The sequence below is a fragment of the Streptosporangium sp. NPDC053982 genome (assembly GCF_055585205.1).
This window is the reverse complement of record NZ_JBVJKQ010000001.1, coordinates 167,946-225,616: the sequence shown is the minus strand read 5'-3', so window position 1 is coordinate 225,616 and position 57,671 is coordinate 167,946. Positions and strand designations below refer to the sequence as shown.

Here is a 57,671-nt window from a genome sequence, read left to right as displayed (position 1 = left end):
GACCCGCTGCAGGGGCAGCGCCTCGGCCTCCAGCTCGGGGATCCACCGCTTCTCGCCCATCATCTCGGGCACCAGGTGCTCGGCCGCCGCGTACGCGTCGAGGTGACCGCCCGCCTTCTCGTAGACGCGGATCAGGGCGTGCGTCATGAGGGTGTCGTCGGTGACGTGGCCGTCGCCCTTGTGGTACGGCGCGATGGGCCGGGCGTTGCGCCAGTCCTCGAAGTACGGCGGGACGATGCCCGTCACGTGGCCGCCGTAGCGGCGTCGTATCTGCTCGGGCGTCCAGCCCTCGGTCGCGCCGCCGATCGCGTCGCCGACCGCGGCGCCCGTCACGCATCCGACGGCCTTGTCGGTCAGCAGGTCCTGCGGCGTCATGCCAGTCCTCCAGCGATGTCGATGAGATCCGTTCCGGCCAGGTCGGGGATGCCGCAGCCGGCCAGCGTGCGCGCCGTGGCGCACCAGCCCTCCGGGAGGGCCCGGTGGCCGGTGTGCGCCCCGGTCAGCGCCCCGGTCAGCGCCGGGGCGGAGTCGGCGAGCGACGGCAGGCACGCGGCGGCGGACACGGCCGCGCCCAGCGCGCCTCCGGACACCTCGGCGAGCGCCAGGGCGGCGGCGACCGTCTGGGCGGCCGCGACGCCGTAGCTGTAGACGTGGTCCAGCAGGGCCGCGTCGAGCGCCGGGACCGCCGCGAAGGGGTCCCCCGCCTCACGGGCCGCCGCGAGCGCCCTCCGGGTCATGCAGCCGATCGCGGTGTCCTCGGGCAACTCGGCCAGGGCCGCCTCCACGGCGGAGGGTATCGGCCCGCCCGCGACGAGCTCCGCGACCGCCGCCGCCATCGCCGCGGCGGCGTGGACGCCGTCCCCGGCGTTGGTGACCGAGGCGTCGGCCCGCGGGTCGATGCCGGCCGCCCCGAAGGCGACGGCCCGGATCGCCGCCGCGTCGTCGAAGAAGTGCGGGTTGTCGTGCCCGCTGGCGGGCGGCCGCTTGCCGGCGGCCAGGTTGTCGAGCGCCGAGCGCACCGAGATCCGTACCCGCAGGTCGGAGCGTTCCGCGAGCCTGCCGAACGCCTCCGCCCGGTCGTCGTGGATCGTCAGCGCGGTCCAGGCCAGCCACTCGGCGTCGTCGGACGGCCCGATCGCCAGCGGCTCGACCGGCTGGTTCAGCGTGAACGGCACGGGCAGCGTGGTGACGCGGTGCTCCTCGGCGAAGGCGTCCAGCTCCCGCTCCAGCCGCCTGCTCCAGGGCGCCAGCAGGGTGGAGCGGTGCCGCGCCGACGGCCAGCCGGCCGCGTCGCCGATCGCGAGGCCGATGAAGGCGCCGCGGATCCTGTCCCCCGATGACATGTCTCTCCTCTGCTCGCCTCTACTCGTCGTACCGGCCCGCGGGCACGCTCACGCCGCCCGCTCCGACGCGGCCACCAGCTCGGTGGCCGCGTCGAGCACATGCCGCCCGGCGACGACCGGGAGGCACCTCCCCGTGGCCGGGCCGATCTCCGCGGCCCAGCGCTCCGGGACCGCGGCCTCGCCGCGCCCCGCCCCCGCGAGGGCGCCCGCGATGGCCGCGGTCGTGTCGGCGTCCCTGCCGAGGTTGGCGGCGGAGACGACGGACTCCTCCACCTCGCCGGCCCCCATGAGGTAACCGGCGAAGGCGAGGGCGACCGCCTCCGGTGCGAGATCCGTCCACGGGTAGTGGCGCACCACCACCGCCGCGTACAGCCGCTCCACCGACCCGGCGGCGACGGCCTCGACGGCGGCCCGCAGGTTGCGGGAGGTCCAGGAGTCCTCGGGGACGGCGGCGATCCCGGCCTCGACGACCTCGCCGGGGGCCGCGCCGGTCATCGCGACGGCCACCGCCGCCGCGACCGCCTGACCTCCGTACACGCCCTCGCCGCTGTTGCTCACCACGCCGTCCACCGCCACCAGCCGGGCCGCCTCCGCGGGCCGGCCGGCGGCGAAGATCCCGTACGGCGCGGCGCGCATGGCCAGCCCGTCCGACCACCCGTGCGGGTGCCACAGGCCGGACAGCGGCGGGGCGAGGCCCCGGCGGAGCGCCTGGACGGCGCCGAGCTCGGAGAAGCCCGCGCCCCGCATCGGTCCCTCGATGCCCGGGATGATCTGCTCGCGGTACTCCCTGGCCACGTCGGCCGAGGTCAGCGCCTCGCCGTACCGGCAGAGCAGGGAGGCCGCGAAGAGGGTGTACTCGGTGTCGTCGGTGCCGCCTCCGCCGGGTTCGATCTCGGTGAGACGGCCCCACCGCCGGGCGATCTCCTCCGGGGTGAGGTTCTCCGCGGGGCGCCCGAGGGCGTCGCCGGCCGCGAGGCCGAGCAGGCACCCCCGGGCGCGGGTCGGCGTCACTTGTTGTACCGCTCCAGCACCTTGTTGCCCTCGTCGACGAGCGTCTTCGCCGCCTCGTCGAGGGTGATCTTGTTGGCGAAGTACTGCTGCAGGGTGGGGGTGGCCACCTTGCTCTTCCACTCGTCGAACCCGTTCACCTTGAGGTAGGGCGCGACCACGAGGTTCTTGGCGGAGGCGGTCGCCACGTCCCAGCCGTTCTCCTTCGTGGTCATGGACGGGTCGGCCGCGGCCTTGGCGCTGGTCGGGAGCAGCCAGTCGCCCTTGGCCAGCTTCGCCTGGTTGTCGCCGTTGAGGAAGAAGGAGATGAACTTCGCCGCCTGGTCGGGATACTTGCTGTCGGCCGCGACGGACAGGGTCTGTGAGGTGGCCCCCTGGTCGGAGCCGGTGCCCTTCAGCGGCGGGATCGTGACCCAGTCGAAGCCGGACGGGGCCTGCTCGGCGACCTGCTGCCGCAGGTAGACGCCCGCCGGGAGCATGGCGTACTTGCCCGCGTAGAAGCCCGGCAGCGGGTCGGCGGTGCCCATGCCGAGCGCGGACGGGTCGGCCGACCTGTCCTTGTAGAGCTGGTCGTGGATGCGCTGCAGCACCTCGCGCTCCTCGGGCCCCACCTTGACCGTCGCCTTGGCGCCGTCGGTCTGGAAGAAGGTGCCGCCGAAGTTGAGCCCGAGGTTGAGCACCTTGTTGACCGGTGACTTCAGCGGCCAGGCCACCCCGAAGGAGTCGCCCTTGGTGAGCTTCTTGCTGATCTTCGCGAACTCGTCCCAGGTCCACGGGTCCTCGGGGGTCGGGATGCGCACCCCGGCCGCGTCGAGCAGCTTCCTGTTGGCGATGATGACCTGCGACTCCTGGAGGAACGGCACGCCGTACACGCCCTGGCCGCCCTTGCCGTCGCCGAAGGTGACGGTGTCCCAGGCGGCCTGCGGGATGTCGCTCTTCAGGTCGGCGGGCAGCTTGCCCGCGAGGTCCAGGAGGTAGCCGCGGGAGGCGAAGCCGGCGAGCGCCGGGGAGTCGTCGTGGATGACGTCCGGCGGGTCGCCGGCCTCGAACGACGTGACGAGCTGGTCGTTGACGTTGTCCCAGCTGCCCTGGACGTACTCGACCCGGATGCCGGGGTTGGCCTTGTTCCACTCGTCGACGATCGCCTTGTTGGCGGCGATGGACTCCTTCTGCCAGGCCAGGCTCAGGAATTTCAGGCTCACCGGGTCGCCGGCCTTCTGGCCGCCGCCGTCGCCCGACGAGCAGCCGGCCGTCAGGGCGGCGAGCGCGGCGGCGGCCGCCACGAGTGCGGTTCTGGTACGCAACGGACTCTCCTATCGAGGGGTACGGCTCCGCCGGGTCCGGCTCGGCTCGCCCCGCTGGGGTCGGGGGCTTTTTTCGAAGATCGGCTAACCCTTGACGGCGCCGGCCAGCAGGCCGGACCTGAGCCGTCTCTGGATGATCGCGAAGAACGCCAGGCTCGGGATCGTGGCGAGCAGCGACGCCGCGGCGAGCGGGCCGAGACGCACGACCCCCTCGGCGCCGGTGAACTTCACCAGGGTCAGCGGCAGTGTGGCCACGTCGGGGTCCTTGAGGACGACCAGCGCGAAGAGGAACTCGTTCCACGAGGAGATGAAGGAGAACAGCAGCGTGGCCACCACGCCGGGTGCGAGGAGCGGTGCCACGATCCGCACCAGCGTGCGGACCCGGCCCGCGCCGTCGGTCGCCGCCGCCTCCTCCAGCTCGCGCGGCACGGACCGCACGTATCCCTGGAGCATCCACAGCGCGAACGGCAGCGTGAAGGTGACGTGCACGACCGTGAGGCCGGGCAGCGTGTTCACCAGGTCCAGGGTCCGCAGCACCATGAACAGCGGAATGATGATCAGGATGAACGGGAAGACCTGGCTGACCAGCACCCATCCGATCGCGACCCTGTTGACGAGCGAGCGGTGGCGGGCCATGGAGTAGGCCGCGGGCAGGGCGAGCACGACCGTCAGCACGGAGCTCGTGACCGCGACCACCAGGCTGCGCAGCGCGCTGCCGACGATGTCCTGCTCGGTGAACGCGTCGGCGAAGTTGGTGAGGACCGGGTGGCGCGGGATCCACGTCGGGGTCAGGCCCGCCATCTCCTGCGACGTCTTGAGCGCCGTGGACAGCAGCCAGAGCAGCGGGAAGGCCAGGAAGACGATGTACCCGAGGAGGGCGAGGTACTGCAGCGGCCTGCGCATGTCAGCTCGCCTCCCGCATCTGACGGCCGATGTAGAGACCCAGTACGGCCAGCACGACGATCACGATCGCGACTCCGAGGGTGGCGGCGTAGCCGAAGAAGCCGTAGCGGAAGGCCTCCTCGTAGGCGAAGAGCATCGGCAGCCGGGTCTGTCCGCCCGGACCGCCCTGGGTGAGGACGTAGACCAGGCCGAACTGGTTGATGTTCCAGACGAAGTCGAGTGAGGTGATCGTCACGATGATCGGGCGGAGCTGCGGCAGCGTGATGTTCCAGAAGCGGCGCCACGTCGAGGCCCCGTCCATGTGACCGGCCTCGTGCAGTTCCCTGGGCACGCCCTGCAGCCCCGCGAGCAGCACGACGGTCGTCTGCGGCATGCCGGTCCAGATCCCGACGACGATCACCGCGGGGAGCGCGATGGAGAAGTCGTTGAGCCAGTCGACGTTGTGGTCGAGCAGCCCCGCCCCCTGGAGCGTGCTGTTGAGGATGCCGGCGTTGGGGTGGTAGACGAGCCGCCACATCAGCCCGATGACGACCGGCGGCATCGCCCACGGCACCATGGCGAGCACCCGGGCGAACCCCCGGAACCGCAGGTTCTCGTTGAGCAGCAGCGCGAGCCCGAGCGCGGCGGCGAACTGCAGCACGGTGACCGAGACCGCCCAGATCAGGCCGATGCGGAACGACGCCCAGAAGTCCCCGTCGGTGAGGAGGTCGCCGAAGTTCGCCAGGCCCACGAACGAGGTCACGGAGTTGCGCCCGGACCTGGCGTCGGTGAAGGCGAGGTAGATGCCGTAGAGCAGCGGGCCGACGCTGAAGACCAGCACCGGGATCAGCGCCGGCAGCATCAGCAGGAGCGTCTCGCGCCCCTGCCGGCTCTTTTCGGGCCGGCCCCGGCGATCCGCCGCGGACCCCCGTTCCCTTTCGGCCGTCAAGGTCATGGAGACTCCTCCCCCAGGGTCGAGGCGCGGGTCACGAGGCGGGGTTCGACGGTGACCGTGCGGGGCGGCCGGCCGTCGTTCTCCAGGCGGTCGAGCAGGAGTTCGGCGGCGGCCCGGCCGCGCTCGGCCGAGCCGAGCCAGACGCTGGTGAGCGGCGGCCAGGCGATCGTGGCGAGGTCGGTGTCGTCCATGCCCGCCACGGCGACGTCCTCGGGCACCCTCCGCCCCGCGCGCCGCAGGACGTCGAGCGCCCCGAGGGCGATCAGGTCGTTGGCGCACAGCAGCGCGTCGAGGTCCGGGACGCGTTCGAGCAGGCGGGCCGCGGCCTGCGCGCCCTCGGCGCGGTAGAAGTCGCCCACCTCGACGAGGTCCCGGTCGTACGGCAGGCCGAGCGTCTCCAGCGCCTCCGCGTAGGCGGCGGAGCGGGCCGCGCCGGGGACGGTGTCCGGCGGGCCGTTCACGAAGCCGATGCGGCGGCGGCCCAGGTCGTGGAGGTGCCGGACGGCGAGCCGCACGCCGGTCCTGGAGTCGACCCGCACGTTGTCCACCGGGGTGCCCTCGGGCACGGAGCCGATGACGACGATGGGCGCGCGGGCGGCGGCGAACATCTCCAGGTGCCCGTCGGTCACCCTCAGCGGGATCATGATGAGCCCGTCGATGTACCGCTCCCCGAGGCCGCGCAGCACGTCGAGCTCGTCGGCCGCGTCCGCGTTGGTGGAGTGCAGGACGAGCCGGTAGCCGGCCGCCCTGAGCAGGGGCTGGATCTCCCGGACCATCGCGAGGTAGACCGGGTTCCCTATGTCGGCCATGGCGAAGCCGATCTGGTTGCTGCGCCGCGACTTCAGCGACCTCGCCGCCGAGTTCGGCACGTAGCCGAGTTCGCGCGCGACGCTCATCACGCGGCGTTCGGTCTCCGCCCTGGTGGGGAGGCCGTTGAGCACACGTGACACCGAGGCGATCGACACGCCCGCCCGGCGGGCGATCGTCGTGATCGTCGGTTCCTCGCTCATGCCCACCTCGGTCTCCGTAGACGGTAAACGTTTTCAGTAGGCGGCGTCACATCTCTGAAAACGTTTACGGATGGAGGACATGTAACGCCCATGTTTCCACCAGCGTCAAGTCACAATCGGATAAACCGGACAAAGAACCGGTCAACCGCGGCCCGGGGGCCGGTGAGAGGCCGGACCAGGGGCCGGGCCGGCCGAGACCGGGGGCCGTGGCTACTTGATCGCGCCGACCGTCACCCCGCGCGTGAGGGTCCGCTGGAAGATCAGGAAGAAGACGACCGCCGGAAGGATCCCCAGCAGCGCCGAGGCGCTCGACATGGTGGCGTCCATCATCTTGTCGCCCTGCAGCACACCCAGCGCCACGGGCACGGTCTGGTTCTCGTTGGAGACCAGGAAGACCAGCGGCAGGAAGAACTCGTTCCAGGTCCAGATGAAGAAGAAGACCAGCAGCACCGCGAGCGTCGGCCTGCTGACCGGGACGACGATCCGCCACAGCGCCCGCCACTTCCCGGCGCCGTCGAGGGCGGCGGCCTCCAGGATCTCGCGGGGGAACCGGCCGAGCACCGAGGCGAGCAGGTAGGTGCCGAAGGCGCTCTGGATCACCGTGAAGATGATGATCACGGCGAGCCGGGTGTCGTAGAGGCCGGCCTGCTTGGCCAGGTAGTACAGCGGGTAGACCAGCGCCTCCTGCGGCAGCGTGTTGGCCACCAGGAACGCCACCATGATCCACGTGCGGCCGCGGACCCGGCCGACGCCGAGCGCGTAGGCGTTGAGCACCGACAGCACGACGGCCAGCACGGCCACCGAGCCGCTGATCACCAGGCTGTTCCACAGCTTGCCGCCGAAGTCCGTCCGGTTCCAGAACGCGACGATCCCGTCCAGGTGGAGCCCGCCGGGCAGGCTGAGCGGCCCCCCGGAGGAGTACTCGGCCGGCGACTTGACCGCGTTGACCGCGACGATGGCGAACGGCACCAGCATCACGACGGCGAGGACGGCCAGCGCGGCCAGGACCGCGTACTTCCGGATCATGATTCCCTGTCCTGGATCCGCAGGAAGAAGGCCGTGACCATGATGATCAGGAGGGTGAGCACGGTCGCGATCGCCGAGCCGTACCCGACGTTGGCCTTCTCGAAGAAATTTTGATAGCTGAAGTACGACGGCACGAGCGTGGCACCGCCGGGGCCGCCGCGGGTCAGCACGAAGATCGGCCCGAAGACCTTGAGCGCGGCGATCGTGCAGGTCAGCAGCACCACGAAGATCTCCGGCCGGATCTGCGGGATCGTGACGTGCCAGAACCGCCGCCACCAGGAGGCCCCGTCCATCTCGGCCGCCTCGTACAGCGCGGGGTCCACCCGCTGGAGCCCGGCCATGAAGACGACCACCGGGTAGCCGATCTGGAACCACACCATGATCAGCATCACGCTCGGCAGCGCCCAGGCGGGGTCGCCGAGCCAGTTGCGCGGCTCCATGCCCACCAGCCCGAGCAGCTCGTTGAGCGCGCCGTACCGGGGGTGCATGATCCAGCCCCAGACGATCCCGGCGACCGCGACCGGCAGCACCTGCGGCAGGTAGTACGCCGCCCGCAGCGCGCCGGCCGTACGGGGGCCGAACCTCCTGCCGACGTGGTCGAACAGCGCGGCCGCCAGGACCAGCCCGATCGCGGTCGGGACGATCGCCATCGCGACGATCAGCGCGACGTTGTGCCGGAAGGAGGCCCAGAACCGCTCGTCGGCGAACAGCCGGGCGTAGTTGTCCAGCCCGATCCAGCGCGGGTCGCCGATCCCCTGCCAGCGGGTGAACCCGATCCCGACGTTCATCAGGAACGGAACCGCGATGACGGCCGTGAACAGCAGGGCGCTGGGCAGCAGGAACACCCAGTACCCGCGGCCGCGGGGCCTGTCCATACGGAGGACCTCGTCTCGTCTCGTGGTGCTCTTCGCGCGGCCCGCCGAAAGGGGCGGGCCGCGCGGGTGACGTCAGTTGCCGAGGTCGGCGAGGTTCTCCTGGTACGGCCCGGCGAGCTCCTCCAGGACCTGGTCCGGCTTCTTCGTGCCGTTGATCAGGTTCTGCACGCCGGAGACCAGCACGTCGTAGTAGCCCGGCGCCGGCCAGTCGGGGTAGAAGGCCAGCCCGTCGGCGCCGGAGAGCTCCGTGAAGTTCTCGATCAGCTCCTTGTTGCGGGCGTCGGTGATCGCCGCGGGGTCGGCCGCGACCGGGATGCCGCCTGCGTTCCCGAGCAGGTTCTGCACGTCCTTCTTCATCGTGATGTCGATGAAGTCGTAGGCGAGGTCCTTGTTGCGGGCGTTGGCGGGGACGACCCAGATGTTGCCGCTGGACCCGGCGTGCATCGTGTTGCCCGGCCAGAGGAACGTGCCCCACTCGAAGTCCTTGATGTCGGTGGCGAACCGGCCGAACCACCAGCTTCCGGTCACCGCCATCGGGTACTTGCCGGCGATGAAGGACTGTCCCATGTCCTCGGCCTTGACGCCGGCCGAGTCCTTGCCGATGTAGCCCTTCCTCACCCAGTCGGCGAAGGTCTCCGCGGCGTACTTCAGCTCCGGCCCCTTGAAGTCCACCTTGCCCTTGTAGAGCTGGAAGGCGTCCACCCACGGCCGCTGCGCCCTGCTCAGCGCGAGCTGGTAGAGGATCTGCTGCGCCGGGTACTCGGCGCCGCCGACGGCGAGGGGGGTGGTCCCGGCCTCGACGAACGCGTCCATCGCCGCGGTGAACTCGTCGAACGTCGCCGGCACCTTGACGCCCCGCTTCTTGAAGGCGTCCTTGTTGTAGTAGACCATCACGTACTCGGCGTAGTTGGGGACGCCGAACCACCGGTCGCCGCCCATCACGCCGCGGTCGTCGTACTTGGCGGTGGTCTGCAGGGAGGGGCTGAGCAGCTTGTCCCAGCCCCGCTTGGCGGCCTCGTCCGACAGATCGGTCAGCAGACCCTGCTTGGACAGCAGGCCGGCGGTGGCGTTGCCCTTGTTGTACTCCATGACGTCCGGGGCCTGGCCGGAGTTGAGGATCATGCCCGCGGACTGGCGGATCTGCTCGAACGCCTTCTCCTCGAACGCGACCTTCACCCCGGGGTGGGTGGCCTCGAACTCCTTGACGGCCTCGGCCCACGCCTTGCCCATCGCGCCGTCGGCGCTCTCGTAGTGCCAGAGCTTCAGGGTCCGGGGGCCCGCGGCGGGCTCGTCCGTGTCCTGCCCTCCGCTCCCGCAGGCCGCCAGGGCGGCCAGCAGGGCGGCGACGGCCGCGGCGGTCGCGGCCGTCCTCACCCTTCTCAGCTTGAGCATGACTGCCTCCTAGACGGTGGTGATGACGACCGGGACGTCGGCGCCCACCAGCTCGACGCCCGTGACGCGCGCGCCCCCCGAGACGGTCACCCGCAGCCCGTCCCCCTCGGGGACGGTGGTGACCACGGTGTCCCCGTCGACGTCGGAGACGACGGCGCGGCCCTCGCCCACCCCGTAGGCGACCAGCGTGATCTCCCCGAACGGCCCGTCGCCCACGGCCTCCCCCGGGTCCGCCAGGACCGGGATGAGCGCGCCGTGCCGGGCGAACAGCGGGATCCGGTCGAGCGGCGTGGAGACCGTCACGTACCGGCCGCCGGTGAGCACCTCGCCCGTCCAGTGGTCCACCCAGCCGCCCTCGGGCAGGTACACCTTCCGCACGCCGTCCGGCGAGGTCATCGGGGCCACCAGCAGGTCACGGCCGAGGAGGTACTCCAGGTCGGCCTGCCAGGCCACCGGATCGCCGGGATGGTCCACGCACAGGGCCCGCATCATCGGCGCCCCGGTGCGCGCGGCCTCGACCGCCGCGGTGTAGATGTACGGCATGAGCCGGTAGCGCAGCCTCAGCGCCGCGACGGCCTCCGCCTCGACCCGGGGGAACTCCCACGGCTCCCGGCTGGTGGTGCCGTGCAGGCGCACCAGCGGCGACAGCGCGCCGAACTGGGTCCAGCGGACGTACAGGTCGTCGGTGGGACGGCCGGTGAAGCCGCCCGCGTCGTGGCTCCAGAACGGGATGCCGGACAGGCCGTGCGACAGCCCGCCGCGCAGCGTGCTGCCCATCGCCGGGTAGCTCGTGTAGGTGTCGCCGCCCCACTGCGCCGCGTGCCGCTGGCCGCCGAGGAAGGACGAGCGCGCCCACACCATGCCGTGCCCGGCGACCTCCCTGGTCACCTCGGAGACGAGGTCGTTGAACAGGAGGGTGTAGACGTTGTGCAGGTCGGTGCCGGTCATCCCGTTGGAGGCGACCGCGTCGTGCGGCACGCCCTCGGCGAAGTCGGTCTTGAACGCCTGCACGCCCTGCTCCAGCAGCGGCCGCAGCAGGCCCCGGAACCACTCGGCGGCCTCCGGGTCGGTGAAGTCCACGATGCCGCAGGGCGGGTAGGAGCCGTGCCAGCAGTCGGCCACGTAGACCTCGCCGTCAGCCTTTTTCAAGAAATATCCGTTACGAGCGGCTTCCGGGAACGCCGGGCTCAGGTGGGAGACGTACGGGTTCATCCACAGGCAGACCTTGAAGCCCATCCGGTCCAGCTCGGCGAGCATCGCATCGGGGTCGGGGAAGTTCTCCGCGTCCCACCGCAGGTCCGACCAGTGCCCGTCGGTCTGCCAGTAGGTGTCCAGGTGCAGCACGTCGCACGGGATGCCCCGCTCCCGGATCGTCCGCGCCCGGTCCAGCACCCGCTCCTGGGTGTCGACGAAGAAGCCCGAGGAGATCCAGGTGCCGAACGCCCACTTGGGCGGCAGCGCCGGCCGGCAGGTCAGCCGGTCGAACCGGTCGAGCACCTCCGGCGGGGTGGGCCCGGCGATCACGTAGTAGTCGATGAGGTCGTCCGGCACCACGATCTGCACGCAGCTGTGCGTGGACTGGCAGACGTCGAACTCCACCGGCGTGCCGCTGTCCACCGCCACGCCGTAGCCGCGGCTGGACAGGTAGAACGGGATGTTCTTGTAGGCCCGCTGCGACTCGGCGCCGAAGGCGTCGAAGTTCCACATGACCGGCCGCTGGCCGCGCTTGTCCAGCGGGGTGAACGACTCGCCGAAGCCACCGAACGCCTCGTCGGCGGGGGCGGCGAAGCTCTCGTGGTAGGCGGCCACCTCGCCGTCCGCGCTGGAGCGTCCGAACGGCAGCGTGCGCATCCGGCCGCTGATGTCGGTGTGGCCGCGGTCCTGCTCCAGCAGGGTGGCGCCGGAGGCGTCGGTGAACCTCAGGTGCCAGGGCGACAGGGTGATCTCGGCGCGCAGCGAGCCGGCGTCGACGGTGATCGTCCCGTCGCCGGCCTCCACCCTCGCCCCGGCGAACCCGCCCGGGGTGACCATGGAGATCGCGGCGGCCGACCGGGTCCGCGCGTCCGCGTCCTGGCCGAGCCGTACTCGGATCACCCCCTCGCCCGCCACGCCGACCTGGGCCACCAGCGTCTCGCCGGTGGAGGTCGCGGCCTTCAGCGTCACCGAGGCGTCGTCGGACGCCACCGCCTCGGCGGCGGTCAGCGTCGCCGGGCCCGCCTCGCCCCGGACGCGCACCGGCAGTTCCGGGGGGTCGGCGACGAAGTACTCATGCGCGACGAGGGGAGGGCGATAGGGCATTAGGGCTCCAGCGCTCGGTGTTCCGGTTCCCGAATTAGTTTGGTGTCCAGACCAACAAACGTCAACGGCGACCCTTGAGGCGGGGGCGGGAGGCAGCGGGTGCCCATCCGGAACGGAGGACCTGACGTGGACCGGCCCGGAGGCATCGGCTGGAGCCGGAGCCGTCCCCCTTGAGCTGGTACGGCGTGGCGAATGGGTGTTCGCGGTCGACCACGGAGACGATGAACAGCAGGTCCCGGACGGTCCGCGGCCGCCTCCCGGCGGCTACGCCGTACGGAGGGTACGGCGGGGGCAGCGGGTATCGGGGCGGGCGCCACGGCCCGCCGCGCGGCCGGGACGACCCCGAAGGAGGTTCCCGTGCGCCGTCGCCGTCCCGTGCCCCCGGCACCCGTCCTCCGGGCTCCCACGCCTCCGTCGCCCGTCCCCGGCGCACCCGCGTCCCCGACGTCCGCCCTCCGGGGCCGTACGTCCCCGGTGTCCGCCGTCCGGGACCGCGCGGCCCCGGACGGCGTCGCCTGCGCACCCCCGGCGGCCGCCGTCGCGGCCCTCGTCCTCGTCGCCGCGGCGGTGGCACCGGTCTGCGCCCCGATCCCGGAGGCCGCCGCGGCCGGCGCGCCCGGAGGCCGGGACGGCCCCTGCCGGCCCGGTGAGGGCCGCGACCTGCGGGACGGGGACTTCACCCGCGCCCCGCTCCCGGCCGGCCTGCGCTGCGCCGACCTGACCAGGGCCGTGCTGAGCGGCGTGACGCTCGCCCACGAGGATCTGACCGGGGCCGTCCTGCGCGGCGCCGACCTGCGCGGCGCCGACCTCACCGGGGCCTCGCTCCGCTACGCCGACCTGCGCGCCGCCGACCTCACCGAGTCCCGGCTCGGCGAGGTGCGCGCCGACCACGCCGACCTGCGCGGCGCGTACCTCGCCGACGCCGAGGCCGTGCAGGCGAGGTTCCCCCACGCCGACCTCACCGGGGCCAAGCTGGCCCGCACCGACCTGGGACAGGCCGACCTCACCGGCGCCAAACTGGTCGGCGTCAACCTGGAGGAGAGCAACGCCGAGCAGGTGGCGGCGGTCGGGGCCGACTTCACCCGGGGCAGGCTCGGCGGCGCCGACCTGAACCAGGCGGGGCTGGGCGACGCCACCTTCACCGGCACCGACCTCACCGGCGCCGACCTCGGCCAGGCCGACCTGCATGGCGCCGACTTCACCGGGGCGGTCGTCGAGGGGACCACCTTCGACCAGGCGCGCGGTGTGGACCTGGCGGGCGCCCGGGGCTTCCCGGTCGGTCTGCGCGACCCGTGGAACCGGCGGCCCCGGTCCGCGGCGTCCAGCCCCCGGGTCGGGCCGCCGGAGACGAACCTCCTGCCGGAACGGCCCGCCGTCGGGCCCGTCATGGTGGCCTTCAGCACGGCGGGCATGATCCTGCTGCTGGCGGGCTGGGCCGTACGGACCCGGTGGCGGCGCCGCCGGCACGGCTGAGCGGCGAAAGGCCCGGGACGCCGCCGGCACGGCTGAGCGGCGAAAGGCCCGGGACGCCGCCGGCGGGCATGTCGCCGTCTCGGGCGGCCGACGGCGGGCACGGCCGTACGCCGGGCGCCGGGAACCCCCGGTGCCCGGACGCTCCGGGCCGGGAGCGAAGGTCAGATGCCGCTGGGGGTCATCGGCTGCATCAGGCGGCGGGCCGCCTCGGTGATGGAGCCGGACAGCGAGGGGTAGACCGCGAAGGTGTGGGCGACCTGGTCGACGGTGAGCCGCTGCTGCACCGCCACCGAGACCGCGAGGATCAGCTCGGACGCGCGGGGGGCGACCACCACGCCGCCGAGGATGATGCCGGTGTGCGGGCGGCAGAACAGCTTCACGAAGCCGTCGTTGAACCCCTGCATCTTCGCGCGGGCGTTGGTGGCCAGCGGCAGCTTGACCACGTTGGCCTCGATCTCGCCGGCCTCGATCGACTTCTGGGTGACGCCGACCGCGGCGATCTCCGGGTCGGTGAAGATGTTGGAGGCGACGGTGGCCAGCCGCAGCGGCTGCACCGCCTCGCCGAGCGCGTGCCAGACCGCGATCCGGCCCTGCATCGCGGCGACCGAGGCGAGCATCAGCACTCCGGTGCAGTCACCGGCGGCGTACACGCCGGGCGCCGAGGTGCGCGAGACCTTGTCCACCTGGACGAAGCCGTTCCGGTCGAGGGTGACCCCGGCCTCCTCCAGGCCGATCCCCGCGGTGTTGGGCACCATGCCGACCGTCATCAGGCAGTGGCTGCCCTCGGCGGTGCGGCCGTCCTCCAGCGTGACGACCACGCCGTCGGCGGTGCGCTTGACCGACTCCGCGCGGGAGCGGCCCATGACGTTCATCCCGCGCCGGCGGTAGACCTCCTCAAGGACCTCCGCGGCGTCGGCGTCCTCGTTGGGCATCATCCGGTCGCGCGAGGACACGAGCGTGACCTCCGAGCCGAGCGAGCGGTAGGCGCCCGCGAGCTCCGCGCCGGTGACGCCGGAGCCGACCACGATGAGGTGCTCGGGCAGCTCCGTGAGGTCGTACAGCTGCCGCCAGGTGAGGATGCGCTCGCCGTCGGGCTCGGCGCCGTTGAGGATGCGCGGGGTCGCGCCGGTAGCCACGATGACCACGTCCGCCCGGATCGTCCGGTCACCGGCCCTGACCACCTGCGGGTCGACCAGCCGCCCGGGTGCCCGGACCACCTCGACCCCCTCCGCCGACAGCCTGGCCGCGATGTCGGCCGACTGCGCGCGGGCCAGCTCCTTGACGCGCCGGTTGACCTCCGGCATGTCGGCGATGACGCCGCCGGCGTCGCCGTCGGGGCCGCCGGTGTAGTGGACGCCCAGCATGCTGGCGTCGAGGAGCGCCTGCTTGCGCACGGAGCTGGCGATCAGCGTCTTGGACGGCACGCAGTCGGTGAGCACGCAGGCCCCGCCGGGACCGTCCTGCTCGACGACCGTGACCTGCGCGCCGAGTTGCGCGGCCACGAGCGCCGCCTCGTAACCGCCGGGTCCGCCGCCGATGATAACGATCCTTGTCACGTCCCTATTCTCCCGCATTACCGGACCGGTCGGCTCGCCGTCCCCCCGGAAAATCCCGGAACCCGCGACACACCGGCGAAAATCGCCGTCGGCCGAGCCTGCGTGATCGCCGGGTGGTTCTTCGATTAGTGTTTGGTGCCGTGCCTGTCTACGCCGCCTACGGCAGCAACATGGACCCCAAGCAGATGGCCCAGCGGGCCCCCCACTCCCCCATGCGGGGGTCGGGCTGGCTTCAGGGCTGGCGTCTGACGTTCGGCGGGAACGACCTCGGCTGGGAGGGCGCGCTCGCCACCATCGTGGAGGAGGCCGGAGAGCAGGTCTTCGTCGTCCTCTACGACGTGCCCGAATGGGACGAGACCACCCTCGACCAGTGGGAGGGCGCCGCGGCCGGCCTCTACCACAAGGTCAGGCTCCGGGTGCAGACCCTGGAGGGTGAGGTCGTGGCCTGGTTCTACGTGCTCGACGGCTACGAGGGCGGGCTGCCCTCGGCGCGCTACCTCGGCATCCTGGCCGAGGCGGCGGAGAAGGCCGGGGCGCCGGACGACTACGTCCGGGCGCTGCGCGAGCGCCCCTGCTCGTCCCTGGGAAGCTGAGCCCTGGGCCAGGGGACCGGATCCGCCGGCGGCGGAGCCCTCGCTCGTCCCCGGGCAGCTGAGCGACGTGCCGTCCTAACGGCGAGTAACCTCTGATGCGTGACGAATGACCCTTATGCACTCGCCGAGGACGCCGCGACCGCTCTCAAGGACGCCCTGGGAGTCGAGTCCGTCGATGTCGCCCTGGTGATGGGGTCGGGCTGGGTCCCGGCCGCCGACGCGATCGGCGAGACGATCGCCGAGGTCCCGGTGACCGACCTGCCCGGGTTCGCCCCGCCGCTGGTCGCGGGCCACGCGGGCCGGATCCGCGCGGTGCGGACCGCGCAGGACAAGATCGCGCTGATCTTCCTGGGCCGCACCCACCTCTACGAGGGCCGCGGCGTGGAGCCGGTCGTGCACGGCGTGCGGACCGCGATCGCCGCCGGCGCCCGCACGATCGTGCTGACCAACGCCGCGGGCGGCCTGCGCCCGGAGACCCAGGCGGTCGGCGAGGCCGTACTGATCAGCGACCACATCAACCTGACCGGGGCCAACCCGATCACCGGCGCCACCTTCGTCGACCTCACCGACGTCTACACCCCGCGCCTGCGCGCCCTGGTCCGCGAGGTGGACCCGTCCATGGCGGAGGGCGTCTACGTCGCGTTCCGCGGCCCGACGTACGAGACCCCGGCCGAGGTCCGCATGTGCCGCGTCCTCGGCGGCGACATGGTCGGCATGTCCACCGCGCTGGAGGCCGTCGCCGCCCGCGAGGGCGGGGCGGAGGTGCTGGGGATCTCGCTCGTCACCAACCCGGGCGCCGGGCTGGTGGGCGAGCCGCTGAACCACCAGGAGGTGCTGGAGGTCGGCCGCGCCACCGCCGCGCGCATGGGCGGGCTGCTGTCGAAGGTCGTCGACAGGCTCTGACCGACCCTTGACCCCGTCCCGGCCTCGTGAGACGGCCGGGACGCCGACAACCACCCGGCAGGGCCCGCGGAGGCGGGCCGAACCGATGACGGACCCGGCGGAGGCGGCGGGCCGCCGCCGGCAGGAGGCGACGTTGAACAGCGATCTCGTACGGCTCGCACGGGACTGGCGGGCCCAGGACCCCGACCCGGAGACCCGCGCCGAACTCGGCGCGCTGCTGGAGGGCGGCGACGAGGCGGCGCTGCGCGAGCGGTTCGGGGCCAAGCTGGAGTTCGGCACCGCGGGGCTCCGCGGCGAGCTGGGCGCCGGCCCCAACCGGATGAACCGGGTCACCGTCATGCGCGCCGCCGCGGGCCTGGCCCGGGTGCTCGGACCGGGCGGGCACGTCGTGATCGGCTACGACGCCCGGCACAACTCCGACGTCTTCGCCCGCGACACCGCCGCCGTGCTCACCGGCGCCGGGCTGCGCGCCTCGGTGCTGCCCGGCCCGCTGCCCACCCCGGTGCTGGCCTTCGCCGTACGGCACCTCGTCGCCGACGCCGGCGTGATGGTCACCGCCAGCCACAACCCGCCCCGGGACAACGGCTACAAGGTCTACTGGGGCGACGGCTCGCAGATCGTGCCGCCGGTGGACCGGGAGATCTCCGACGCGATCGACGCCGTCGGGGACGTCTCCGGTCTGCCGCTCGGCTCCCCCGGCGACGACGCCTGGACCACGCTGGGCGAGGAGATCGTGGCCTCCTACGTGGACGCGGTCACCGCGCTGCCGATCGGCGACGCCCGCGACCTGAAGGTGGCCTACACGCCGCTGCACGGCGTGGGGGCGGTGACGCTGACCGGCGCCTTCCTGGCCGCCGGGTTCGAGGCCCCGGCCATCGTGGAGGCGCAGGCCGCCCCGGACCCCGGCTTCCCCACCGTCGCCTTCCCCAACCCGGAGGAGCCGGGCGCGATGGACCTCGCGCTGGAGCTCGCCGGGCGGATCGGCGCGGACATCGTGCTGGCCAACGACCCCGACGCCGACCGCTGCGCGGTGGGCGTGCCCCTGCCGGACGGCGGCCACCGGATGCTCACCGGCGACGAGCTCGGAGCCCTGCTGGGCGAGCACGTGATCCGGAACACCTCCGGCGGCGGGCGCCTGGTCGCCACCACCATCGTCTCGTCCTCCCTGCTCGGCAGGATCGCCGCCGGGTACGGCGTGCGCCACGCCGAGACCCTCACCGGCTTCAAGTGGATCATGCGAGCCGAGGGCGGCGACCTCGTCTTCGGCTACGAGGAGGCGCTGGGCTACAGCGTCGGCACCGGCGCCGGCCTGCCGGTCCGCGACAAGGACGGCATCGGGGCGGCGCTGACCGTCGCCGGCCTGGCCGCCGCCGCCAAACGCGACGGCCGCACCCTGCTCGACCTGCTCGACGACCAGGCCCGCCGGTACGGCCTGCACGCCACCTCCCAGCTCTCGGTGCGGGTGGACGACCTGTCCCTGATCGCCGGCGCGATGGCCCGGCTGCGCGCCACGCCGCCGGTGGAGCTGGGCGGCCGGAAGGTCGAGTCCGCCGACGACCTGCGCGAGGGCGCGGGCGGCCTGCCGCCCACCGACGGCCTGCGCTACCGGCTGTCCGGCGGCGCCCGCGTCGTCGTCCGCCCGTCGGGCACCGAGCCCAAGCTCAAGTGCTACCTGGAGGTCGTCGTCCCGGTCGCCGGGGAGGTCTCCGAGGCGCGGGCTCGGGCCGCCGCCGACCTGGACGCCCTCCGCGCCGACCTGTCGTCCGCCCTGGGCCTCTGAGCCCGCCCGGCCCTCTGAGCTGAGCCCGCCCGGCCCTCTGAGCCCGCCCGGCCCCCGAGATGGAGATACGTCCATTCCGGGGGCCGGATGCCGGAGGAACCTCCATGGCGTGACCGGTCCGCCGGGTGGTTTGCTACCGGGCATGAAACCGACAACGGTCGAGGAACGGGTCGTCGTGCCCGCTCGCGAGGGACGCGCGGTCACGGTGACCGCCGGGCAGCGGGTGCGCGTCGTGGACCTGGAGGGCGGCCAGGTGGGTGACCTGTTCGCCTTCGCCGCCGGCGACCCGGCCGAGCACCTCAGCGCCTCGCACACGCGCAGCCGTACGAGCCGGTTGTTCCCCGCGGTCGGGGAGCCGTTCCTCACCGACCGGCGCAGGCCGATCCTGACGCTGGTCTCCGACACCTCCCCCGGCTGGCACGACATGCTGATCGCCGCGTGCGATCCGGCGCGTTACGCCGCGCTCGGCGTGCGCGGGACCCACGCCTCCTGCGCGGAGAACCTGCACCGTTCCCTCACCGGGCTGGGGCTGACCAGCGGCGTCACGCCCCAGCCGGTCAACGTGTTCATGCGCATCCCCGTCCAGGAGTCCGGAGAGCTCCGCTGGCTGCCCGCGGTCAGCCGCGCGGGCGACGCGATCACCTTCGAGGCGGTCATGGACTGCGTCGTGGTGCTGTCCGCGTGCCCCCAGGACCTGGTCGGGATCAACGGGAACGGCCCGTCTCCGCTGGCGATCGACGTGCTGTCCGGGTGACCGGCCGTTCTTCCCACATACCTACGAGAAGGAAGTCCAGACATGAGCGTTTTCACCTCCGGCATCGGGCACCCGGCGCTGGAAGCGGGACGGATCGGGGAGCTCACGCCGACCAACAGGCTGGTGGTCTCGCCGATGACCAGGGTCTCGGCGGCCCCGGACGGCACGCCGACCGACGAGATGGCCGAGTACTACGCCGAGTTCGCCCGAGGCGGGTTCGGGCTGGTGATCACCGAGGGCACCTACACCGACACCGTCCACAGCCAGGGATACCTCAACCAGCCGGGGATCGTGTCCCCGGAGCATGCGGCGGCCTGGCGGGAGGTCACCGGACGCGTGCACGAGGCGGGGGCGGCCGTCGTGCTGCAGCTCATGCACGCCGGGGCGTTGTCGCAGGGCAACCGCTACCGTGACGACACCACCGGCCCGTCCGCCGTGCCGCCTCTGGGGGAGAAGATGCCCGAGTACGGCGGTCACGGGCCGTGGCCGACGCCGAGGGCGATGGACGAGGCCGACATCGAGGCCGCGGTGCGCGGCTTCGCCGAGTCGGCGGTGCGCGCGCGTGAGGCGGGCTTCGACGGGGTCGAGGTGCACGGCGCCAACGGCTACCTGCTGGACCAGTTCCTCACGGACTACACCAACCGGCGCGAGGACCGCTACGGCGGCCCCGTCACCAACCGGATCCGTCTGGCCGCGGAGGTCGTGGCGGCCATCCGCGCGGAAGTGGGACCGGACTTCTGCGTCGGCGTCCGCCTGTCCCAGACGAAGGTCAACGACTTCACCCACCGGTGGCCCGGAGGCGTCCACGACGCCGAGACCGTCTTCGGGGCGCTGGCCGACGCGAACGCGACGTATCTGCACATCGCCAGCGAGGGCCGGGACTGGATCGAGACCGCGCGGATGGAGAACGGCGTCACGATCACCGGTCTGGCCCGCAGGGTGAGCGGTCTGCCGGTGATCGCCAACGGCGGCATGCACGACTTCGGCCAGGCCGCGAAGGTCCTGGCGGACGGGCACGCGGACTTCCTGTCCATCGGCCGGGCGGCTCTGGCCTCCCCCGACCTGCCCCGCCGCCTGGCGGACGGGACGCCGCTGGAAGACTTCGACCACATGATGCTGCAACCCATGGCGACCCTGGACAACGCGCGCCGGTGGCGGCGCTCCGCCCTGACCGGGGCGTGACCTCTTCCGAGGAGGATGGTGGCCGACATGAGTACGGACTGGTGCGGCGAGGCCGCCGCCGTCGTGACGCTGACCTTCGACGTCGACGCCGAGACGCCGATCCTCGCGCGGGGACGCCGCTACGCCGGGCACGCGAGCACGATGTCGCACCAGGCGTACGGGCCGGATGTCGGGTTGCCCCGCATCCTGGACCTGCTCGACGACCTCGACGTGCCCGCGACGTTCTTCGTGCCGGGCTGGGTGGCCGAGCACCGCCCGGGTCTGGCCGGGTCGATCGTGGAGCGGGGGCACGAGGTGGCCCACCACTCCTACAGTCACCGCCCGCCCACGTCGATGACCTTCCAGGAGGAGCGGGACGACTTCGCCCGGGCGCTGGAGGTGTTCTCCGGCCAGGGCATCGAGATCACCGGATACCGGGCGGCGCTGTGGGAGGCCACCTGGCGCACCGCCGGGCTCGTCGCCGAGTACGGCCTGCTCTACGACTCGTCGCTGATGGGCGACGACCGCCCCTACCGGCTCCCCACGGAGCACGGGGAGATCGTCGAGTTGCCGGTGCACTGGTCGCTGGACGACTGGGAGCAGTACGCCTACCTTCCCGAGCCGCACGTCGGATCGGTCATCGAGTCACCGGCGAAGGTGCTGGAGATGTGGTGCGCGGAGCTGGACGGCATGCGGCACTACCGCTCCCTGTTCAACCTGTGCGCGCACCCCTTCCTGTCGGGCCGCCCGGGAAGGGCCCTGGCCCTGCGCCGGTTCGTCGAGTACGCGCTCGCGTGCGGGGACGTGCGGTTCGCCCGCTGCCGCGACGTGGCGAGGGCGGCGGCGGCCGATCCCGGGCTCGCCAGGCGCCCGCACCGGGCGCCCGAGGCGGACCCGGAGGTCTATCCCCGCTGAGCGACGTCCGTCCCCGCCGGGCGGCTCGGGCGGCCCGTCCCCGGATCCCGGGCCCGTCCGGACGGCGCCGTCCGGAGCGGGCCCGGGATCCGGTCCGCCGCGCGGTGCGGACGCGCCGGCCCGCGTGCTCTCACCGCGAGGCCATGTCGTCGGCGCGCAGGGCCAGGAACAGATCCACCCGGCCCTCGGTGCGGTTGATGTCCCGGCCGGTCAGCTCCACGATCCTGGAGAGCCGGTTGCGCAGCGTGTTGACGTGGACGTGCAGCGCGGCGGCGGTCAGCGCCCAGTGCCCGTCATGGTCGAGGAAGGCACGCAGCGTCGGCTCCAGCTCCCCGCCCCGCCTGGCGTCGTACCTCCGCATCGGCGCGAGCACCTCGTCGGCGAAACCGCGCAGCGTCCCGGATTCCTGCAGCCCCAGGAGCAGCCGGTGCGCGCCCAGCTCGGCGAAGGACCGCACGGCGGGGCCGCTGCGGCCGCGGCGCAGGACCCGGCAGGCGTCCTGCGCCCGCACCAGGGGTTCCAGCAACCCCGCCGACCCGGTGACGACGTCACCGAGACCCGCCACCGGACGCCGCCCGGGGAACCGCTGTCCCACCGCCTCGACCAGCCGCTCCGCCATGGACGTCAGCCGCTGCCCGGAGTAACGCCAGGGCAGCACCGCCACGACGTCCTGGGTGCCGCCCGCCACCACGACCGGTACGCCCTCGGCCACGAAGAAACCTCCCACGACCTCGGCCAGACCGGGCAGCGTCGCGGCCTCGCCCTCGGCGAAGGCGACGGCGCACACCGCCAGCGGGCCGTCGGGGTCCACCCCGAAGGCCCGCAGCCTGTCGGGCACCTCGGCCGACCGGTGCCCACCGGAGAGCACCATCTCCCGCAGCTCACCGGCGAAGCGCATCTCGATCGCCTGTACGGCCTGCCGCTTGGCCACCTCCAGGCTGAGGAAGCGCGCCGCCTGCTCCAGCGCGTCCCGCTCCGCCCGGTCGAGGGTCGTCATCGGGCGGAGGCAGACCAGGGCCGCGTCGACGTCGCCGACGGCGCCCACCAGGAACAGGGTCGCGCGTCCGGCCGGTCCCACGGACACCTCCAGCGCGGGCGGCCGGCGGGCGAGTCCGTCGGCCACCTCCCGGAGCTCTCCGGCGTCGAGTCCGGCCCCCTCCGCCGCGATCAGCCGGCCCATCCAGTCGACCACCGCGAGCGGCAGATCGTGGTCGCGCCGGAGCACCTGGAGCACGCCGGAGGCTCCGGCGCCGTGTGAGATCGCGCCGGCCAGCGCGTCGCCCCTGCGGATCATGCCGACCAGCTCGCCCTGGCGTTCCTCGGCGTAGACGGCGGCGACCGCCTCGGAGACCGCGGTGAAGGGGACCGCGGGGGAGATCTCCAGCAGCGGCAGGCCGGCCTCCCGGCAGGCGTGGACCAGCTCCCGGGGCGTCGCGGGGGTCTCCTCACGCAGTCCGAAGACGATCCCCGCCGCCCCCGCCCGCGTCAGCCCGGCCACGAACTCCGCCGGGGTCACCCGGTCGAGCCACAGGCCGTTGGTCAGCACGAGCTCGCGTTCCCGCACGTAACGGGAGGGGTCCGGCAACTCGGTGTTGTGGATCCAGGCGACCGGGGACTCCATCACCCCGGCCGGGCCGGGGACGAGCACGCGCAGCTTCAGCGAGGCGTTCCGCGTGAGGGAGGACAGGGTGAACACCCTGTGAATATATCCATGTCCATCGCGATATATGGAGATATTTCTCCACTGTGAACGGCGGTGACCCGGGTGCTTATGTGGTGCGCATCACCAAGGAGGCAGCCATGTCGACCAGCGACCCCGCCCGAGCGGACGTGTCAGGGACCGCCCGCTTCGACGAACACGGCATCGAACCCATCCCCCCGGCGGCTCGTGACTCCACGCCGTGGCAGCAGTTCTGGATCTGGTCGGGAGCCAACATCGCACCGATCAACTGGGTGCTCGGAGCCCTGGGCATCACCCTCGGGCTGAGTCTGCTGGAGACCCTGGCCGTGATCGCCGTCGGCAACCTCGTCGGATGCGCCGTCTTCGGACTGTTCAACGTCATGGGGCACCGTACCGGGGTGAACCAGATGGTCCTCGGCCGCGCGTCGTTCGGCCGCAGGGGCGCCGTCGTCCCCGGCCTGGTGCAGGGCCTGCTGACCATGGGCTGGGTCGGCGTCAACACCTGGGTCGTGCTCGACCTGGTGATGGCGATCCTCCAGCGGTTCGGCGTCGAAGGCGGTGCCGGCCTGAAGTACGGGGTCGCCGCGATCATCATGGCGGTCCAGCTCGGCCTCGCGCTGTACGGCTTCTACGCCATCCGCACCTTCGAGAAGTACACGGTGCCGATCACCGTGCTGATCATGGTGATCATGACGGTGATCGCGCTCTCCAGGACCACCCTCGACTGGACGGCCACCACCGCCGTGACCCCGGTGTCCAAGGTCACCGCCGTCACCCAGCTGCTCACCGCCATCGGCATCGGCTGGGGGATCAGCTGGCTTCCCTACTCGGCGGACTACAGTCGTTTCGTCCGGGTCCGGTCCTCCGACCGGTCGGTGTTCTGGTCGACCGCGCTCGGCACGTACGTGCCGACCGTCTGGCTGGCCGCCCTCGGCGCGTGCCTGGCCAGTGCGGGCGCCGGCGCCGATCCGTCCACGCTGGTGACCGAGGTGTTCGGCGTGATGGCGCTGCCCGTCCTGCTCCTGATCATGCACGGGCCGGTCGCCACCAACATCCTGAACCTGTACTCCTGCTCGCTCGCCGCGCTGTCGATCGGCGTGCGCGTCGCCCGGTGGAAGCTCACCCTCGTCGCCGGCGCGGCGGCGTCGGCCGTCCTGGTGGTGTTCGTCCAGGCCGACAGCTTCGCCCACGCCTTCGACAACTGGATGGTCTCGATCCTGGTGTGGATCAGCCCGTGGGCGAGCATCGTGCTGGTGGACTTCTTCGTGCTCCGCGGGGGACGGATGGACGTGGCCTCGCTGTACCGGGACGACGCCTCGCCGTACGGCACGGTGAACCGCAGAGCCCTGGTCAGCCTCGGCCTCGGGCTGGTCGCGGCGTGGAGCTGGCAGTTCGGGCTCGTCCCGGCGACGCAGGGGCCGATCGCCCGCGCGCTGGGCGGCACCGACTTCTCCTGGTTGTCGGGAGGGCTGGTGGCCGGCGGCCTGTACTGCCTGCTCTCCGTCCGGGCACGCAGGGCCCACGCCGGTCTGGGCGTGGCACGCGAGGGGGCGCTGTCCTGATGGGACCGAGGATCCGCATCCTGACGACCGGCGGCACGATCGCCTCACGCCCGGCTCCGGAGGGCGGGGTCAGCGTGGCGGTTCCCGGCCACCGACTGGTCACCGCCGCGGAGACGGCCGTGACGACCGAGGTCCGCGAGGTGATGCTCGAACACAGCTTCAACCTCACCCGGGCCCGGATGCTCGAACTCGCCGGGCGGATCGTGGCCGAGGTCCGCGACCCCGAGGTGGACGGCGTCGTCGTCACGCACGGCACCGACACCATGGAGGAGAGCGCCTACCTGCTCGACCTGCTCCTCCCCCCGGGGAGCACCGTGGTCTTCACCGGAGCCCAGCGGCACGCGGCCGAACCCGACGGGGGCGGGCCGCGCAACATCCGCGACGCCGTACGGGTGGCCGCCGACCCCGCGGCACGCGGACTCGGCGCGCTCGTCGCCATGGCCGGGCTCGTCCACGCCGCCCGGCACGCGACCAAGGCCGACACCCTCGCCCCCGAGGCGTTCGCCTCCCCCGGCCACGGTCCCGTCGGCCGGGTCTCCGGCGACCGGGTCCGGATCGCCTTCCATCCCGTGCGTCCCGCCGGATTCGACCTGGCGGAGATGGCGGGCCCGCAGCCCCGGGTGGACATCGTGCCCGTCCATCCGGACGCCGACGGCGTCCAGGTGGCGGCGTGCGCGGCCGCCGGCGCCCGCGGGCTGGTGGTCGAGGCTCTGGGCGCGGGGAACCCCACGCCCGGGGTGCTCCGCGAGATCCGCTCGTGCGTCGCCGACGGCGTCACCGTGCTCGTCACCTCCCGCTGCGCCCGGGGGCCGGTGACCCCGGTGTACGGCGCGGGCGGCGGCGTCGACCTGGCCGAGGCGGGAGCGGTGTTCGCCGGGTCGCTGCGCGCACCCAAGGCACGGGTCCTGCTCGCGACCGCCCTCGCCGCCGAACCACGCCCGGACAGGGCACTGGCCCGCCTGGTCCCGCACCTCGGTCTGTAAGACGGTCTCAAAGCTAAGAGTCTCAAAGCTGAGAGTCTCATTTCTGGGACACTCGGAAATGAGTGTCCCAGAAATGAGACCATCGAGCCGTGGACGGGTTCATCGGAAGGTCACGGGAGCTCGGCAAGCTGCGCAGGCTGCTGTCCAAGGTCGAGGCGGGGGACCGCGTCGGCCGGCCGGGCCGGGCCATCCTCATGCGCGGCCGACGCCGGGTCGGCAAGTCACGCCTGGCCGAGGAGTTCATCCGGCGCGCCGGAGTCCCCCATCTCTTCTACTCGGCCACCCGCGGCTCCGAGATGCAGCAGATCCGGAGGTTCGTCGAGGCCGCCTCCACATCCGACCTCCCCTCCGCCCACCTGCTGACCGGGCAGTCACCGGACTCCTGGGACTCCGCCCTGCGTCTCCTGGCCGCCTCACTCCCTCCGGACGCCCCGAGTGTCGTGGTCATCGACGAGCTGCCTTATCTGATCGCGAGCAGCCCCGACCTCGAAAGCGTCCTCCAGGTGCTGTTCGACCGGGAGTTCTCTCGCCTGCCCGTGCTGCTCATCCTGATCGGCTCCGATCTGTCGATGATGGAGGCGATCAACCAGTACGACCGGCCCTTCTACATGCGGGCCACCGAGATGGTGGTCAGCCCGCTCACCCCGGCGGACGTGGCCGACAAGCTGGAGCTGCCCGCGGCCACCGCCGTGGACGCCCATCTGGTGACCGGCGGCCTGCCGATGCTCTGCGAGGAGTGGGAGCCGGGGCTCTCCGTCCAGGAGTACCTCCGGGAAGCCCTGACGGACTCCACGTCGTCCCTGATCGTGAGCGGCGAACGCGCCCTCTCCGCCGAGCTGCCGCCCGACGCCCAGGCACGGATCGTGCTCGGCGCGATCGGCTCGGGCCAGCGCACCCGCTCCTCGATAGAGCGGGCGGTCCCCGGCGTCCCGAGGGCCTCGCTCAACCGGGCCTTGCAGCTCCTGTTGGAGAAACGGCTGGTCACCGCCGAGCTTCCACTCTCCACCCGGCCATCACGCGAGACCCGATACCACATCGCGGACACGCACCTGCGGTTCTGGCTGGCCTTCGTCGGCCCTTGGCTCCCGGAGATCGAAAGGGACAGGGGCGACCTGGCCCTCGCCAACTTCCAGCGGACGTGGACGTCCTGGCGGGGAACCGCGGTCGAACCGGTCATCCGGGAGTCCCTGCGGCGCATGGACGGACTGCCCGAGCAGACTGGAGCCGTCGGCGGCTACTGGACCCGCACCAACGACCCGGAGATCGACATCGTCGGAGCGGACCGCGAACCGATCGCCAAAAAGATCACCGTGGTCGGATCCGTCAAATGGCTGGAGAACCGGCCGTTCGACCGGCACGACCTGAACGAGCTGATCGTCCACCGGTCCAGGCTCCCGGGCGCCGACGCCTCCACCCCGCTGCTCGCCGTCTCCCGCAGCGGGGCCACGACCGGCGAGGTGAGACTGATCACGCCGGAGGACCTGATCGGCGCCTGGCGCCTCGAAGCCGACCCGCCGAAGGATGAGCCACCCGGCGAACCGGCCGCCGGCGAGTAACCGACAACGGTCCCGTACGCGCCGTGGCGGCGGAACACCACGAGCCCTCCACCCGATGACGAGACCGTGCCCGGCCGCATACACCGACCGTGCACCCGGCCCGGCCCGGACCAGGATCACCGACATTTCACGGGTTGCGTAACCGACAGTTCACGGGGTGCCGACCGACATTCGACGGTCGCTTGGAACCGCAGCTCAGGGCAGCAACACCGACATTTCACGGGGCTTGGAACCGACAGTTCACGGACCGCCGACCGACATTCGACGGGGCGGGAAACCGACAGGTTTCCACGCCGCCTCGGAGGCGGAGGCGTCTTTACGGTGACGGGTCGTGGCCGGGCGGGCGGGAAGGGGGTACGGCGGGCGGGGACGGCGCGCGGCCACACCCGCCCGTGGCCCAGACCCCGGGTCCGTGTTCCGTGGTCCAGGGCCCGGAGCACGTGAGGTCGGAACGACCCGGTGTCTCCCGTCAGGAGACCACCACGGCGGCGATCACCACGGCGAGCGCGCCCAGCAGGGCGACCATGGCGGCCGGGGCCCAGACGGACCTGACCGGGGTCCGCGCGGCGTCTCCCGTGTCCCCGGTGCTCCCGGCGGCCGTGCCGGCCGTACCGGAGCCGGGGGTTCCGGCCGTACCCGAGGTGCCGCTCGCGTCGGGGGTCCCCGTCGTGCCGGTGGGCTGCGCGGCGGTGAAGGCGGAGGCCCGCCGGGCGGACTCGGCCCGCTCGGCGATCTGCTCGGCCACCCAGTCGGCGTGGGTCTTGCCCGCCAGCAGCTCGGCCGCGGCCTGCTCCCCCTTGGTGGGCGTCGCCTCGGTGCGGAACCGCCCGCCGGTGCGGGCGGGCCGTGCCCGCCGCGTGGCCGACGCCCGCTCGCGGCCGGAGGTCTGCGGCGTCCAGCAGCGCACGACCGCGTCACCAGAAGTGATCTTGATCGCGTGGGAGACCGCGACGTCGTCCACGGCCGCCCAGGGGAAGAACGTGTCCCTGAGCGGGTTGCGCACCAGCACGCCGTCCTCGGCCAGCACGACCCCGGGGCGCAGGCAGGTGATGTAGACCAGCGCGGTGATGACCGCCAGCACCGCGCCCGCGACCATCGACTCCGGCCCGCTGTAGCGGACGACGAGGTCCACCGCGTTGAGCGCGGCGAACGCCGTCCAGACCCAGCCGAGGATCAACGCGGCCCTCGACCGGAACACCTGCTTCATGACACCGACCCCACTCCCGGAGCCCCGCTCACGCCTGCCACTTGAGCCGCGCGAGACCGGGCTTGATGACACCGTTGATCAGCGCGAGGCGCTCGTCGAACGGCAGGAACGCCGACTTCATGGCGTTGATCGTGAACCACTGCAGGTCGTCCCAGCCGTAGCCGAACGCCTCCGACAGCTTGGCGAACTCCTGCGAGACGGTGGTGCCGCTCATCAGCCGGTTGTCGGTGTTGACGGTGACCCGGAAGTTCAGTTTCCGCAGCAGGCCGATCGGGTGCTCGGCGATGGACGGCGCCGCGCCGGTCTGCAGGTTGGAGGTCGGGCACATCTCCAGCGGGATGCGCTTGTCGCGGACGTAGGCGGCGAGCCGTCCGAGCTTGGCCTCGCCGTCACCCGTCACCGTGATGTCGTCGATGATGCGCACCCCGTGGCCCAGGCGGTCGGCGCCGCACCACTGGATCGCCTGCCAGATCGACGGCAGCCCGAACGCCTCACCGGCGTGGATGGTGAAGTGGGCGTTCTCCCGCTGGAGGTACTCGAACGCGTCGAGATGGCGGGTCGGAGGATAACCCGCCTCGGCCCCGGCGATGTCGAAGCCCGCCACGCCGACGTCGCGGTAGCGGACCGCGAGCTCGGCGATCTCCATGGACCTGGCCTGGTGGCGCATCGCGGTGAGCAGGGTGCCCACCCGGATGTCGCGGCCCTCGGAGCCGATCCGGAAGCCCTCCAGGACGGCCTCGATGACCTCCTCCAGGCTGAGCCCGGCCGAGGTGTGCTGCTCGGGGGCGTAACGCACCTCGGCGTAGACGACGCCGTCGGCCGCCAGGTCCTCCGCGCACTCGGCGGCGACGCGGACCAGCGACTCGCGCGTCTGCATGACGCCGACCGTGTGGTCGAAGGTCTCCAGGTAGCGCTCCAGTGAACCGGAGTCGGACGCCTCGCGGAACCAGGTCCGCAGCTCCTCCGGATCGGTCGTGGGCAGCCGGTCGTAGCCCGTCTCGCGGGCGAGCTCCACGATGGTCTCCGGCCGCAGACCACCGTCGAGGTGATCATGGAGCAACACCTTCGGAGCCCGGCGGATCTCCTCAAGGGTGGGTAGCTGACTCATCTCGCCATCTTATGTCGCAGGTCGGAACGGAAATCTTGCGGACAGAGCGGCCCCGCCCGCTCCCCGCGTCCGGCTACTCCTCGCGTCCGGCGCTCTCGGGCGAGAAGGCGGGCAGGCAGACCGCGACGTACTCGGCGCCCTCGGGGCCGCTGCTGTAGCGGATCTTCTCCCCCGGCTCGCTCACGAACGCCTGCCCGGCGCCGACCTCGGTCGTCCCACCGGCGTGCTCGACGATGACGACGCCCTTGAGGACCAGCGTGTACTCGGCGAACTCCGGGGTCTGGGCCGGTTCCTCCCACCCCGCCGGGGCCTTCATGCGGGCGATCGAGAGGGCCTCGTCACCGCTGTTGACGCGGCCGACGTACTCCTCGATCACCTTGCCGCCGGGGACCGGGATCCGTGTCGCGCTGTCGATTCTGCGTACCATACGACCAGTTTGTCATTTTCCAGGCCACGAACCGGCCTCGAACCGGCCGTGGCTCGCCACGAACCGACCGTGATCCTCCGCGAACCGCTACGAACCGCCGCAGACCGATCGTGAGCCCGCCGCGGACCGGCCGTGACCCTCCACGGATCGCTGCGGACCGGTCAGTGGGCGACGTCGACGACCAGCCGGTTCGGGCTCCGCTGCTCCGTCACCCGGAACCCCGCCCGGTGGTCCAGGACGATGCCGACGCCCACCACGCCCTCGAAGTCGCCGGTCTTGACCACGTTCTGCACGTTGCCCAGCTGGGCCTGGAAGACCGGCCCACCCGTCCAGGTGGGCTTCCCGGAGTCGCCGTGCGCCGCGGCCGGCCGCATCTTCACCTCCAGGTAGGCCCCGCCGACGGCGTCGATCGGGTCGCCCGACCCCTCCTGGACCAGTTTGGGCACCCAGCGCACGGTGTAGCCCGGCAGTGCCCCCTTCACGTCGATCACCACGCGGTCGAACCCGTCGTGCTCGGCGAACCGCGCGCCGGTGACGATCGGCGACTCGTCGAGGTCGCGCTCGACCTCGACCTCCCGGGTGCTCGTCGGGGGCTTCTGCCCCGGCCGCGCGACCGGCGGAGCCGACGGGGACGACGAGGAGGACGGGGAGGACGGCGGCGCGGCGGGGTCCGAGGAGGCGCCCGGATCCTCCGGGGCGTCCGAGGTCGCCGTGGCGGCCGGTGGGTCGGCGGGGGTGAAGCCGGCGTCCCGTGCGGCGGCGCCGCAGCCGGCGGCCGGCAGGCCGAGAAGGACGAGGGTGAGGGCGACGCGGATGCGCTTCATGGTGGGCCTCCTACGTCTTAGATGCCCCGGGGGCGGGGGCGGTTCACCCCGTGGACGGCACCGGCCACCGCACCGCTTCGATCATCGCAGGTCAGGTGGGGAACGTGGCGGAATCAAGGCCGTGCGGCCCGAAAGGACGGGGGCTTCGGTCCTTTCGGGCCGCACGGCCGTACGGTTCCTGGGAGCGGCCGTACGGCCGTGGCGGACACACGCGCCGGCCGCCGCGCGAGCCGGGAGGGCCAGCGCGGCGGCCGGTGAGCCGGTCCTTCCGTACGGGCCCCTGTGTCACCGTGCGGAAGGCGGAAGACGGACGGAGGTCAGACGGTCTCCAGCACCCTCTCGTCCGGCGTCCCGCCGTCCGCCGCCGGGACGGCCGTGCGGGTACGGCGGAGGCCGGTGAGCGCGATCGCCAGGCCGACGAGTCCGAGGATCGCCGAGACGGTGATCGCCGCGCGGAAGCCGTCGAGCGGGTCGGCGCTCGTGTTCGAGGTGAGCACGGCCGTCACGACGGCCAGCACGACCGCCCCGCCGACCTGCCCGGAGGTGTTGAGCAGGCCGGAGGCCAGTCCCTGCTCGTCGTCGGCGACGCCGTTGGTCGCCTGGATGTTCAGCGATGGGAAGGACAGCGCGAAGGCGATGCCCAGCAGGACCATGCCCGGGATGACCAGCGTGACCAGGTCCGGGTCGGCGTTCACCCGGAGGAAGAAGGCGTAGCCGCCGGCCAGCGCGGCCGAGCCGACGACGATCAGCCTGCCGGTGCCGAACCGGTCGGCCAGATCGCCCATTTTGGTGGAGGTCACCGCGACCAGCAGCCCGGCGGGCAGGAAGGCCAGCGCAGTCGCCAGGGCCGACCAGTGCAGGAAGTTCTGGAAGTACTGCATGGCCACGAACTGGAAGCCGACGTAGGAGCCGAACAGGATGACCAGGCCGAGGTTGGCCCGGACGATCGGGCCGGACCGCAGGATGCCGAGCCGTACCAGGGGGTGCCTGACCCGCCGCTCGGTGACCACGAACGCGGCCAGCAGCGCCACCACCCCGGCCAGCGAGCCGATGGTGCGGAGCGAGCCCCAGCCGGCCTCGGGGGCCTGGACCACGGTGAACACCAGCAGCAGCATGGAGGCGGTGATGGTGACCGCGCCGATGAGGTCGTGTCCGCCCTCGGCCCGTTCCTCCTCGCGCCTGGGCAGGTACCGCAGCGCCGCGACCAGCGCGATGACGGCGACGGGGACCGGCATGAGGAACGTCCAGCGCCAGCCGAGCTGGGTCAGGAAGCCCGAGATGACCAGGCCCAGGGAGAAGCCGCTGGCGCCCGCGGCGGTGAAGACGCTGAGGGCCCGGTTGCGGGACGGGCCCTCAGCGAAGGTCGTGGTGATGATGGACAGCGCGGCGGGGGCGGTGAAGGCGGCGCTGACACCCTTGACGAACCGGGCGGCGATCAGCAGGGTTCCGTCGTTCACCACGCCGCCGAGGAGCGAGGCCACCGCGAAGACGGCCAGCGCGGCCAGGAAGACCCGGCGTCGGCCGAGCAGGTCGGCGGTGCGGCCGCCCAGCAGGAGCAGACCTCCGTAGCCGAGCACGTAGCCGCTGACCACCCATTGCAGGGCGGAGGTGGAGAGGCCCAGGTCGGCCTGGATGGACGGCAGGGCCACGCCGACCATCGACACGTCGAGGGCGTCGAGGAACACCACGGCGGAGAGCACGGTGAGCGCGGCCCAGAGGCGCGCGGCCCAGCGCTCGTCGGGGGACGAATGAGGCATGCCGCACACTTTTCCATGCAGATGCATCTAATGCAAACGAATTAAGTTCTTGTGCATTAAATGTTCACGCATGGTATGATCCGCGCATGAGCGAGGAGTCCCTGGTCGGCGCCTGGCGCGAGGTGCTGGCCAAGCACGCCATGACCACCTGCGCGCTGGAGCGCGAGCTCTCCGAGCGGCACGGGCTCGGCATGAGCGAGTTCGAGGTGCTGGAGCGCATGGTCGAGGGCGGCCGGGAGAAATACCGCGTCCAGGAGGTGGCCGACGCGGTCCACCTCAGCCAGAGCGCCTGCTCACGGCTGATCGCCCGCCTGGAGAAGGCGGGCCTGGTGTGCCGGGGGATGTGCGAGGACGACCGGCGGGGCGTCTTCGTCCTCATCACCGACGAAGGCCGCGCCCGCCACACCGAGGCCACACCCACCCACCGCGCCGTGCTGTCACAGGTCTTCGCCCCCGCCGAACGGCTCGCCTCCCCCGCCTGAACCGCCCGGCTCCTCCGGCGAATTCGATATAGCCCTACCCGATATGACGCGGCCGGCGAAGGAGGAGGCGCGCGCGAACGGATCGGGCGCAGCGATGTGCTCGAAGAGCGTTACCGCCGTGTGCTGCGACTGCTGCCCGCCTCCTACCGCGCCGGACGCGAGGAGGAGATGGTCGACGCCTTCGTGACTCCTCCGCTCCCTGAAGGGAGCGGCTTCTCGCTAAGCCGCTTCCGCAGCCTCGCGAAGGGCAAGCCCTGCCCGCAGGATGTTGACCGCCGCGTTGACGTCGGCGTGCGCGGTGAGCCCGCACGCCACGCACCGGAACGCGGCCTGATCGAGGCGGTTCTCCTTGGCCACGTGCCTGCATCGCGAGCAGGTGCGGGAGGTGCCGGCGGGGTTCACCGCGATCAGCTCTCGACCGGCGCTTTCAGCCTTGTGCGACAGGATCGTCAGGAACACCCCCCACCCCGCGTCCAGGATGCTTCGGTTGAGACCGGACTTCTGCGCCACGTTGGTGCCGGGCGCCTCGAGCGTGCCGGATGCCGAGCGGGTCATGTTCGCGATCCGCAGGTTCTCATGCACGATCACGTCATAGCCGCGTACCAGCCGCAGCGCGGCCTTGTGCACGCCGTCCAGCCGCTGGCGGCGGATCTTGCCGTGCAGCGCCGCAACCCGCGCCACCGCTTTACGCCGCCGCGCGGAGCCGCGTTTCTTGCGAGCCAGATCCCGCTGAGCGGCGGCCAGCCGCTCAGCGGACGCGGCCAGGTGACGCGGGTTGGTCAGGTGCTCGCCGTCGCTGGTGGTGACCAGCGACGCGACACCCAGGTCCAGCCCGGCGACCGCGCCCGTCGCCGGAAGCGGCCGGGCGGGAACATCGTCGCACGACAGGACCACATACCAGCGGGTGCCTTCCCGCTTCACGCTGATCGTCTTCACCTGGCCCCGCACGGGCCGGTGCCGGTGGACCCGGACATGCCCGACGCCCTGGAGGCGCACGAACGTCGCGGTGGGGTGGTCGGGCTGGGAGTCCCAGCGGCAACCGTCACCGTCCTTGGGCCACGTCACCGTGTCGAACCAGCCCTTGCCCTTGAAGCGGGGAAAGCCCGGCGTGCGCCCGGCCTTGACGCGGGCGAAGAACGCCGCGAACGCCTTGTCGAGACGGCGCAGGGTGGCCTGCTGAGAGGAGAACGACCACCGGCCCTGCCCGCCCGCGTCGTCGGCGCGGATGTGCTTCAATTCCGCCGACTGGTCGCCGTAGCGGATGCTCACCCCGGCCTTGGCGTAGGCGGTGCGGCGATGCTCCAGCGCCGCGTTGTACAGGGCGCGGTGATCCTCCAGGCACGCCGTCAACGCGGCCACCTGCTTGCTGGTCGGGCGGATCAGAAACTTGTACGACCTACGCACGGCGCTCCCCCTTAGGGGCGCGCTCGTGCTGGGTTTCGATGTGGCGCTGCACCGTCTCGGCGGACACCGCGCCGGTCGTGGCCACGAAGTACGACCGTGACCACAAGGTGGGCAGCCGGGATCGCAGGTGCGGAAACTCGCCGCGTAGGTGGTGGGAGGTGAAGCCCTTGAACCGGTCGGCCACGTACGACGGAGAGTTCTTCGGGTGCGGCTTGATGAACAGGTGCACGTGGTCGGGCATGACCTCCAGCGTCACGATCTCCCAGCCGTGCTCGGCGGCCTTGGCGCAGATCAACTCCTCCAGGCGGTCTTCGACCCGGCCACCCAGAACGGGGCGGCGGTATTTCGGGCACCACACGACGTGGTATCCGAGGTCGTACGCCGCGCCAGGGGAGGTGCGCACTCGACGAGCCACACGATCACTATGACAGCGCCATCCATCTGACACGCGATGATTGGAGAACCCCGATGCGCAGACCCGGTCGGTCAGGGCACGCTCGGGCCTTGGCGGCCCTCCCGCTCCCGATTCCCCCGCCGTCTGAAGGCGACGGCCCCCTCGGGAGGATCTGATGGAGGGCTCGGGCGGCCTGACCGACGCCGACGATCCCCGGCCGCGCTGGCCGGAGGTCGTCAGCGTAGCCTTTCGGGACGGTCTCCGGGGGCGGCGTCAGGCGGTGACGCGGTCGATGACCAGCGGGAGCAGGCCCGGGTCCGCGGCCTCGCCGACCGTGTAGGCGCCCTCCAGAGCCTCCAGCGCCCGCTCGAAGCGTGAGGCGTCGTCGGCGTGCAGGGTCATCAGCGGCTGCCCCTCGCGGACCTCGTCACCCGGCTTGGCGTGCAGCGTGATCCCCGCGCCGAAGGACACGGGGTCCTCCTTGCGCTCCCGGCCCGCGCCGAGCCGCCAGGCGGCCAGGCCCACGCCGTAGGCGTCCAGCGTGGCGAGCACGCCGGAGGCGGGGGCGAGGACCCGCGTGGTCTCGGCGGCGACGGGCAGCGGGGCGTCGGGGTCGCCGCCCTGGGCGCTGATCATCCGCCGCCAGACGTCCATGGCCGAGCCGTCCTTCAGCGCGTCCGCGGGGTCCTTGCCGCCGGTCAGGCCCGCGGCGTCGAGCATCTCGCGGGCCAGCCGTACGGTCAGCTCGACCACGTCGGCGGGGCCGCCGCCGGCGAGGACCTCGACCGACTCGGCGACCTCCAGCGCGTTGCCCACGGCCAGGCCCAGCGGGCGGTCCATCGCGGTGAGCAGCGCGACCGTGGTGACCCCGGCGTCGGTGCCCAGCTCGACCATGGTGGTCGCCAGCTCGCGGGCCCGCTCGGGGGTCTTCATGAACGCGCCGGAGCCGACCTTGACGTCCAGCACCAGCGCGCCGGTGCCTTCGGCGATCTTCTTCGACATGATCGAGGAGGCGATCAGCGGGATCGCCTCGACGGTGCCGGTGACGTCGCGCAGCGCGTAGAGCTTCTTGTCCGCCGGGGCCAGCCCGTCGCCCGCCGCGCAGATGACCGCGCCGGACTCACGGAGCACGTCGAGCATCTCGGCGTTGGACAGCGAGGCCCGCCAGCCCGGGATGGACTCCAGCTTGTCCAGCGTGCCGCCGGTGTGGCCGAGGCCGCGGCCGGACAGCTGGGGGACGTGTCCGCCGCACGCGGCGACCAGCGGGGCCAGCGGCAGCGTGATCTTGTCGCCCACGCCGCCGGTGGAGTGCTTGTCGGTGGTACGGCCGGGCAGCGCCGACCAGTCCATCCGGTCCCCCGAACGGATCATGGCGGCGGTCCACTCGGCGATCTCCCGCCGGTTCATGCCGTTGAGCAGGATCGCCATCGCCAGGGCGGACATCTGCTCGTCGGCGACGACGCCCCGGGTGTAGGCGTCGATCACCCAGTCGATCTGCGCGGTGGACAGCTCGCGGCCGTCCCGCTTGGTGACGATGACGTCGATCGCGTCCACGGTCAGTCCCCCCGGCTGAGGTTGTCGGGCCCGAAGGCGTACGGCAGGATCTCCGCCATCGGCTTCGGGCCGTCCACGGTCTCCACGAGCAGTTCGTCGCCGCCGAACTCGTACAGCAGCTGGCGGCACCGGCCGCACGGCATGAGCAGCTCCTCGTGCCCGTCGACGCAGGTGAAGGCGACGAGCCGCCCGCCGCCGCCCGCCTGGAGCGCCGACACCAGCCCGCACTCGGCGCACAGCCCGACGCCGTAGGAGGCGTTCTCGACGTTGCAGCCGGACACGATGCGCCCGTCGTCCACCAGGGCGGCGGCGCCGACCGGGAACTTGGAGTAGGGCGCGTACGCGTTGGTCATGGCCTGCACCGCCGCGGTCCTGAGCGCCGCCCAGTCGATGCCGGTCTCGTCGTCCTCACCCATGGAGGGTCCCCCAGATGTCGTGGTCACTTCGCCTGTCCCCTGCGGTACGGCACGCCGTCCGCGGCCGGCGGGCGCAGGCGCTGCGCGGCCAGCGACAGCACCAGCAGCGTGGTGATGTGCGGGGCGACCGAGGTGAACTGCGCCGCGATGGTGTCGGTCAGCGCGAACACGGCGAACACCGCGACCGCGGCGACGGCGGCGATCAGCGCCGCCCGGGTGCGGCGCTGCCGGACGAGCTGGTAGACCGCGACGCCCGCGATCAGGATCGCGACGAGCAGCAGCAGCGCGTGCACCGACTCGCCGCCCCGGCGGAGCTGGAGCGCGTCGGTGTAGCCGAACAGCGCCGCGCCGGCCGCCAGGCCGCCCGGACGCCAGTTACCGAAGATCATCGCGGCGAGGCCGATGAAGCCGCGCCCGCCGGTCTGCCCCTCACGGTAGGCGCTGGCGGCCACCAGGGACAGGAACGCCCCGCCGAGGCCGGCGAGGGCGCCGGAGACGACCACCGCGACGTACTTGTAGTAGTACACGTTGACGCCCAGCGACTCCGCCGCCACCGGGCGCTCGCCGCAGGAGCGCAACCGCAGGCCGAAGGCCGTCCGCCACAGGAGGTAGAACGTCAGCGGGACGAGCAGGATCGCCAGGATGGTGAACAGCGAGACGTTCGTGGTCAGGCCGCGCAGGATGCCCGCCAGGTCCGACAGCAGGAACCACTGCCTGGACTCCAGCGAGGTCAGCGCGTCGGAGACCCCGGGCAGGCTGACGGTGCCCGGTTTGGGAACCGGGGGCGACTGGGTGTCGCCGCCGCCGGGCATCTCCGCGAACGTGATCTTGGAGAGGAACTGGGTGACGCCGCCGCCCAGGATGGTGATCGCCACACCGGAGATGATGTGGTCGACGCCGAACGTCACGGTCGCGATCGCGTGCAGCAGGCCGCCCAGGGCGCCGCCGATCGCGCCGGCCGCCACGCCCGCCCAGGGGTTGGCGAAGTGGATCGCGCCCCAGGCGCCGCACCAGGTGCCCAGGATCATCATGCCTTCGAGGCCGATGTTGACCACGCCGGCCCGTTCGGACCACAGGCCGCCGAGGCCCGCCAGGCCGATCGGCACGGCCAGCGCGACCGCCGCGTTGACCGCTCCGGCCGAGGTGAGGTCGACGGCGCCGGTGAGGGCGCGGACGACCGACAGCAGGACGATCAGGGCGGCGAGGCCGAGCAGCAGGAGCCGCCAGGTCACCCGGAGCCTGCCGGTCCCGCCCGGCTCCTGGATCCGCGCCTTCTCGGCGGTGAGGGCACCTTCGCTCATGCCGACGCTCCTTCGGGCCGGGCCGGGGTCTTGCCGGCCAGTTCCTTGCTCACCCGGCGCTGCCCGGCGGAGATCTGGTAGCGGTGGACCAGCTCGTAGGCGACGATGACCGACAGGACGATCGTGCCCTGCATGATGGCGACGATCTCCGGGGAGATGTCGTGCAGCTGCAGGATGTTCGACGAGGCGTCCAGGAAGCCCCACAGCAGGGCGCCGAGCGCGATGCCGACGGGGTGGTTGCGGCCCAGCAGCGCGATCGCGATGCCGGTGAAGCCGAGGCCGGTGGGGAAGTCCAGGCTGTAGCTGTAGGACGCGCCCAGCAGCTGCGGCATGCCGATCAGTCCCGCCATCGCGCCGGACATGATCATCGCGATGAGGACCATCTTCTTCACGTTGACGCCGCTGGCCACCGCGGCCGACTCCGAGCGGCCGGTGGCGCGCAGGTCGAAGCCGAAGCGGGTGCGGTTGAGCAGGACGTGGTACAGCACGCCCATGGCGACCGCCAGGATGATCAGCCCGAACACCTTCGTCCCGGTCCCGGGGATGAGCGCCAGCCCGGGTACCCGGGCTGCCTCCGGGATCGGCTTCGTGCCGATGTTGTTGCTGCCCGCGACCTCGACCGCGAGGCGGTCGGTGTTGAGCAGCCAGGCGCCGAGGGCGGTGGCGATGGCGTTCAGCATGATCGTCGAGATGACCTCGCTGACGCCGCGCCGTACCTTCAGCAGGCCGGCGATCGACGCCCAGCCGGCGCCGACCAGCATGGCGACGACGACGACGAGCACGGTGTTCAGCGGCCCCGGCAGGACGGCGGCGCCGCCCACGGCCGCGGCGATGAGCGCCGCGAGGCGGTACTGGCCGTCCACGCCGATGTTGAACAGGTTCATCCGGAACCCGATCGCCACCGCCAGCGCCGACAGGTAGTACGTCGTCGCGTAGTTCAGGGTGAGCACCATCGTCCGCGGCTGCACGCCGTAGTCGACCATGACGCCGAGCGTCTCCAGCGGCGGGTCACCGGTGGCCAGCAGGACGATCGAGGTGATCAGGCCGGCGAAGACGATGGCCAGGACGGGCGCGACGAGCGAGAGCAGGCCGCCGAGCCTGGCCCGGCCGAGCAGCCGGTCGGTGAAGCTCGACCCGGCGGTGCTCATGCGACCACCCCGGCCGTGCCTCGCGTTGCGAAGATGTTCATGCCGCCTCTCCAGCACCGGTCATGGCCGATCCCAGCCGCTCGGGGGTCACGTCGCGCGGATCGACGTCCGCGACGATCCGGCCGCGCAGGATCACCTTCAGCGTGTCGGACAGGCCGATGAGCTCGTCCAGGTCGGCCGAGATCAGCAGTACGGCCAGGCCCGCGGCGCGCGCCGCGCGCAGGTGGTCCCAGATCGCGGCCTGGGCTCCGACGTCGACGCCGCGCGTCGGGTGGGACGCGATGAGGAACACCGGGTCGCCGCTCATCTCCCGGCCGACGATCAGCTTCTGCTGGTTGCCGCCGGACAGCGCCGCGGCGTCCACGTCGATGCCGGGGGTACGGACGTCGTACTCCTCGACGATGCGCCGGGTGTCGGCGCGGGCGCCGGACCGGTCGATCCAGGGGCCCTTGACGTTGGGCCGGCGCGTCTGGTGGCCGAGGATGCGGTTCTCCCACAGCGGGGCCTCCAGCAGCAGCCCGTGCCGGTGGCGGTCCTCGGGGATGTAGCCGATGCCGGCCTCGCGGCGGCGCAGCGTCGGCCAGGCGGAGATGTCCTCCTCGCCGAGCCGGATCCCGCCCTCGGCGGCCCGCATGCCCATGATCGCCTCGACGAGCTCGGCCTGGCCGTTGCCCTCGACGCCGGCGATGCCGAGCACCTCGCCCTTGCGGATGTCGAAGCTCACGTCGTCGACGACGGGGCGGCCGTCGGCGGAGCGGACCGTCAGGCCCCGCACCGACAACTCGACCGTGTCGGTGACGGTGGACTCGCGGGTCTCGGGGCTGGGCAGCTCGCTGCCGACCATCAGCTCGGCGAGCTGCCGGGCGGTGACGTCCTTGGGATCGACGCTCGCCACGGTCGTGCCGCGCCGGATGACGGTGATGGCGTCGGCGACCGACAGCACCTCGTCGAGCTTGTGGGAGATGAAGATGATCGTGAGGCCCTCACGGACCAGCTCGCGCAGGTTGGCGAACAGCTCGTCCACCTCGTGGGGCACGAGCACGGCGGTCGGCTCGTCCAGGATGAGGATCCGGGCGCCGCGGTAGAGGACCTTGAGGATCTCCACCCGCTGCCGGGCGCCGACGCCGAGGTCCTCGACCAGGGCGTCGGGGTCGACGCCGAGGCTGTAGGAGCGGGAGATCTCCCGGATCCTCTCGCGGGCCGCGCCGAAGTCGAGGCCGAGTCCGCCCTTGCGGGGCTCGCTGCCCAGGACCACGTTCTCCAGCACGGTGAGGTTGTCGGCGAGCATGAAGTGCTGGTGGACCATGCCGACGCCGACCTCGATGGCGTCCGCCGGGGAGCGGAAGCCCACCGGCCTGCCGTTGACGCGGATCTCTCCCTCGTCGGGGCGCTGCATGCCGTACAGGATCTTCATGAGGGTGGACTTGCCCGCGCCGTTCTCGCCGACGATGGCGTGGACGTGTCCCTGCCGCACGGACAGGGAGATGTCACGGTTGGCCACGACCCCGGGGAATCTCTTGGTGATTCCCTCGAGCTCGACGGCCGGGGTCGAGGTGCTGATGACGGCCTCCTCCGCACGGACTGCGCGGGTCACGGAAGGTGAGTGAGGGTGGGAACGGACCGAAGGGCCCGGGGGTCGTCCGCCGGGCCCTTCGTCACTACCAGCTCAGGAAACGAGATCCGGTTCAGGAGTTCTTGTCGGGAACCGTGATCTCGCCAGAGATGATCTTCTGCTTGTACTCGTCGAGCTTGGACTTGATGTCGTCGACCTGGCCACCGGTGGTGGAGTAGTCGACGCCGCCGGCCTTGAGGTCGTAGGTGGCCACGCCGCTCTTGACCGCACCGTCGGCGTAGCTCTTCAGGAAGTCGAAGACCGCGACGTCGACCTTCTTCACCATCGAGGTCATGATGACGCTCTGCAGGTCGGGGGCGGCGGTCTTCGCCTGGTCGGAGTCGACGCCGATGGCCATGCCCTTGGCGGCCTTGGCGGCCTCGAACACGCCGCCGCCGGAGCCGCCCGCGGCGTGGTAGACCACGTCGGCGCCCGCGTCGAACATGCCCTGGGCGGCGGTCTTGCCCTTGGCCGGGTCGTTGAAGCCGCCGAAGTCCGGCGGCTCGCTGATGTACTTGCTGTCGATCTTGATGTCGGGCTTGACCGCCTTGGCGCCGGCCATGAAGCCCGCCTCGAACTTCGCGATCAGCGGCACCCGGACGCCACCGACGAAGCCCACGTGGTCCTTCTTGCTCTTCATCGCCGCGGCGGCGCCGACCAGGAAGGAGCCCTCGTGCTCGGCGAACATCAGGTTGGAGATGTTGGCGCCGGTCGCGTCGGCGTCGTCGACGATCGCGAACTTGGTGTCCGGGAACTCGGCGGCGACCTTCTTCAGCGGGCCGGAGTAGGCGAAGCCGATGGCGATGATCGGGTTGTAGCCACCGGTGGCGAGCAGGCGCAGCCGCTCCTCCTTGGCCGCCTCGGTCTCGCCGTTGCCGGCCTCCAGCTCCTTGGTCTCGGCGAGGCCCAGCTCGCCCTTGGCCTTGTCCAGGCCCGCGGCGGCGGCGTCGTTGAACGACTGGTCGCCGCGGCCGCCGATGTCGTAGGCCAGACCGACCTTGGCGCCCTTGCCTCCGGCGGCGGCGCTGCTGCTCCCACCGTCAGCGGGCTTGGCCGACGACGGCTCCTCGCTTCCACCACATGCGGCAGCTCCCATGAGCATGCTGCCCGCCAGTACGGCGGCGGCCAGCCTGCCGTATCGGTTCTGAAGCAAGACGGACTCCCTTCGCGAATTCGTGCACGCGCGAAGAGACGCACGGCAACCCTGCACGGAAGATAGTTGGTTGACCAGCATTGACCAAACCAGCACACGAGTCCGCAATAGGTCCGTTATGCAGCTCAGGCCGCCCTGTGACACACGGCGGCGGCCCCATCTACCTACCGGTAATGTCGGTCGGCGCACCGAACCGCCCGTCGCCCGGCGGTTTCCCGTACGGGAGCCCTCCTCCGGACGGTCCCGGCCGCCGCCCCCGGTGTAGCGCATCTCACATCGTGGACAGACCGTAGATCTTTCCGGCGGGCCGCTCCGGGAGGCGCCCGGGGAACCGTACGGAGTACGGCGTGACCGGGGGGAGGACCGCCGGCGGGACCGTCAGTTGTCGGCGTTCAGCGCCACGAGCGGCTCGCCGCTACTGGGCCGCTGCCCCTCCCACAGGGCGGTGAGCGCGGTCGCCGCGAGGAAGCGCACCCCGGCGCCGACGCAGCTCTCGTCCACGTCGAAGGTGCCCTGGTGGATGTCGGCCAGGTGCGGCGAGCCCGGGGTGCGGGTGCCGAGCCGCGCGTAGGCGCCGGGGATCGACTCGAGGTACCAGCCGAAGTCCTCGCCGCCCAGGCTCTGCTGGGTCGGCGCGGGAGCCGCGTCGCCGAGGACGCCCTGGGCGGCCTCGGTGAGCATCTGCACGCTGACCGGGTCGTTGACCACCGGCGGGACGCCCCGGATGTAGTCCATGTGCGCCTCGACGCCGTAGGCGCCGGCGACCGAGTCGAGCAGCCCCTTGATCAGGTCGGGGGCGGCGTGCCAGGCGTCCTCGTCCAGGCAGCGCACGGTGCCTTCGGCCACGCCGTCGTCGGGGATCGCGTTGGCCACCGAGCCCGCCTCGACCCGGCCCCAGACCAGGCTCAGCGACGAGCGCGGGTCGACCCGGCGCGACAGCGCGGCCGGCAGCTCGGTGAGGATCTTGGCGAGCGCGAAGACGAGGTCGGCGGTGAGGTGCGGGCGGGCGGTGTGGCCGCCGGGGCCGCTGACCCGGATGGAGACCCGGTCGCAGGCGGAGGTGATCGGCCCGGACTTGAGGCCGACCTTGCCGACGTCCAGGCGCGGGTCGCAGTGCAGGCCGAAGATGCGGTCGACGCCGCTGATGCCGCCGGAGGCCATGACCTCCAGCGCCCCGCCGGGGAGCTCCTCGGCGGGCTGGAAGATCAGCCGCACCCGGCCGGGCAGCAGCCCGGCCTCGGCCTGCTGGGCCAGGAAGAGCGAGGTGCCGAGCAGGACGGTGGTGTGCACGTCGTGGCCGCAGGCGTGGCACACGCCGGGGACCGTCGAGCTGTAGGGCACGTCCTTCTCGTCGGGAACGGGCAGCGCGTCGATGTCGGCCCGCAGCCCCACGGTGGGGCCGTCGCCGCTGCCGACCTCGCAGATCACGCCCGTGCCGCGCGGCAGCACCGAGGGGACGAGGCCGGCCGCGGTCAGGCGGTCGGCGATCCGCTGCGTGGTGCGGTACTCGGCGAAGGCGAGCTCCGGGTGCATGTGCAGGTCGCGGCGGAAGTCGATGAGCTCCTGCTCGGACCCGGCGAGAAACGTATCGAGCTCTCCCCGGAGATTACGCCCCCGCATTGTGCACCTTCCCATCCGCGTCAGCGGCTTCGAACGTCGCGGCAATCATGAACGACTGCCCCGGAATCAAGTGATCCAACCGGCAACCTGAAAACGGCCGTCGCGCCGATGGGCCGGAGTGGATGCGTGGGCCGCGCCGGCGCGAACCGAAGAACGCCGACACGGAGGAACGAGCCAGTGTGAGGCGACCGGCGTACCGACGATGACATCGACTTTATCCCTCCCACGCGGCACCTCGCCGCCATCTGGACCAAATGTTTTGACGCCCCCTGGCCTTCTCAGGCACCTTCTGACCCGTTCGAACCACGAGTGATGACCCGTATTGGCCATGCCGGTAGCCGTACCGGGGGGTGGCGGGGAGGGTGCGCGGGCGCCGGGGGCGGTCCGGAGGCGATCCCGGAGGTGACAGGGGGGCGATCCGGGGAAGCGGGGTGAGGACGATGAGGACACGGCGCCCGGCGCCGGGGACGTCCGGGGCGGGGGGTGGCCCGGATCGGCTCCCTTGAAACATCAACGAACTGGCAATTTACGTCACCTCAGGTGCCAGTGATCGAACCCGGCGGAGTGATGTCACCGGGAGAAACGCGTGCTTCACTCCGCATATGATCGCTCACATCCCGTTTGGGGAGAATCACTCCAGATTGAGCATCTTCGAACCGGATGAGGGGACCTTGGTGGTCATCCCATCGCTGTCCCTGCCCCAGGACGAGCTCCGCAGGATCACCGGCGCCCTGTGCTACGAGGAGCGGCTGCTGTTCCTGCTGCTGACACTCGGGCGGCCCTCCGTCGAGATCGTCTACGTCACCTCGACGCCCGTGGACAGCGCGATCGTGGACTACTACCTCGGCTTCCTCGACGACCCGGACGAGGCCCGCACGCGCCTGCAGATGATCAGCCTCGACGATCCGGACACCGCGCCGCTCAGCGCGGCGCTGCTGGACCGCCCCGACCTCCTCGACCGGATCCTCGACCGGACCTCCGGCCGGCCCGGCGGCGCGTGCCTGGTGCCGTTCGTGGTCAGCGAGCACGAGGAACGGCTCGCCGGGCTGCTCGGCCTGCCCGTCTACGGCCCGGCAACCTCACTGGCCCACCTGGGCTCCAAGAGCGGCGGGCGGACGCTGGCCGAGGAGGCGGGGGTGCCCACCCCCCGGGGCTTCTCCGACCTGCGGTCGCTGACCGAGGTCGAGCACGCGGCCCGAGCGCTGGCCCCCGCCGCCAAGCTGATGGTCAAGCTCAACAACAGCTACTCCGGGCTGGGGAACGCGATCGTCATCAAGGACGACCGGCCGCTCACCGCCTGCCCCACGAGCTTCTCGGCGGCAGGCGAGACCTGGACCACGTTCGCCGAGAAGATCGCCGAACGGGGCGCGGTGATCGAGGAGTTCGTCCAGGGCCGGCCGCTGCACTCCCCCAGCGCCCTGGCCATGGTCACGCCGGACGGCGGCCACGGCGTCATCGCCACGCACGAGCAGATCCTCGGCGGCCCGAACGGCGACGTCTACAAGGGCTGCGTCTTCCCGGCCCGGCCGGAGTACCGCGCCGAGGTCGCCGCCTGCGCCGAGCGGATCGCCGGGGCCCTCGCCGCCCGCGGCGTGGTCGGGCTGTTCGGCGTCGACTTCTTCGCCGTCAAGACCGACGGCGGCTACCGCACGCTGCTGTGCGAGGTCAACCTGCGCATCGGCGGCACCACGCACCCCCTGGGCGCGGCGATGCTCAGCACCGGCGCCGTCTACGACCCGGTCTCCGGCACGCTGCGGTGCGGGGACCGCGCCAAGCACTACGTGGCGACCGACAACTGCGACGCCGAGAGCCTCCGGGGCCGTACCCCCAGGGAGGTCATCAAGCTGGTGCAGGACTTCGGGCTGGGGTTCGACCGCGAGCGGCGCACCGGCAACGTGCTGCACCTCATGGGAGCGATCCCCCGGTACGGCAAGCTCGGCTTCACCAGCGTCGCCGACTCGGCGGAGGAGGCCGCCGCGCTACACCTGCGGACGCTGGAGGCCCTCCGCCGGGCCGTGTAGCCCCCGCGGGTCCGAGGAGCCGCGGGCCCTCCGCAGGCCCAGCACGCCGATCGTGCCGATGACGAGCGCGAGGAGGACGTTGAAGGCCGCCAGCACGCCGTGCACCACGTAGAAGGACGTCGGGTGCCCGTCGGCGAGGTTGAAGCCAAGATTGATCCACTCGAAGATCATGAAAGCGGCGACGCCGACCAGGAATCCGGCGATCTTTCGCGACATTTGCATGGCTTCAGTATCGCGGTGCGACATTCCCCCCTGGTCAGGGCGTGGGGCGGCTTCTCCGAAACCGGGCGAAGCTACCCTGAGATCACTATGGGGATGAGACATGCCGCGCCCGCGGGGGCGCTGATCGCGGCGACCGCCCTCCTCGGCGTTCCCGCCCACGCGGAGGCCGCCGCGCCGGCCGCGCCCGCCCACGCCGGTGACGGGCCCGCCGCGGCCGCCCACGCGAGCAGCGGACCGGTCGCGCCCGCACGCACGGGCGACGCGCCGGCCACGGCCCCCGGCGCGGGAAACGCGTCCGGCGCGCCCGCCCGCGCGGAGAACGGGCCGGTCGGCGGCGCCGAGCTCGGCAGGCACGGCGTCATCGCGCCCCTCGGGACGAAGGCCCCGCCCAAGACGGCCGCCCGGTCCTACGTGATCGCCGACGCCGACACCGGCGAGGTGCTCGCGGCCAAGGACCCCCACGGCCGGTTCCTCCCGGCGAGCACGCTCAAGACCCTGACCGCGCTCACCCTCATCCCGAAGATCGACAAGAAGCTGAAGATCAAGCCGAGCCGGAACGCGGTGGACCAGGAGGGCAGCGCCGTCGGCCTGGTCACGAAGCCGCTCTACACCGCCGAGGACCTGTTCAAGGCGCTGATGCTGGTCTCGGGCAACGACTGCGCGATGGCGCTGGCCGAGGCGAACGGCGGACTGGACAAGACCCTCCGGGAGATGAACGCCGAGGCCCGGCGCCTGCAGGCGTACGACACGGTGGCCAAGACGCCCAGCGGGCTGGACAAGCCGGGCCAGAGCAGCTCGGCCTACGACCTGGCGCTGATCGCCCGCGCCGGGCTGGCCGACCGGGACTTCCGGCGCTACGTCAGCCTGAGGACCGACAAATTCCCCGCGCCCAAGGGCTACTACGAGATCGGCAACCACAACAGGCTGCTCGGACGCTACCCGGGCATGATCGGCGTCAAGAACGGCTGGACGACCAAGGCCCTGGGCAGCTTCGTCGGCGCGGCCCGCCGCGACGGCCACACGATCATCGTGTCGATCATGCGGCACGAGGGCTACTTCTGGGACGACGTCGCCAAGCTGCTCGACTGGGGCTTCTCCGCCCGCGGCAGGGTCACGCCCGTCGGACGGCTCGTGGACCCGGTCCCCGAGCCCGCCCCGACCCCGGTCCTCCCGGCCGCGCCGCAGGTGCGCGCGAGCGCCACCCCGGCCGCCGCCGTCCGCGAGCCCGCGGGCGGCCCCTCCCCCGTCGTCTGGTACGCGCTGGGCGCCGTCCTGCTCGGCGGCACGACCTGGCTGGTGTACGGCCTGCGCCGGCGGCGCCGGGCGGGCTGAGGACCGTTCACGGGCCGGGCGGACCCCCGGCCCGTCAGGACCGGTCCCGCGGGCCCTCGCCGGTCCGGTCGCCGTCGGGCCGGTCGTCGCCCGGCTCCACGACGTCCCGCCGGTCGTCCCCCGGCGTGCTCCCGCCGGGCAGTGCGCCGGGCGGGAGCACGCCGGGCGGGACGGGCGTGGGCTCGGGCGGCGGGCCGAACGTGGCGGTCTCCGTCCACGCCGCCGCGAAGAGGATCACCCTGGACGACAGGTTGATCCACACCAGCAGCCCCACCATCACCGCGAACACCCCGTAGATGGGATTCTCCAGCGTGCGGGACAGGATGAACGTGGCGAGCTGCTTGAGCAGGCCGAAACCGATCGCGCCCAGCAGCGCGCCGCGCAGCAGCGCCTTCCCCGGCTGCCGGGAGCGGCCCACCCAGCGCAGGATGATCAGGAAGAGGACGACGTCGGCCCCCAGGCTGACCGCCAGGCCCGCGAGCCGGATCGCCGTCCAGCCGACCGGCGAGTCTCCCAGCCCCAGCCATCCGGCCACCGTGCCGCCCGCCTGGGTGGCGAAGCCGCCGACCAGCACCGAGGTGATCGCGGTGACGCCGATCAACGCGAAGGCGGCCAGGTCGCGGAGCTTGGCCAGCAGGAAGTTCAGCGGCGGCTCGGTGGTCATGAAGACCTCGCGGAGCGCGCCGCGCAGCGCGTCGATCGCGCCGAGCCCGGCGTAGAGCAGGCCGACGAGGCCGATGATCCCGGCGCTGGCCCGCGAGTCGGCGATCTGCTTGATCGGGAGTCTCGACGACAGGCCGGGCAGGTAGGCGTTGATGGCCTTCTCCAGGGCCTCCGTGGCGTTGACGTCCACCGCCAGGAAATAGCCGAAGACCGCGAAGGCCAGCGCGATGATCGGGAAGAACGACAGGAACGCGAAGTAGGTCACCGCCCCGGCCAGCCGGTCGCCGGACTGCACCTGGTACCGCTGCACGCTCCGGATGAGGTGGTCGAACCACGGCCACCTGATCCGGTTGTCCTCGATGGCGTCCCGGCCCCGCTCGCGGGCCTTCCGGATCCGCTCCTGCACGCTCGTCACGCGGTCCTCCTACCCCGATCACCGCCGTGCAGCGCGTGGGACGCACGCCGTACGGCGGCCGGGTGCGGGAAGGCCGGGGTCCGGGAGGCCGGAGGACGGGCGGGTCAGGGTGTGGGCAGGAAGCCGACGCGGTCGCGGACCCTCGCCATCGTCTCGGCGGCCACCGCGCGGGCGCGCGCGGCGCCGGCGGCGAGCATCCGGTCGAGCTCGGCCTCGTCGGCGAGCAGCTTCTCGGTCCGCTCCCGGATCGGCGTGAAGGTCTCCGCGACGGCCTCGGCGACGTCCTTCTTGAATGTGCCGTAGCCCTGCCCGGCGTACCGGGCCTCCAGTTCGGGGATCGGCGTGCCGGTCAGCGCGGACTGGATCCGCAGCAGGTTGGTGACGCCGGGCTTGTTCTCCTCGTCGGCGACGACCTCCGAGCCGGTGTCGGTGACCGCCCGCATGATCTTCTTGCGGAGCGCGGAGGGCTGCTCCAGCAGGTCGAGGATGCCGGCGGGCGAGGAGGACGACTTGGACATCTTGGCCGTGGGGTCCTGGAGGTCCGTGATCTTCTCGACGCCCTTGACGATGTGCGCCGCGGGCATCGTGAACGTCTCGCCGAAGCGGTGGTTGAAGCGCTGCGCGAGGTCGCGGGTGAGCTCCAGGTGCTGCTTCTGGTCGGCCCCGACCGGGACCTGGTCGGCCTGGTAGAGCAGGATGTCGGCGGCCTGCAGGATCGGGTAGGTGAACAGGCCGACCCCTGCCGAGCTCTCGCCGTGCCGGGCCGACTTGTCCTTGAACTGGGTCATCCGGGCGGCCTCGCCCATGCCGGTGAGGCAGATCAGCACCCAGGCCAGCTCGGTGTGCTCGCGGACGTGGCTCTGGACGAAGACGGTCGAGCGCTCGGGGTCCAGGCCGGCGGCGAAGAGCTGGGCGGCGGCGACGCGGGAGCGCCTGCGCAGGACCTCCGGCTGGTGCTCCACCGTGATCGCGTGCAGGTCGACGACGCAGTAGAAGGCGTCGTAGCCCTCCTGCATGGCGACGTACTGCCGCACCGCACCCAGGTAGTTGCCCAGGTGGAAGGAGTCGGCGGTGGGCTGGATACCGGACAGGACACGAGGACTGGCCATGGCATGCAATTCTGTCAGCTGTCAGGAGTGGTCGGTGCCTCCGCGGCCCCCGCCCGCCCGGCGGCCCCCGCCGGCTCCCCGGGTTCCATCGGGTCGGCGGGGTCCGACGGCTCCGCGGGCACGAGGCGGCGCTTGACGCGGACCCGCGAGACCCTGCGGCCGTCCATGCCGGTGACCGACAGCTCGAACCCGGGGATCTCCACCCGCTCCCCCATCGCCGGCAGGTGGCCCAGGGTCGCCATGACGAACCCGCCGAGGGTCTCGTAGGGGCCGTCCGGCAGGCGGATCCCGGTCTCGGAGGCCACCACGTCGAGGTTGGCCAGGCCGTCCAGCTCGACCTCCCCGGCAGGCAGCACGACCGGCTTGTCCTCCAGGTCGTGCTCGTCGCGGATGTCGCCGATGAGCTCCTCGACCAGGTCCTCCATCGTGACGATGCCGGCGGTCCCGCCGTACTCGTCGACCACGATGGCCAGGTGGTGGCCCTCGCGGCGCATCTCCGACAGGGTGGCCATCAGCCGCTTGGTGGTGGGCACCAGCTTGACCGGGCGGATCGGCACCAGCTCGCTGATCGGCTCGATCGACCCGGTCAGCACCGGGTCGAGCAGGTCGCGGATGTGCACGAACCCCACGACGTCGTCGTAGGAGTCGCGGTAGACGGGGAAGCGGGAGTGCGGCATGGCGGCGGCCAGGACGGCGGCCTCGGCCAGCCGGGTGTCGGCCGACATGAACTCCACCTCGGTGCGGGGCAGCATCACCTCGCGGAGCTGCCGCTTCCCGGCGGCGAAGACCTCCGCGATCAGGTGGCGCTCGTCGGCGGTGAGCTCCTGGTGGCCGACCACCATGTCGCGCAGTTCCTCGGTGGTGATCGCCTCCCGGTCCTCCTCGGGGTTGCCGCCGAGCAGCTTGACCACGCCGTCGCTGGACTTCGACAGCGCCCAGATGACCGGCCGCGACAGCGCGGCCATCCGGTCCAGGAACGGCGCGACCAGCAGAGAGATGCCCTCGGCGCGCTGCAGGGCGATCCGTTTGGGCGCGAGCTCGCCCAGCACCAGGGAGACGTAGGAGATGGCGAGCGTGACCAGCACCAGGGACAGCGGGGCGGCGAGGGTCGAGGGCACCCCCCAGCCGGCCACGGCCGGGACCAGGTCCCGGGCGAGGGTGTCGGCGCCGAAGGCCGCCGACAGCATGGTCGCCACGGTCACGCCGATCTGCACGGCCGACAGGAAGCGGTTGGGGTCGCGGGCCAGTTTCGCCGCCCGCGCCCCCCTGCGCCCCTGGGAGTCGAGCCTGCGCACCTGGCTCTCCCGGAGGGAGACCATGGCCATCTCGGCGGCCGCGAAGAAGCCGCCGATCAGTATGAAGAGCAGCACCAGGGCGATGTTCGCCACGACGCCGTTCACGAGTACGTCTCCGTCATGGCCGTCGCCCGTTCCGACTGTGCCCGATATTTGATGTGCCAGCATATGCTGGCATCAGGTGTACAAAAGTAAACAAGTGTAAACACCACCAAACAGGAGGGTCTGTGAAGCTGCTGGTCACCGGGGGGGCCGGGTACATCGGGAGCGTCGTGGCGGCTCAGCTCGTCGAGGCGGGCCACCAGGTCACCGTTCTCGACGACCTCTCCACGGGTCACGCCGACGCGGTGCCCGCGGGCGCGCGCTTCGTCGAGGGTTCGATCACCGACGCGGCGGACGCGCTGGCGGGAATGGACGGCGTGCTGCACTTCGCGGCCAGGTCCCTGGTGGGCGAGTCGGTGCGCGAGCCCGCCCTCTACTGGAACCACAACCTCGGCGGCACCCTGGCCCTGCTGGACGCGATGCGCACCGCCGGGGTCGGCCGGATCGTCTTCTCCTCCACCGCCGCCGTGTACGGCGAGCCCGAGCGCTCCCCGATCGAGGAGGGCGACCCGACCCGGCCCACGAACCCCTACGGCGCCTCCAAGCTCGCGGTGGACACCGCGCTGACCGCGTTCGCCCGGATGTACGGCCTGGCCGCGGTCAGCCTGCGTTACTTCAACGTGGGCGGCGCCCACACCGCCCGCGACGGTCGCTCCTACCGCGAGCGGCACACCGTGGAGACCCACCTGATCCCTAACGTTCTCGCCGTCGCGCTCGGCGGACGCGAGTCGGTCGACGTGTTCGGCACGGACTACCCCACCGCCGACGGGACATGCGTGCGCGACTACATCCACGTGGCCGACCTCGCGCGGGCGCACCTGCTGGCGCTGGACGCCTGCGCGCCGGGCGAGCACAAGGTCTACAACCTGGGCAGCGGCTCCGGCTTCTCGGTGCGGGAGGTCGTCGAGGTCTGCCGCGAGGTCACCGGGCACGCGATCCCGGCGGTCGTCCGCGAGCGCCGGGCCGGGGACCCCGCGGTGCTGGTCGCCTCCTCCGCGAGGATCCGGCACGAACTGGGCTGGAAGCCGGAGCGCACCACCCTCCGCGAGATCGTCGCCGACGCCTGGGCCGTCCTGCCCCGCTGACGCCCCCGTACGGCGGGCGGCCTCCGGCCTCGCGGAGCGATCCGTACGGCGGGCCGGGCGCGCCCGCCGTACGGACGTCGGCCCCGTGCGGCGGGCGGCGCACGGACGGTGAGCGGCGAGCGTCCGGCGGGCGGTGCGCGTCCGGCGGGCGGCCGGCGCCGCGGGCCGTCCGGCGCTCCCCGGCACGGGACCTAGCGGAGGTCGATGCGGGCGATGTTGTTGCCGGGACGGCGGTCGCCCACGTGCGGCGAGTAGACCGTCGCCCTGGCCCGCGACGCGTGCCCGGCGGCGCGCAGGGCGAGCCTCAGCCCCACCCGGCCGCCCGAGCCGACCGCGCCCAGCCGGCAGCCGACGTGCCCCTCGGAGGGGTGGCAGCGCGCGCCCCGCACCGACAGCAGGCGGGCCGCGCCGGTGTCGAAGAAGACCGTGGCGTCGCGGACCGGCCCGGGCCCCAGGTTGCGGACCACGGCTCCCACGGCGACCCGCCGCCCGGCCCGCCGCTCACCCGACAACCGCACCGCGAGGTCGGCCCCCTCGTCCACCGGGGTGACCGCCCGGGCGACGTTGTCGGCCTCGTTGGCGTCCACGACCTCCGAGGAGAGCGTCGCGGTGGCCGTCAGCGGGCCGCCTGCGCCGGGCCGGACCAGTCCGCTGACGGTCACGCCGCCGGTCTCGCCGACCAGGACGTCGCGCTGGGAGGGGCAGACCACCTCCCGGGCCGTGATCCCGGGCCGGCACTCGGCCACGTCGACGCGCAGGACGTCCACCCCCCGGGGCAGGCGCACGGTCAGCAGGGGCAGCACCGCGTCCTCGGGGCCGTTGTTGCGCACCTCGGCCCGGTAGACCAGGATCTGGCCGGGCTGCGCCGGCTTGGGCGACGACACCAGCCGGACGGACAGGTCCGCCCCGATCGTCTTCCCCTCCTGGCGGGACGGCTCCTGACGGGACAGCGACGGCGCCATTCCCCACGTCCCCAGCAGGGCAAGACCGACGAATCCCGCGACGACCCCCGCCGTACCACGCGCCATGACCACCGATCCCCCGAACATCAATGATCATTTAACGCCGGTGTGCCCTCATCCCGTGGGAATGACACGCCGCTGGAACGGATTTCGGCACGTCACGGGCCTGATCCGGCACGGAACCGCCGTGCCGCCGCGGCCACGGGAAGACCCAAGGCATCGGGGAGACCGGGAACGCCGGAAAGGCCCGGGAACGCGGAAGGGACCCCGGATGACCGGGGCCCCCTTCACGGGTTTCGCCGGGCACTCACCCGGCGAGGCGGTCGCGCGGCTCTCAGATGAGGCCGAGCTTGCGGACTGCGTCGCGCTCCTCCTCCAGCTCGCGCACCGAGGCGTCGATGCGCTCGCGGGAGAAGGCGTCGATCTCCAGGCCCTGGATGATCTCCCACCGGCCGCCGCGCGAGGCGACCGGGAAGGAGGAGATGAGGCCCTCGGGCACGCCGTACGAGCCGTCGGAGACGATCGCGGCGGAGGTCCACTCGGTGCCGTTGACCCAGTCGTACACGTGGTCGATCGCCGCGTTGGCGGCCGAGGCGGCGGAGGAGGCGCCCCGGGCCTCGATGATCGCCGCACCGCGCTTGGCGACGGTCGGGATGAACGTGTCACGCAGCCACGACTCGTCCACCTGCTCGGCGGCGATCTTGCCGCCGACCTCGGTGTGGAACAGGTCGGGGTACTGGGTGGCGGAGTGGTTGCCCCAGATGGTCATCTTCTTGATGTCGGCGACCGGGACCCCGAGCTTGGCGGCGAGCTGCGACAGCGCGCGGTTGTGGTCGAGGCGGGTCATCGCGGTGAAGCGCTCCGCCGGGACGTCCGGGGCGTGCTGCTGGGCGATGAGCGCGTTGGTGTTGGCCGGGTTGCCCACCACCAGCACCCGGATGTCGCCGGCGGCGTGGTCGTTGATCGCCTTGCCCTGCGGGCCGAAGATGCCGCCGTTGGCCTCCAGCAGGTCGCCGCGCTCCATGCCCGCCTTGCGCGGCATGGCGCCGACCAGCAGCGCGACGTTGGCGCCGTCGAACGCGACGTTCGGGTCGTCGGTGATCTCGATGCCGCTCAGCAGCGGGAACGCGCAGTCGTCGAGCTCCATAGCGGTGCCCTCGGCTGCCTTGACCGCCTGCGGGATCTCCAGCAGGCTCAGCTTCACCGGGACGTCTGCGCCCAGCAACTGGCCCGACGCGATGCGGAAAAGCAGCGCGTAGCCGATCTGACCGGCGGCGCCGGTGACGGTGACCTTTACGGGAGTCTGGGCCATGACCTTCCCCCACTCGAGGATGAACTGTGACGCTCGGATGTTACCCGTCGGGTGTTCCCGGCCCTGAGGCACCCGTCCGGATACGGTTCCCGGCCGGTGGACGACCCGCCGGGGAACGGCCCGGACGGGGATCAGCGGCAGTCGGCCATGGCGGGGACGCGGTGCTCCCGGGTGGGGAACCTCACCCGGGAGAGGTGCCGGTCCAGCAGCTTGCGGATCGTGCCGTTGCCGTACAGATCGGCGACCACTCCCCGTACGGCCTCGCAGGTGCGCTCGTCGCCCTTGCGGAGGGCCACGGCGTAGCGCTCGTCGGTGAGCCGCAGGCCGAGCACCCGGTAGCGGACGCCCTCCCGGGCGGCGAACCCGGCCAGTATCAGGTCGTCGCCCGCGATCCCGTCGACCTTTCCGGCGGCGAGCATGTTCACGCACTCGGTGTAGTTCTGGGCGGGGACGACCGTGAGCCGGCCCGCCTCCTTCCGCACCCGGTCGGCCGCGGCGCCGTCGGGCCCGCACAGCCGCCCGTCCTCCAGACCGGCCGCGGAGGTGATCGGGGATGAGTCCTTGACCAGGACGTCCGTGTGGGCGACGTAGTAGGGCCCGGCGAACGTGACGCCGGCACCCGGGGTGATCGGGTAGGTCGAGATGACGAGGTCGAGGTCGCCGGAGGCCAGCAGGGCCGGCCGTTCCTGCCGGCTCGTGGCCCGGAACGCGATGTTCTCCCGGGGCACCCCGAGCGCCCTGGCGATCTCGACGGCGAGGTCCACCTCGAAACCGCTCCACCTGCCGCCGCTGTTCAGCGCGATGCCCGGCAGGTAGTCGCGCAGCCCCACGGAGAGCCTGTGGGTCCGGGCCGCCTTGTCGGCCACCGAGGCGAACTTCGCCGGCGACGGGGACGACGAGGGCGAGTGCCCGGTCCAGAGGGCGGCCCAGGGACGCCAGCCCGCGGCGGTCGCGGCGACCGCGCCGCCGCCCAGCAGGACGACCAGGACGAGGACGGCGACGACGGCTCTGCGCCGCCCGGACGGCCGCCCCGGCCCTCCGGAGCCCGGAACCGCGGCACCGGCTCCGGGACGGGCGCCGAGGCCGGAGCCTGAACCGGGACTGATCCCGGGACCGGGGCCGGGGCCGGTCCCGGGTCCAGAACTCGGGCCCGGGACCGGTACGGCGCCGCGGCCGGGACCGGCGAGCCCCGGGCCGGACTCGGGAGACGGGCCCGTGGCGGGGCCGGTGGGACCGGGGCCGGGCGCGGAGGACGGGCCCGTGGCGGGGCCGGACGGGAGGGTGGCCCGCCGGCCCGGCGGCACGGACGTGGACCCCCTGGGCACGGCGGACGGTATGGGGGTGACCCCCGGCGTGGGCATCCGCATGGGCCTGGTGGACTCGTCGGAGCCGGAACCCGGGCCGGAGCCCGGCCCGGAGGCCGTACCCGCTCCCGAGGCCGTGCCCGGCCCGGAGGCGGTGCCGTGCGCCGGGGCGGGATCGGAGCCGGAGGCCGGGCCGCTCGCCGTACCCGGGCCGCTCGCCGTACCCGGTCCGGAGGCCGGGCCGCCGGGCGAGCCGGAGGCCGGGCCGCCGTCCGTGCCCGTGGCGGGGGACGGACCGGTCCCCGTGCCCGGGACCGGGACCGGGACCGGGACCGGGATCGGGCCGGAGACCGGGTCGGCGGCCCGTACGCCGCTGCTGAGCAGGGCCGGGGAGACGTCCGCGGACTCCGGGCGGCCGAGAAGACGCAGCAGGATCTGGTCCGCCGAGGGGCGCTCGGACGGCGACTTGGCCAGCGCCGAGCGGACCACCCCGCGCAGCGGCTCCGGCATGGCGGTGACGTCCACCTCGTGGTTCAGGATGCGGTTGAGCACCATGGCGAGCGACTTCCCGGCGAAGGCCGTCTCGCCGGTCGCGGCGAACGCGATCGTCGCCCCCCAGGAGAACACGTCGCTGTGCGGGCCGACGTCGTCGCCGGAGATCTGCTCGGGCGCCATGTAGGCGGGGGTGCCGATGGCCCGGCTGGTGATCGTGCCGGTGGAGTCGAGGATGCGGGCGATGCCGAAGTCGACCACGCGCGGCCCGTCGGCGGCCAGCAGCACGTTGTCCGGCTTGAAGTCGCGGTGCACGATCGACGCCTGGTGGATCGCGGTGAGCGCGGTGGCCGTCCCGACCGCCAGCCGCTGCAGCGCGGTGCCGCGCAGCGGGCCGTCGTTCTCCACGGTCTCCCGCAGCGACCTGCCCTCGATGTACTCGCTCGCGATGTAGGGGGTGTCGCCCTCGACGTCGACCTCGATCACGGCGGCCGTGCAGAACGAGGAGACCCGCCGCGCGGCGCGCGCCTCCCGGGCGAACCGGGACCGCGCGATCGCGTCGCCGGAGAACTTCACGTGCAGGAGCTTGATCGCCGCCCGTTCCCCCGACTCGCTCTCGCCGAGGTAGACGATCCCCTGGCCGCCCTCGCCGACGCGGCCGACGACACGGAACCGACCGAGCCGTCGAGGCTCCCAGGCCTCCAGTGGCGCGATCTCCGGCATGCCGTCCCCATGATTTCGTGAATGCCCGACCCGCTGAACTTTACGGTGTCCCGAGCCTCTCCCGAAGTGACCTTGACTTCCCGCCGTCCCGCCGGGCGCGGACCCCGCCGTCTTCCCGGCGCGGACCCCGCCGTCCCGCCCCTCACGGGCCCCGCCGTCCCTCTCCTCACGGGCCCCGCCGTCCCGCCCCCCAGCGGGTTCCGGACGGGGGTGTGGGCATGACCACTCGTCCGTTGATCGCCATATCGCCCCGAGATGGCGCAGAAACCGCTTAGATCGCTACCGTTGACCGTCCCCTCAGGCAAGGCCGGAGCAGAAAACCCCATGCGCCGATATATCGGTTATCGTGACTTCGTCGAGCGTGCCCAGCGTTCCCTGGTCGGCACGGCACTCCTCCTGACCGGCAGTCACGAGCAGGCCATCCGCCTGGCCCTGTGGTCCTTCCGCACCGTGGGCCTGGCCTGGCCGCCCACGCCGTGGGAGAACCCCGCCACGCACGCCCACGTCACCCTCTACCGCCGCTTCCTCCGCAAGCCGAGCGCGGCGGGCAACACCGCCCTGGTACGGCTCCCGCCCCGGCAGCGCGTCCTGGTCGTCGCCTGCCTGCACGACGGCCGCTCCCACGCCGAGATGGCGGACCTCCTCGGCCTGCCCGTGGAGACCGTGGAGAAGGAGCTCGACGAGGCGGTGGACACCCTGACCAAGGGTGACGTGCCGCGCCTCACCAAGCGGCTGGCCACGCAGGCGGGTGAGGCGTCGGTCCCCGACCTCAGCACGCGGGCCCTGCGCACCCTGCGGCGCCGCCGCAACCGCGGCGTCCTCCTGGCCGCGGCCGCGGTCCTGGTCCCGCTCTGCATGATCGCCGCCTTCGTCCTGCTGCCGCCGGGGATGGCGTGGACCTCCTCGCTGCGCGACCGTCCCGTCCCGGAGACCGGACAGAGCGCGGCGGCCACGCCCACTCCGCGCACCATGCGGGCGGCCCCCGCCACCCCGCAGCCGGGCCCGGAGCCGTGGAAGCCGCCGCGCACGCCCCTCGCGATCCGCTACGCCGTCCCCGCGAAGTGCCCCGGCGACGCCGTGCCGGCGGGCGGCGCGGGCGAGGTCACCTGCGCCGGCTGGACGCTCAGGCTGTCCGGCGACGCCGACCGCTCGACGCTCGCGTCCGCCTCGTGCGCGCGGCCCGGCCGCTGCGAGTCCACGCTGCGCGTCGGGGACGC

The 57,671-nt window shown here is 72.4% G+C and carries 49 protein-coding genes (2 of these 49 cut by a window edge); 15 read left to right on the top strand and 34 right to left on the bottom strand.

The window, feature by feature from the left end:
* From ACZ6W9_RS01040 to ACZ6W9_RS00990, 11 genes are all read right to left on the bottom strand, one after another.
* A protein-coding gene (locus ACZ6W9_RS01040) for an ADP-ribosylglycohydrolase family protein (protein ID WP_470116506.1) crosses the window boundary here: on the bottom strand, positions 1-375 show its start. Its footprint begins 837 nt before the window's first position; 375 of the gene's 1,212 nt are visible here — the first part of the coding sequence; its start codon is at positions 373-375; the stop codon falls past the left edge of the window.
* Positions 372-1,343 carry an ADP-ribosylglycohydrolase family protein gene (locus ACZ6W9_RS01035; RefSeq protein WP_470116505.1) on the bottom strand — a complete coding sequence of 324 codons (972 nt, stop codon included), beginning with the start codon at positions 1,341-1,343 and terminating at the stop codon, positions 372-374. Before ACZ6W9_RS01035 ends, ACZ6W9_RS01040 begins: the two co-directional genes overlap by 4 nt.
* 48 nt (positions 1,344-1,391) lie before the next feature.
* Positions 1,392-2,354: an ADP-ribosylglycohydrolase family protein gene (locus tag ACZ6W9_RS01030; RefSeq protein WP_389958407.1), complete on the bottom strand. Its 963-nt coding sequence runs from the start codon at positions 2,352-2,354 to the stop codon at positions 1,392-1,394.
* Complete coding sequence (locus ACZ6W9_RS01025) at positions 2,351-3,655, bottom strand: ABC transporter substrate-binding protein (RefSeq protein WP_389958404.1); 1,305 nt, start codon at positions 3,653-3,655, stop codon at positions 2,351-2,353. The genes ACZ6W9_RS01030 and ACZ6W9_RS01025 overlap by 4 nt, the downstream gene beginning before the upstream one ends.
* Before the next feature lie 84 nt (positions 3,656-3,739).
* A complete protein-coding gene (locus ACZ6W9_RS01020; protein ID WP_470116504.1) occupies positions 3,740-4,558 on the bottom strand; it encodes a carbohydrate ABC transporter permease in 819 nt (272 codons plus the stop codon).
* A gap of 1 nt (position 4,559) precedes the next feature.
* A complete protein-coding gene (locus ACZ6W9_RS01015) occupies positions 4,560-5,492 on the bottom strand; it encodes a carbohydrate ABC transporter permease (protein ID WP_362928823.1) in 933 nt (310 codons plus the stop codon).
* Positions 5,489-6,502, bottom strand: coding sequence for a LacI family DNA-binding transcriptional regulator (locus ACZ6W9_RS01010; protein ID WP_389958397.1), 1,014 nt, complete (start codon positions 6,500-6,502; stop codon positions 5,489-5,491). The genes ACZ6W9_RS01015 and ACZ6W9_RS01010 overlap by 4 nt, the downstream gene beginning before the upstream one ends.
* Positions 6,503-6,712: 210 nt before the next feature.
* Positions 6,713-7,528 carry a carbohydrate ABC transporter permease gene (locus tag ACZ6W9_RS01005; protein ID WP_389958394.1) on the bottom strand — a complete coding sequence of 272 codons (816 nt, stop codon included), beginning with the start codon at positions 7,526-7,528 and terminating at the stop codon, positions 6,713-6,715.
* Positions 7,525-8,403, bottom strand: coding sequence for a carbohydrate ABC transporter permease (locus tag ACZ6W9_RS01000; RefSeq protein ID WP_389958391.1), 879 nt, complete (start codon positions 8,401-8,403; stop codon positions 7,525-7,527). Before ACZ6W9_RS01000 ends, ACZ6W9_RS01005 begins: the two co-directional genes overlap by 4 nt.
* Positions 8,404-8,475: 72 nt before the next feature.
* A complete protein-coding gene (locus ACZ6W9_RS00995) occupies positions 8,476-9,795 on the bottom strand; it encodes an ABC transporter substrate-binding protein (protein ID WP_389958388.1) in 1,320 nt (439 codons plus the stop codon).
* Between the two features lie 9 nt (positions 9,796-9,804).
* Positions 9,805-12,093, bottom strand: coding sequence for a TIM-barrel domain-containing protein (locus ACZ6W9_RS00990; RefSeq protein ID WP_389958384.1), 2,289 nt, complete (start codon positions 12,091-12,093; stop codon positions 9,805-9,807).
* Between the two features lie 474 nt (positions 12,094-12,567).
* Between ACZ6W9_RS00990 and ACZ6W9_RS00985 the strand changes: the two genes are divergently transcribed.
* A complete protein-coding gene (locus ACZ6W9_RS00985; protein WP_389958381.1) occupies positions 12,568-13,566 on the top strand; it encodes a pentapeptide repeat-containing protein in 999 nt (332 codons plus the stop codon).
* A 161-nt stretch (positions 13,567-13,727) separates the two neighbouring features.
* On the opposite strand, the gene ACZ6W9_RS00980 is transcribed toward ACZ6W9_RS00985, so the two are convergent.
* Positions 13,728-15,122: an NAD(P)H-quinone dehydrogenase gene (locus ACZ6W9_RS00980; protein ID WP_362928809.1), complete on the bottom strand. Its 1,395-nt coding sequence runs from the start codon at positions 15,120-15,122 to the stop codon at positions 13,728-13,730.
* A 140-nt stretch (positions 15,123-15,262) separates the two neighbouring features.
* On the opposite strand from ACZ6W9_RS00980, the gene ACZ6W9_RS00975 reads away from it, so the two are divergent.
* The 6 genes from ACZ6W9_RS00975 (at position 15,263) to ACZ6W9_RS00950 (ending at position 21,228) form a co-directional block, all read left to right on the top strand.
* Entirely contained in the window at positions 15,263-15,715 is a 453-nt protein-coding gene (locus tag ACZ6W9_RS00975) for a gamma-glutamylcyclotransferase family protein (protein ID WP_179819533.1), read from the top strand.
* A gap of 99 nt (positions 15,716-15,814) precedes the next feature.
* Positions 15,815-16,618, top strand: a complete 804-nt coding sequence (locus tag ACZ6W9_RS00970; protein WP_389958373.1) for a purine-nucleoside phosphorylase — start codon at positions 15,815-15,817, stop codon at positions 16,616-16,618.
* Between the two features lie 133 nt (positions 16,619-16,751).
* A complete protein-coding gene (locus ACZ6W9_RS00965; protein WP_389958370.1) occupies positions 16,752-18,398 on the top strand; it encodes a phospho-sugar mutase in 1,647 nt (548 codons plus the stop codon).
* Positions 18,399-18,540: 142 nt separating this feature from the next.
* The gene (locus tag ACZ6W9_RS00960) at positions 18,541-19,152 is read left to right on the top strand and encodes a DUF1989 domain-containing protein (RefSeq protein WP_470116503.1); all 612 of its coding nucleotides are present in this window, start codon (positions 18,541-18,543) and stop codon (positions 19,150-19,152) included.
* A gap of 42 nt (positions 19,153-19,194) precedes the next feature.
* Positions 19,195-20,334, top strand: coding sequence for an oxidoreductase (locus ACZ6W9_RS00955; protein ID WP_470116502.1), 1,140 nt, complete (start codon positions 19,195-19,197; stop codon positions 20,332-20,334).
* 27 nt (positions 20,335-20,361) lie between these two features.
* Positions 20,362-21,228, top strand: coding sequence for a polysaccharide deacetylase family protein (locus ACZ6W9_RS00950; RefSeq protein WP_389958360.1), 867 nt, complete (start codon positions 20,362-20,364; stop codon positions 21,226-21,228).
* Between the two features lie 130 nt (positions 21,229-21,358).
* Here the strand turns inward: ACZ6W9_RS00950 and ACZ6W9_RS00945 are convergent, their stop codons facing one another.
* Positions 21,359-22,924, bottom strand: coding sequence for a PucR family transcriptional regulator (locus tag ACZ6W9_RS00945; protein ID WP_470116501.1), 1,566 nt, complete (start codon positions 22,922-22,924; stop codon positions 21,359-21,361).
* 104 nt (positions 22,925-23,028) lie between these two features.
* Between ACZ6W9_RS00945 and ACZ6W9_RS00940 the strand changes: the two genes are divergently transcribed.
* From ACZ6W9_RS00940 to ACZ6W9_RS00930, 3 genes are all read left to right on the top strand, one after another.
* Entirely contained in the window at positions 23,029-24,471 is a 1,443-nt protein-coding gene (locus ACZ6W9_RS00940) for a cytosine permease (RefSeq protein ID WP_470116500.1), read from the top strand.
* On the top strand, positions 24,471-25,454 hold the full coding sequence (locus ACZ6W9_RS00935; protein ID WP_470116499.1) for an asparaginase: 984 nt from the start codon (positions 24,471-24,473) through the stop codon (positions 25,452-25,454). Before ACZ6W9_RS00940 ends, ACZ6W9_RS00935 begins: the two co-directional genes overlap by 1 nt.
* A gap of 89 nt (positions 25,455-25,543) precedes the next feature.
* Positions 25,544-27,010, top strand: coding sequence for an ATP-binding protein (locus ACZ6W9_RS00930; protein WP_470116498.1), 1,467 nt, complete (start codon positions 25,544-25,546; stop codon positions 27,008-27,010).
* Between the two features lie 469 nt (positions 27,011-27,479).
* On the opposite strand, the gene ACZ6W9_RS00925 is transcribed toward ACZ6W9_RS00930, so the two are convergent.
* From ACZ6W9_RS00925 to ACZ6W9_RS00905, 5 genes are all read right to left on the bottom strand, one after another.
* The gene (locus tag ACZ6W9_RS00925) at positions 27,480-28,217 is read right to left on the bottom strand and encodes a PH domain-containing protein (protein ID WP_389958347.1); all 738 of its coding nucleotides are present in this window, start codon (positions 28,215-28,217) and stop codon (positions 27,480-27,482) included.
* A 28-nt stretch (positions 28,218-28,245) separates the two neighbouring features.
* Complete coding sequence (locus tag ACZ6W9_RS00920; protein WP_362928786.1) at positions 28,246-29,325, bottom strand: adenosine deaminase; 1,080 nt, start codon at positions 29,323-29,325, stop codon at positions 28,246-28,248.
* A 73-nt stretch (positions 29,326-29,398) separates the two neighbouring features.
* A complete protein-coding gene (locus ACZ6W9_RS00915) occupies positions 29,399-29,752 on the bottom strand; it encodes a cupin domain-containing protein (protein WP_389958343.1) in 354 nt (117 codons plus the stop codon).
* A 161-nt stretch (positions 29,753-29,913) separates the two neighbouring features.
* Complete coding sequence (locus tag ACZ6W9_RS00910) at positions 29,914-30,576, bottom strand: AMIN-like domain-containing (lipo)protein (protein WP_470116497.1); 663 nt, start codon at positions 30,574-30,576, stop codon at positions 29,914-29,916.
* 317 nt (positions 30,577-30,893) lie between these two features.
* Positions 30,894-32,333 carry an MFS transporter gene (locus tag ACZ6W9_RS00905; RefSeq protein ID WP_470116496.1) on the bottom strand — a complete coding sequence of 480 codons (1,440 nt, stop codon included), beginning with the start codon at positions 32,331-32,333 and terminating at the stop codon, positions 30,894-30,896.
* Between the two features lie 86 nt (positions 32,334-32,419).
* Here ACZ6W9_RS00905 and ACZ6W9_RS00900 point away from each other — a divergent pair, with 86 nt between their 5' ends.
* Positions 32,420-32,815 carry a MarR family winged helix-turn-helix transcriptional regulator gene (locus tag ACZ6W9_RS00900; protein ID WP_362928778.1) on the top strand — a complete coding sequence of 132 codons (396 nt, stop codon included), beginning with the start codon at positions 32,420-32,422 and terminating at the stop codon, positions 32,813-32,815.
* Between the two features lie 219 nt (positions 32,816-33,034).
* Here ACZ6W9_RS00900 and ACZ6W9_RS00895 read toward each other — a convergent pair whose 3' ends face one another.
* The 9 genes from ACZ6W9_RS00895 to ACZ6W9_RS00855 all read right to left on the bottom strand — a co-directional run bounded on the left by ACZ6W9_RS00895 (position 33,035) and on the right by ACZ6W9_RS00855 (position 43,417).
* Positions 33,035-34,219: an RNA-guided endonuclease InsQ/TnpB family protein gene (locus tag ACZ6W9_RS00895; RefSeq protein ID WP_470116495.1), complete on the bottom strand. Its 1,185-nt coding sequence runs from the start codon at positions 34,217-34,219 to the stop codon at positions 33,035-33,037.
* Positions 34,212-34,634 carry an IS200/IS605 family transposase gene (gene tnpA / locus ACZ6W9_RS00890; RefSeq protein WP_362945223.1) on the bottom strand — a complete coding sequence of 141 codons (423 nt, stop codon included), beginning with the start codon at positions 34,632-34,634 and terminating at the stop codon, positions 34,212-34,214. Before tnpA ends, ACZ6W9_RS00895 begins: the two co-directional genes overlap by 8 nt.
* 252 nt (positions 34,635-34,886) lie before the next feature.
* Positions 34,887-36,167: a thymidine phosphorylase gene (locus ACZ6W9_RS00885; RefSeq protein ID WP_389958329.1), complete on the bottom strand. Its 1,281-nt coding sequence runs from the start codon at positions 36,165-36,167 to the stop codon at positions 34,887-34,889.
* A gap of 2 nt (positions 36,168-36,169) precedes the next feature.
* Entirely contained in the window at positions 36,170-36,583 is a 414-nt protein-coding gene (locus ACZ6W9_RS00880) for a cytidine deaminase (protein ID WP_389958327.1), read from the bottom strand.
* Positions 36,584-36,606: 23 nt separating this feature from the next.
* Positions 36,607-37,884, bottom strand: a complete 1,278-nt coding sequence (locus ACZ6W9_RS00875) for an ABC transporter permease (protein WP_389958324.1) — start codon at positions 37,882-37,884, stop codon at positions 36,607-36,609.
* Positions 37,881-39,032 (bottom strand): ABC transporter permease, encoded by a 1,152-nt coding sequence (locus ACZ6W9_RS00870; RefSeq protein ID WP_389958321.1) that lies wholly within the window; start codon positions 39,030-39,032, stop codon positions 37,881-37,883. The genes ACZ6W9_RS00875 and ACZ6W9_RS00870 overlap by 4 nt, the downstream gene beginning before the upstream one ends.
* Before the next feature lie 37 nt (positions 39,033-39,069).
* Entirely contained in the window at positions 39,070-40,626 is a 1,557-nt protein-coding gene (locus tag ACZ6W9_RS00865) for an ABC transporter ATP-binding protein (RefSeq protein WP_470116494.1), read from the bottom strand.
* Positions 40,627-40,717: 91 nt separating this feature from the next.
* Positions 40,718-41,797, bottom strand: a complete 1,080-nt coding sequence (locus ACZ6W9_RS00860; protein ID WP_389958315.1) for a BMP family lipoprotein — start codon at positions 41,795-41,797, stop codon at positions 40,718-40,720.
* 378 nt (positions 41,798-42,175) lie between these two features.
* On the bottom strand, positions 42,176-43,417 hold the full coding sequence (locus ACZ6W9_RS00855) for an amidohydrolase (protein WP_362945209.1): 1,242 nt from the start codon (positions 43,415-43,417) through the stop codon (positions 42,176-42,178).
* A gap of 674 nt (positions 43,418-44,091) precedes the next feature.
* Here ACZ6W9_RS00855 and ACZ6W9_RS00850 point away from each other — a divergent pair.
* Positions 44,092-45,438 carry a peptide ligase PGM1-related protein gene (locus tag ACZ6W9_RS00850; protein ID WP_470116608.1) on the top strand — a complete coding sequence of 449 codons (1,347 nt, stop codon included), beginning with the start codon at positions 44,092-44,094 and terminating at the stop codon, positions 45,436-45,438.
* On the opposite strand, the gene ACZ6W9_RS00845 is transcribed toward ACZ6W9_RS00850, so the two are convergent.
* On the bottom strand, positions 45,397-45,660 hold the full coding sequence (locus ACZ6W9_RS00845) for an SCO4848 family membrane protein (RefSeq protein WP_389958312.1): 264 nt from the start codon (positions 45,658-45,660) through the stop codon (positions 45,397-45,399). The two genes, ACZ6W9_RS00850 and ACZ6W9_RS00845, sit on opposite strands and share 42 nt — an antisense overlap.
* 87 nt (positions 45,661-45,747) lie before the next feature.
* On the opposite strand from ACZ6W9_RS00845, the gene ACZ6W9_RS00840 reads away from it, so the two are divergent.
* Complete coding sequence (locus tag ACZ6W9_RS00840) at positions 45,748-46,992, top strand: D-alanyl-D-alanine carboxypeptidase family protein (RefSeq protein WP_470116493.1); 1,245 nt, start codon at positions 45,748-45,750, stop codon at positions 46,990-46,992.
* 34 nt (positions 46,993-47,026) lie between these two features.
* On the opposite strand, the gene ACZ6W9_RS00835 is transcribed toward ACZ6W9_RS00840, so the two are convergent.
* From ACZ6W9_RS00835 to ACZ6W9_RS00825, 3 genes are all read right to left on the bottom strand, one after another.
* Positions 47,027-48,070: a YihY/virulence factor BrkB family protein gene (locus ACZ6W9_RS00835; protein ID WP_470116492.1), complete on the bottom strand. Its 1,044-nt coding sequence runs from the start codon at positions 48,068-48,070 to the stop codon at positions 47,027-47,029.
* A gap of 104 nt (positions 48,071-48,174) precedes the next feature.
* Entirely contained in the window at positions 48,175-49,179 is a 1,005-nt protein-coding gene (trpS, locus tag ACZ6W9_RS00830; RefSeq protein ID WP_389958303.1) for a tryptophan--tRNA ligase, read from the bottom strand.
* A 14-nt stretch (positions 49,180-49,193) separates the two neighbouring features.
* Entirely contained in the window at positions 49,194-50,579 is a 1,386-nt protein-coding gene (locus tag ACZ6W9_RS00825; RefSeq protein WP_389958300.1) for a hemolysin family protein, read from the bottom strand.
* 122 nt (positions 50,580-50,701) lie between these two features.
* On the opposite strand from ACZ6W9_RS00825, the gene galE reads away from it, so the two are divergent.
* On the top strand, positions 50,702-51,661 hold the full coding sequence (galE, locus tag ACZ6W9_RS00820) for a UDP-glucose 4-epimerase GalE (protein WP_470116491.1): 960 nt from the start codon (positions 50,702-50,704) through the stop codon (positions 51,659-51,661).
* A gap of 191 nt (positions 51,662-51,852) precedes the next feature.
* On the opposite strand, the gene ACZ6W9_RS00815 is transcribed toward galE, so the two are convergent.
* From ACZ6W9_RS00815 to ACZ6W9_RS00805, 3 genes are all read right to left on the bottom strand, one after another.
* Positions 51,853-52,710, bottom strand: a complete 858-nt coding sequence (locus ACZ6W9_RS00815; protein WP_470116490.1) for a hypothetical protein — start codon at positions 52,708-52,710, stop codon at positions 51,853-51,855.
* A gap of 247 nt (positions 52,711-52,957) precedes the next feature.
* Positions 52,958-53,935, bottom strand: coding sequence for a malate dehydrogenase (locus ACZ6W9_RS00810; protein WP_362945193.1), 978 nt, complete (start codon positions 53,933-53,935; stop codon positions 52,958-52,960).
* 131 nt (positions 53,936-54,066) lie between these two features.
* Positions 54,067-56,454, bottom strand: a complete 2,388-nt coding sequence (locus tag ACZ6W9_RS00805; protein WP_470116489.1) for a serine/threonine-protein kinase — start codon at positions 56,452-56,454, stop codon at positions 54,067-54,069.
* A gap of 324 nt (positions 56,455-56,778) precedes the next feature.
* Here ACZ6W9_RS00805 and ACZ6W9_RS00800 point away from each other — a divergent pair, with 324 nt between their 5' ends.
* Positions 56,779-57,671, top strand: partial view of a sigma factor-like helix-turn-helix DNA-binding protein gene (locus ACZ6W9_RS00800; RefSeq protein WP_470116488.1) — the 5' portion only. It continues 643 nt past the right edge of the window; 893 of the gene's 1,536 nt are visible here — the first part of the coding sequence; the start codon lies at positions 56,779-56,781; its stop codon lies off the right edge, out of view.

Bases quoted from the DNA above. Each gene is read 5' to 3' on its own strand.
- ACZ6W9_RS00810 (WP_362945193.1), bottom strand. From the start codon at position 53,935: ATGGCCCAGACTCCCGTAAAGGTCACCGTCACCGGCGCCGCCGGTCAG.
- ACZ6W9_RS01020 (WP_470116504.1), bottom strand. From the start codon at position 4,558: ATGCGCAGGCCGCTGCAGTACCTCGCCCTCCTCGGGTACATCGTCTTC.
- ACZ6W9_RS00925 (WP_389958347.1), bottom strand. From the start codon at position 28,217: ATGAAGCAGGTGTTCCGGTCGAGGGCCGCGTTGATCCTCGGCTGGGTC.
- ACZ6W9_RS00950 (WP_389958360.1), top strand. From the start codon at position 20,362: ATGAGTACGGACTGGTGCGGCGAGGCCGCCGCCGTCGTGACGCTGACC.
- ACZ6W9_RS00870 (WP_389958321.1), bottom strand. From the start codon at position 39,032: ATGAGCACCGCCGGGTCGAGCTTCACCGACCGGCTGCTCGGCCGGGCC.
- ACZ6W9_RS00845 (WP_389958312.1), bottom strand. From the start codon at position 45,660: ATGCAAATGTCGCGAAAGATCGCCGGATTCCTGGTCGGCGTCGCCGCT.
- ACZ6W9_RS00990 (WP_389958384.1), bottom strand. From the start codon at position 12,093: ATGCCCTATCGCCCTCCCCTCGTCGCGCATGAGTACTTCGTCGCCGAC.
- ACZ6W9_RS00840 (WP_470116493.1), top strand. From the start codon at position 45,748: ATGGGGATGAGACATGCCGCGCCCGCGGGGGCGCTGATCGCGGCGACC.
- trpS (WP_389958303.1), bottom strand. From the start codon at position 49,179: ATGGCCAGTCCTCGTGTCCTGTCCGGTATCCAGCCCACCGCCGACTCC.
- ACZ6W9_RS00910 (WP_470116497.1), bottom strand. From the start codon at position 30,576: ATGAAGCGCATCCGCGTCGCCCTCACCCTCGTCCTTCTCGGCCTGCCG.
- ACZ6W9_RS00955 (WP_470116502.1), top strand. From the start codon at position 19,195: ATGAGCGTTTTCACCTCCGGCATCGGGCACCCGGCGCTGGAAGCGGGA.
- ACZ6W9_RS00940 (WP_470116500.1), top strand. From the start codon at position 23,029: ATGTCGACCAGCGACCCCGCCCGAGCGGACGTGTCAGGGACCGCCCGC.
- ACZ6W9_RS00935 (WP_470116499.1), top strand. From the start codon at position 24,471: ATGGGACCGAGGATCCGCATCCTGACGACCGGCGGCACGATCGCCTCA.
- ACZ6W9_RS00815 (WP_470116490.1), bottom strand. From the start codon at position 52,710: ATGTTCGGGGGATCGGTGGTCATGGCGCGTGGTACGGCGGGGGTCGTC.
- ACZ6W9_RS01015 (WP_362928823.1), bottom strand. From the start codon at position 5,492: ATGACCTTGACGGCCGAAAGGGAACGGGGGTCCGCGGCGGATCGCCGG.
- ACZ6W9_RS01035 (WP_470116505.1), bottom strand. From the start codon at position 1,343: ATGTCATCGGGGGACAGGATCCGCGGCGCCTTCATCGGCCTCGCGATC.
- ACZ6W9_RS00905 (WP_470116496.1), bottom strand. From the start codon at position 32,333: ATGCCTCATTCGTCCCCCGACGAGCGCTGGGCCGCGCGCCTCTGGGCC.
- ACZ6W9_RS01010 (WP_389958397.1), bottom strand. From the start codon at position 6,502: ATGAGCGAGGAACCGACGATCACGACGATCGCCCGCCGGGCGGGCGTG.
- ACZ6W9_RS00805 (WP_470116489.1), bottom strand. From the start codon at position 56,454: ATGCCGGAGATCGCGCCACTGGAGGCCTGGGAGCCTCGACGGCTCGGT.
- ACZ6W9_RS01000 (WP_389958391.1), bottom strand. From the start codon at position 8,403: ATGGACAGGCCCCGCGGCCGCGGGTACTGGGTGTTCCTGCTGCCCAGC.
- ACZ6W9_RS01005 (WP_389958394.1), bottom strand. From the start codon at position 7,528: ATGATCCGGAAGTACGCGGTCCTGGCCGCGCTGGCCGTCCTCGCCGTC.
- ACZ6W9_RS00960 (WP_470116503.1), top strand. From the start codon at position 18,541: ATGAAACCGACAACGGTCGAGGAACGGGTCGTCGTGCCCGCTCGCGAG.
- ACZ6W9_RS00880 (WP_389958327.1), bottom strand. From the start codon at position 36,583: ATGGGTGAGGACGACGAGACCGGCATCGACTGGGCGGCGCTCAGGACC.
- ACZ6W9_RS00875 (WP_389958324.1), bottom strand. From the start codon at position 37,884: ATGAGCGAAGGTGCCCTCACCGCCGAGAAGGCGCGGATCCAGGAGCCG.
- ACZ6W9_RS00900 (WP_362928778.1), top strand. From the start codon at position 32,420: ATGAGCGAGGAGTCCCTGGTCGGCGCCTGGCGCGAGGTGCTGGCCAAG.
- ACZ6W9_RS00915 (WP_389958343.1), bottom strand. From the start codon at position 29,752: ATGGTACGCAGAATCGACAGCGCGACACGGATCCCGGTCCCCGGCGGC.
- ACZ6W9_RS00855 (WP_362945209.1), bottom strand. From the start codon at position 43,417: ATGCGGGGGCGTAATCTCCGGGGAGAGCTCGATACGTTTCTCGCCGGG.
- ACZ6W9_RS00920 (WP_362928786.1), bottom strand. From the start codon at position 29,325: ATGAGTCAGCTACCCACCCTTGAGGAGATCCGCCGGGCTCCGAAGGTG.
- ACZ6W9_RS00995 (WP_389958388.1), bottom strand. From the start codon at position 9,795: ATGCTCAAGCTGAGAAGGGTGAGGACGGCCGCGACCGCCGCGGCCGTC.